This is a genomic window from Frankia sp. RB5 (assembly GCF_059816245.1).
On sequence record NZ_JCBATA010000046.1, the window covers coordinates 1 to 57,671 of the forward strand.

Below are 57,671 nucleotides of genomic sequence, written 5' to 3' on the forward strand. Positions count from 1 at the left end.
GGGGCCGGCACCCGGCGCCGGCATCCGGCCCGCCCCGAGCGGGGGCCGGGGGCGGGACGGCGCCGGCTGCCGGCCCCCGGGACCATCGCCCGCTGGGCGCTGCTCGCGGTCGGCATCGCGGCCGCCCTGCTGCCGTTCGTCTGGATGCTGCGGACCGCGCTCGGGCCGCCGCAGACCGCGCTCAGCCTGAACTCCAATCCACTGCCGTCCGAGGTGCACCTCGACTCGTTCCGGCGGGCGTGGCAGGACGCCGACCTGGGGTCGGCCCTGGTGACCGGGGTGGGGGTGAGCCTCGCGATCCTCGCGCTGCAGCTGGCCACCGCGATCCCCGCCGCCTACGCCTTCGCCTGCCTGCGCTTTCGCGGCCGCGCCGCGGCGTTCGGCATGGTGCTGGCCACCCTGCTGGTGCCGTCACAGATCACGGCGGTGCCGAACTACGTGACGATCTCCGCCCTCGGCCTCGCCGACACGAGAATCGGCCTCGTCCTGCCGTTCATGACCCAGGCCGGCATGATCTTCATGCTCCGCCAGTACATGACGACGATTCCGGCGTCCGTCCTCGACGCCGCCCGGATTGACGGGCTGGGCACGTGGCGGACGCTGCGCTCGATCGTCGTCCCGCTTGCCGCGCCGGCGATCGCGACGGTGTCGGTGTTCAGCTTCCTGCTGTCCTACAACGAGTACCTGTGGCCGCTGCTGGTCGCCCGTTCGCCCGGGATCGCCACCCCGCCGCTGGCCCTCGCCCGCCTGCTGACGGACTCCTCGTCGATCATTCCCGACTTCGCCGAACTGGCCGCGGCGGCACTGGTCATCAGCCTGCCGTCGCTCGCCGTCTTCGTCATCGCCCAACGTCGTCTTGCCACCGGGATCGCCGGCACCGGCGCCGGAGCCTGAGAGGAACCCCCGCCTGATGCGCATGCGTCGAACCCTGCCGACGGTCGTCGCCCTCGGCATGATCGTCCTCACGGCCTGCGGCGGGGGCGGGGGCTCGTCCAACCCCGCCGACGACGTGCGCCCGACGGCCCGCACGGCGGACGCTGGCGTCGCGGGCGTGGCCGGGGCGACGGCGTCGCCCGAATGCGCCGCCAGGGTGAAGACTCTGCGGATGGCGGCCGTCGGCACGCTCAACGACGTCGCGAAGTCCGGCAAGGCGTACATGGAGAAGGCACACCCCGGCCTGACCGTCGAGCTGACCGCGACCGCCCCGGACTACAGCGCGCTCGTCCAGCAGATCAGCGCCGACCGCTCGGCCGGCCGGACCGCCGACGTCGCCGTCGCCGGCTTCGACCAGCTGCCCGTCTACGCCCGCCAGCTCGGCGCCCAGGTGCTCTCACCGTCGCTGCTGCGTCCGACCTACGACCAGCGCCTGCTGCGCCTGGGCACGGTCGACGGCAAGCTCGTCGGCATCCCCCAGCAGGTCTCCACGCTCGCGCTGGTGTACAACCTCGACATCCTGCAGAAGGCCGGCGTCGACCCGAAGACGCTCACCACGACCGACGGCGTCATCGCCGCCGCGGACAAGATCAAGGCATCCGGGCAGAACGTCCAGCCGATCGACCTGCCGACCGGCCAGCAGTTCGGTCAGTGGGTGCTCAACACGCTGGCCAGCTCGAAGGGCACGCCGATCCAGGACGCCGCCGGCCGCCCGGCGCTGACCACCCCCGCCGCCCGCGAGGCCGCGCAGTTCCTGGCGAAGGTCGGCACCTACGGCCCGCAGTCCGACGACCCGACCCAGCAGGGCCTGCTGCGCTTCGGTATCCGCCGGCAGGTCGCCATCACCGCGGTGACCGTCGCGTCGCTCGCCGGCGGTCTGAAGTTCATCGCCGACCAGGGGACGAAGGGGTTCCGCGCGGGCGCGATCCCGTTCCCGACGCTGCCCGGTGGCAGCCAGCACCCGGTCGCCGGCGGCAACGCGCTGACCGTGCTCGCCACCGATCGCTGCCAGCAGGAGATGGCGACCGAGCTGGTCGTCTCGCTGCTGTCGCCGGACGTGGTCGCCGCCAGCACCGAGGCGTTCAGCTACATTCCGGTGGACAGTCAGGCGATCAGTCAGCTCGGCCCGTTCTACGAGACCTACCCGCAGCTCAAGCCGTTCCTCGCGCTGACCGGCTCGTTGGTGAAGGCGCCCGTGTGGACCGGTGCCCGCGGCGGTGAGGTGCCCACCGCGCTGTCCAACCAGGTCGTGCGCATCACCCGTGGCGAGGATCCGGCCCGCACCCTGGCCGACGCCCAGACGCAGGCCGAGGAGCTGAACCGGTGAGCGCCCCGGTCGGTGAGGCGGCCGGCGGGAGGGCCGGCGAGGTGGCTGTCGGGGTCGCTGGTGCGGTGGTCGCTGGTGCGGTGGTCGGCGGTGCGGTGCTCGGCGGTGCGGTGGTCGGTGGGGTGCCGATCGAGTTCGACCGGGTCAGCCGGTCGTTCGGCGCCGTGGCCGCGCTGCGGGAGGTGTCGCTGTCGGTGCGGGCCGGCGAGATCGTCGCGCTGCTCGGGCCGTCCGGCTCGGGGAAGTCGACGCTGCTGCGGATCTGCGCCGGTCTCGACGAGCCGAGCTCCGGCGACCTGCGCTTCGACGGGACGAGCCAGCTCGGCGTGCCACCGCACCGCCGCGACGTGTCCATGGTGTTCCAGCACTTCGCGCTCTATCCGCACAAGACGGCGCTGGACAACCTGACTCTGGCGCTGCGCCACGGCCGGGGCCTGCCGAAGGCCGCCGCCGTCGCGCGGGCGCGGGAGACCCTCGACCTGCTCGGCATCTCCGAGCTCGCCGACCGCCGGCCCGCGGCGATGTCCGGCGGCCAGCGCCAGCGGGTGGCGATCGGCCGCGCGCTGGCCACCCGGTCCCGGGTCATCCTGCTGGACGAGCCGATGTCGGGGCTCGACGCGCAGCTGCGCGTCGACCTGCGGGTCGAGATCGTCGACCTGCTGCGCGGCCTGGGCACCACCGCCCTGTTCGTGACGCACGACCAGGCCGAGGCGATGGCCATCGGAGACCGGGTCGCCGTGCTCGGGGACGGGCGTCTCCAGCAGATCGGCACGCCCGACGAGGTCTACGACACGCCGGTGACCCGCTTCGTCGCGGGCTTCGTCGGCAGCCCGCCGATGAACATCTGGGACGGCCGCTTCGAGGCCGGACGGCTGCGCGGCGACGGCTTCGACGTGCCGGCGCCCGCGGGCGCGGTCGCGGTCGGTGTGCGCCCGGAGCACCTGACCCCTGACGGCGTTCCCGCGGCCCGCACCGGTTCCGGTTCCGTGGCGGACGGGCGGGAGGGGCGCGGTCCGCAGGGCGTGGACGATGCCGGGCTGGCGCTGGCCGGCCACATCGTCGTCGCCGAGCGACTCGGCGCCGAGCGGGCCGTGTACCTGCGCTGTGGCGGCCAGAAGGTCGCCATCCGCGTCGACGCCACGCTCGCGCCCACCCCCGGCTCCGCGGTGACGCTGCGCGCGCCGCGCTCCGCGCTGACCTTCTTCGACGCGGCGGGTGCCCGGCTCGCCTCGCTTCCGGGTGCGTAGATAGCAGAAATTTCGCATGCATCGGTTCAACCGGATATACGGCGCCGACCGATAACAATTGTTTGCCGGAATCCTCCGACAGTCGGTGCCCGATATTTTCGCGAAACGTGGACCAACGGCCCGTCCACTGTGATTTGCTGTCCGACAAACGCCCATCGACTGCGATGGTGGTGTCCGGTCGGATCGGTTCCGGCGGGTGCGGTGCGGTGGTTTTCCCCGAGTGCGTGGTGCGTCGTGATTGTGGCGGATGTGGTCTCCGGGGTGCGGCAGATGGCATGATCTTCGGTGTTTGGTGCCTCGGCGCATATACTGGTCGAGATTCGGGCATTCTCCGCGAAGATTCGGGCATTCCGGGCGACAACCGTGCAATCGTGGCTGCCAGTGGTCCGGGCGTGACCTCTGTGCACGCATCGCACCGGGGTCATCGCTAGGGACACCAAGATGTCGCGACATAGCGTTAGTGGGCGCTCACGGAATTGACCCCAGGAGATCTGACCCGAGGAGATCGTCGATGCTGACGGATAACGCGCACGCCTGCACACATCCGCTTGCATTCGTCCGCGCGCAGCGTGGTTGGTCCTATCAGCGGCTGGCCCGTGTGGTCGCTCGCCGCGCCCGTGACCTCGGGGTGGCGAACATGGCCGCCGAACGCCAGAAGGTCTGGCGCTGGGAGCACCGCGGTGTCGTTCCCGACCGTGTCTCCCAGCTCGCCCTGGCGGCCGAGCTCGGCGTGCCCAACGATCGTCTCGAGTCGCACCCCTGGCCCGCCTGGCTCCCCACCGGCGACGCCGTGCGCACCGAGTACCCCTGGACCGCCGGCGGCAGCGTCACCTCCCTCATGGACGTCGTCGAGGACGCCCTGTCCGACCGCCGCGGCTTCCTGACGATCACCGGCGTCGGCGCCACCGAGCTCGCCACCCAGTGGCTCGGGCTGGAGCCGGGGATGCTGGCCGCCGCGCTCGCCGGCGGCCGCGTCGACGACCAGATCGTCAACCGGATCGAACACAACATCCCCGGCCTGCGGGTGATGGACGAGCGTCTCGGCGGTGAGAGCGTGCGCCGCCTCGTCGACGCCGAGCTCGGGGTGGTCGCCGATCTGCTGGTCCGCGGCTCGTACACCGAGGTGGTCGGCCGGCACCTGCACACGGTCGCGGCGGAGCTCGCCCGCTTCGCCGGCTGGGTCTCCTTCGACGCCGGGTTCCACACGGCCGCGCAGCGCTACTGGATCACGGCGCTGCACGCCGCGCACACCGGCGGCGACCGGATGCTCGGGGCGAACGTGCTGAAGAACATGTCACTACAGTGCGTCGACTTCGCCCGCCCGCGGGAGGCGGTCGACCTCGCCGAGGCCGCCGTGGCCAGCCTCGGCCCCGTCACCGGCCGGGTCGGCGCGATGCTGCACATGCGCCGGGCCCGGGCACACGCCGCGATCGGGGAGTCCACCGCCTGCGCCGAGGCGCTCGCCCGCTCCGAGGAGGCGATGGACGAGGCCCGCCCGGAGGACCCGGCCTGGGCGGACTACTTCGACGAGGGCGAGTACCAGGCCCAGATCGGCAGCTGCTTCATCGACCTCGGCCACCTCATCCAGGCCGACCGGTGGCTGGAGCGGTCCCTCGCCGTCCTGCCCGCCGCCCGCGCCCGGGACCGGGCCACCTACCTGCTGCGCCGGGCCGCCGTCCAGATCGACCTGGGCAACGTCGACCAGGGCTGCGCGCTGACCCGGCAGGCACTGCCGATGCTGGAGGCGACCCGGTCCAAGCGCAACGCCCGCCGGGCCGACGAGCTGCGCCGACGTCTGCGCCGCCACAGCACCGACCCGGACGCCCGTGAGCTGGACCAGGCGCTGGCCCGCAGCTCCTGACCGGCGGCAGCTCGGCGACCTGCGGCCTTGCCGGGAGTCAGGAACGCAGAAGACGCCCGGCGGGGCGCTGGGGCGCCTGGACCGCCACCTCGCCGTCGGGATCGATCGCCGCCGCGAGGTCGGCGCCGTCCGGGTCGGTGACGACCAGGGCGGCGTCCGCCGGCACGGACCGCTTGACGATCGCCAGCGCGATCGGCCCGAGCTCGGCATGCGTCTCGGCGGTGCCGACGAAGCCGACCTCACGGCCGCCGGCCGTCACCGCCGACCCCCGCGCCGCCACCGCGCCGTCCAGATGCAGCAGGACGAGCCGGCGCGGCGGGCGGCCCAGATTGTGCACCCGGGCGACGGTCTCCTGACCGCGGTAGCAGCCCTTGTCCAGGTGCACGGCGCTGGTCAGCCAGCCCACCTCGTGCGGGATCGTGCGATGGTCGGTCTCGAAGCCCAGCCGGGGCCGGCGCGCCGCGATCCTTTCCGCCTCGAAGGCGGACAGCCCGGCGAGCACCGCGCCGGCGGCCCGCAGCCGCTCGACCGTCCCCGCGACGGCCGACCGCTCGACCAGCAGATCCACCCCGTACGGCATCCGTCGCACGAGCGTGCCGTCCGCCGCGCGGGCGACCGAGTAGGGGCCGCTGACCGGCGCGCCGGTCGGCTCGGGGGACAGCGGCTCGGGCAGGTCGAGGCGGCCAGGCGCGTCAGCCTGGCTGTCCGTGGTCGCACCGCCTGGTGCGGAAGCGGCCGGGTCGGCAGGGGCGAGGAGGACCGCGGCGACCGTGCGCGCCGCCGCCGGCCCGAGCACGCTCAGCACGGCCGTGTCCGCGCTGACGTCCACCGGCTCGACCCGCAGCAGGAACCGCATCGACTCCAGGTACCGCAGCAGCCCGGCGGCCGTCCCAGGCTCGACATCCACCCAGGTGGCGGCGCCGTCGTCGGCCAGGACGAGATGATGTTCCACGTGCCCCTGTGGCGACAGGACGAGCGCCTCGCTGCCGCGCATCGCGCCGAGCCCGGACAGATGCTGCGAGGTGATGCTGTGCAGCCAGCTCAGCCGGTCCGGCCCCGCGATGCGTATCACCGCCCGGTCCGACCGGTCTACAACGGCGGCCCCCGTGGCCATCGCCCGCTGCTCGCGCAGCGGATCGCCATAGTGAGCGGCGACCAGAGCGTCAGGCCCCGTGCCCGGCACCGCGCCAGGTAGGCCCAGCAGCGCGGAGCGAGTAGCGGGATCGGTGGGGGAGGGCAAGGGTGACCCTGCTGTCATGTTCCGAGTCTAGGCCCGGCAACCGAGCCCCGGCAGGCCCAGCAGTGGTGGCGCCCCGGCCGTCTTCCGTGGAGTGGCGCCCCGGCCGTCCGCGTCGAGCGGCCCCGCGCCCTGATCTTCTGCGACCGCGGTCAGGGATCCGCCCTACACGGCCTCGCGGCGGTTCGTGGCCGTGTTCTGGCAACGTCACGGCGGTTCGTGTCGCGAACACGGGGACAAACTGGACACGACACGCCGTATTCGCGACACGATGCCGCTGTCCCCTGCGCGCGCTTCCCGCCCATGGGAAGTCCGCCCCTCCTCGATGTTCCGGTTGACACCGACACCGGCGATGATCATGGGTGTCGGGTGTCGGGTGTCGGGTGTCGGGTGTCGGGTGTCGGGTGTCGGGTGTCCGGCGTCCCGGCTTCGGTGCGGACTCCTCAGGCCTGGCCGGGTCGGGGCTGTCCTGTTCCCGGACGGGGTGTTGCGATCGTCGCACTCGGCGCGCGGAAAAAGGCGTTGCGAGCCCCGGCCCGGGCCGCGTAGCGTCGTCGGTACACGAGAAGGGAGGTGGTCCAAACTTTGTATGCTCATAGGACTCGTGAGGTGACTGTCCGCTAGCCGGTCTCGTGGTCCTCACCTCTAGCCGGGTGGCCCACGGGCACCGGCACCGGCGAGTACCAGGCAGATCACCCGACCCCCGGGCTGCCGTCGACAAGTCCCGACGGCCCGTTGTCCGCATCGCGCGGCGACGGAGGCACCCGGGGGTCGCTCGTTTTCCGGGACTGTTCCCTTCGCCCGGACCGTTCCCTTCGCCGGACCGCTTCCTTCTCCCGGAACCGCTCCCTTCGCCGACTACCCGTCGGGTGATGTCCTCGCCTGCGGGCCGGTCGTGCCCGTCCGGGCCTGCGTGGCATGTCCCCTACCGGCCGTGACCGGCCATGACGCGGACGGACACCGGCAGGAACCGGCAATGCTGGCCGAGTCCCGGACCCACCAGGCAGGATCTCGGGTATGCCGACTCTCGTCCTGCTCCGCCACGGTGAGAGCAACTGGAACCGTGAGAACCTGTTCACCGGCTGGGTGGACGTCGACCTGTCCGAGAAGGGCCTGAAGGAAGCGACCCGCGGCGGTGAGCTGCTGCTCGAGGCGGGTGTCCTGCCGGACGTGGTGCACACGTCCGTGCTGACCAGGGCGATCCGCACCGCGTGGCTGGCGCTCGACGCCGCCGGCCGGACCTGGGTGCCGGTCCGGCGCTCCTGGCGGCTCAACGAGCGCCACTACGGAGGCCTGCAGGGCCTGAACAAGGCCGAGACGCTGGAGAAGTTCGGCGAGGAGCAGTTCCAGCTGTGGCGCCGCTCCTACGACACGCCGCCGCCGGAGATCGGCCCGGAGCAGGTCAGCGGGGTGGACGAGCGGTACGCCGACCTCGCCCCCGACCTCATCCCGCGCACCGAGTGCCTCGCCGACGTGGTCGTCCGGATGCTGCCGTACTGGTACGACGCGATCGTGCCGGACCTGCGCGCCGGGCGGACCGTCCTGGTCGCCGCGCACGGCAACTCGCTGCGGGCCCTCGTCAAGCACCTCGACCGGATCAGCGACACCGACATCGCCGGGCTGAACATCCCCACCGGTATCCCGCTGCGCTACGAACTCGACGACGATCTCGGCGTCGTCAGCTCCGGGTACCTCGACCCGGACGCCGCCGCCACCGCCGCGGCGGCCGTCGCCGCCCAGGGCTCGAAGAAGTAGCGCGAGACATGCCGCCAGGCCCGCGCGTCGTCGCGGGCCTGGGTCAGGTTCCCTCAGGAGGCGGCGTTCTCCCCGGTGACCAGATAGATCACCCGGCGGGCCACGGAGACCGCGTGGTCGGCGTAGCGCTCGTAGTAGCGCCCGCACAGGGTGATGTCGATGGCCGCCTCCATGCCGTGCGGCCAGGGCTTCTCGATCAGCACGTGGAACAGCGCGCGGTGCAGGCCGTCCATCGCGTCGTCGTCGGCCTCGAGCTGCTTGGCGAGGTCGGTGTCCCGGCTGGCGATCACCGAGCCGGCCTTGGCGACGATGCGCTGCGCGACCTGGCCCATCTCCAGCAGGTTGGCCCGCAGCTCCGGCGGGACCGCCCGGCCGGGGTAGCGGCGGCGCGCGACCTTCGCCACGTGCAGGGCGAGGTCGCCCATGCGCTCCAGATCGGCGACGATGCGCAGCGTGGTGACCATCATCCGCAGGTCGGTCGCGACCGGCGCCTGGCGGGCCATGACGTCGAAGGCCCGCTCCTCGATCTCGTTGCGCAGCAGGTCGACAGTCTCGTCCCCGCTGATCACGTTCTCGGCGAGCTGGAGATCGGCGTCGAGGAGAGCGGTCGTCGCCCGCGCCATGGCCGAGGCGACCAGGTTGGTCATCTCGATCAGTGACTGGTTGATGCTCTCGAGTTCGTCGGTGAAGGCGTCCCGCACGGACGGCTCCTTCTCTTCGATGATGGTTCGTGGGGCAGCAGGGGTGGTTCAGGTGGGACGTCGAACTATGCGTGGATCCATCTGATCACGGGAACGGCGACGGTAGGCGCGCCGAAACTCGACGATGATGCGCACCTCTCGCGGTTCGGTGAACATCGACGATAGATCCGATGAACAACGGGCGACGATCGGCGCTGAAGGCTTGCAGGGCGATGCCCGCATGGCATGGCGGCACCTAGCATGCGGCGGGTGGGTGACAGGTCGGTAGATGCCGTGACAACCCGTGCACACTACGTCGAGTTATCCCTCACCGTCGGCCGGCTCGACACCATGGATGGACAATGACGCTGGTACCCGGGAGGACATCCCCCCATTCCGCGCCTACCGGGCCGGATGGTGGTGCTGACGAGGGCGCCGTCCTGCCGGCCAGGCTGGTCCGCAGGGTGCTCTCCGGACTGCCGACCGGGCTGGTCGTGCTTGACTCGGCCGACCGCGTGGTCATGGTCAACACGGTCGCCCGCCGGATGGGCGTGGTCCGCCAGGACGAGCTCGCCCTCGCCGAGCTGGCCGAGCTGGTTCGCGCCACCCGGCTCGCCGGCAGCGACCGTGAGCGCCAGATCGACCTGCCGCCGGTGCCCGAACCGCCGCTCACCCGGCCGCGACCGGACCAGAAGGCGCTCGCGGTGCGCACCCGGGCGCGCATCCTGGACTCGGCCGGTCATGTTGCTGTCATCCTGGATGACATCACGGAGTCACGCCGGGTCGAGGCGGTGCGGCGGGACTTCGTCGCCAACGTCAGCCACGAGCTCAAGACCCCGGTCGGCGCGCTGCATGTGCTCGCGGAAGCGGTCGCCGCGGCCAGCGAGGACCCGGTGGCGGTGCGCCGGTTCGCCTCCCGGATGACGCACGAGTCCGCCCGCCTCGCCCGGCTCGTCCAGGAGATCATCGACCTGTCCCGGCTGCAGGGCGCGGAGCCGCTGCCCGACCTGCGCCCGCTGCCGACGGCGGAGCTGCTCACCGAGGCGGTCGACCGCACCCGGCTGGCCGCGCAGGCCCACGCGATCTCCGTCGCCGTCATCGGCGACGGCGGGCTGCGCGTGCTCGGCGACGAGAACCAGCTGGTCACCGCGGTGGCGAATCTGCTGGACAACGCGATCAGCTACTCGCCGCGGGGCACCCGCGTCGTGCTCGGCGTCCGCCGCAGCGGGCGCACGGTCGAGATCTCCGTCGCCGACGAGGGCATCGGCATCTCCGAGCGGGATCTGGAGCGGGTGTTCGAACGGTTCTACCGGGCGGACCCGGCCCGCTCCCGGGCGACCGGCGGCACCGGGCTGGGGCTGGCGATCGTCAAGCACATCGCCACCAACCACGGCGGGACGGTCACGGTCTGGAGCGCCGAGGGCGCCGGGTCGACGTTCACCCTGCGACTGCCGCTGTTCACCGACGACCCCGCCGCCGTCGCCCCCGCCGAGGAGCATGACGTGGCCGAGACGGCCGAGACGGTCGAGACGGCCGGCGTGGACGGCTCCGGTGGGGAAGCCGGTTCCGGTTCCGGCGAGGTGGCCAGCTCCGGTGCGGCGGGCCGCGCGGCCGAGGCGCCCGGTTCCGGTGGGACGCCCGAGGCGGGCGGCGTGGAGGTGCCGGCCGGTTCCGGCGCCACCGACGAGTTCGGCGATGTTCCTGACGACCATGACGCCAGGGGTGATCATGGCGGGCGGGGCGTCGTTGCCAGCGCACGGTCCGGGTCGGCCGGTCCGTCCGAGGTGACAGGGGAAAACAGGTGACCCGGCTGCTCGTGGTCGAGGACGAGGAGTCCTTCTCCGATGCGTTGTCGTTCATGCTCGAACGGGAGGGCTTCGAAGTGGGGGTCGTCGCCGACGGCCCCAGCGCGCTGGCCGAGTTCGACCGCCGTGGCGCGGACCTCGTCCTGCTCGACCTCATGCTGCCCGGCCTGTCCGGTACCGAGGTGTGCCGCACCCTGCGGACCCGCTCCAGCGTGCCGATCATCATGCTGACCGCCCGGGACAGCGAGATCGACAAGGTGCTCGGCCTGGAGCTCGGCGCGGACGACTACGTCACCAAGCCGTTCTCGGCCCGGGAGCTCGTCGCCCGGATCCGGGCGGTGCTGCGCCGCCGCTCGGAGACCGAGGAGGTCACGGAGGCGACGCTGGAGGCCGGCCCGGTCCGGATGGACGTGGAGCGCCACGTCGTCACGGTCGACGGCACCACGGTGACGCTCCCGCTCAAGGAGTTCGAGCTGCTCGAGATGTTCCTGCGCAACGCCGGTCGGGTACTGACGCGTGGCCAGCTGATCGACCGGGTGTGGGGATCGGACTACGTCGGGGACACGAAGACCCTCGACGTACATGTCAAGAGGCTTCGGACGAAGATTGAGCGGGAACCCGGAAACCCGCGGCACCTGGTGACGGTGCGGGGGCTGGGCTACAAGTTCGAGCCGTGACCTCAGGGGTCACGCTCTGAGGGGGCGGTGGTCAGGTGCTCGGTGGTGTGCGCCCGGGGGGGTGGTTCCCGCTCGGGACCCACCGTGCGAGCTCCTCGTCCGGGGCTGCCTCGGCCAGGAAGGCGCTGGTCAGGGCTTCGTCAGACGGGGAGACGCCGGCAGGGGAGGAGACCGGCGCGCCGCCGGGGGAGGCTCCCGCCGAGGGCGTCCCCGCCGGGGACGCCGCGGGCGGGGATGGCGTCGTGGCCGGAGAGGTTCTGGCGGTGGGCGTGGCGGGTGTGGCGGCACCGTCCGGGGAGGTCGCGGTCGGTGACGTGCTGGCGCCCGGCGTGCTGGCCCCGGGCGCGCCGGCCCGGCGGGCCGCGGTCGACGTCAGCCCACTACCCGCCGGGCCGCATCCGGGACCGATGCGCCTCGGTGTGATCGACATCGGGTCGAACACGGTCCACCTGCTGGTCGTCGACGCGCACCGGGGCGGGCAGCCGCAGCCGGCGGCGAGTGTGCGGGTGCCGTTGCGGCTGGTCGAGCTGCTGGAGGCCGACGGGTCGCTCGGGCCCGAGGGCGAGCAGGCGCTCACCGCGTGCGTGCTGGACATGCGCCAGCAGGCGGACGCGCTCGGCGTCCACGACCTCGCCGCCTTCGCGACGTCGGCGCTGCGCGAGGCGAGCAACGGCGAACAGGTGCTCGACCGGGTCAAGGGCGCGACGGGCGTCGCTATCGGGATGCTGTCGGGGGAGGAGGAGGCCCGGCTCACCTTCCTCGCCGTGCGGCGCTGGTTCGGCTGGAGTGCCGGGCGGCTGCTGGCGCTCGACATCGGCGGCGGCTCGCTGGAGATCGGTGCCGGCATGCACGAGGACCCGGAGGTGGTGGCGTCGCTGCCGCTCGGCGCGAGCCGGCTGACCCGGGACTGGCTGGCCGCGGGCGATCCGCCGAAGCGGGGCGAGCTCGCCGAGCTTCGCCGCTACGTTCGCGCCCAGATCGCGCCGGTCGTCGGCACGATCTACCACCTCGGCGAGCACACCCGGGCCGTCGCGACGTCGAAGACGTTTCGCTCGCTGGCCCGCATCGCCGGCGCCGAGCCGTACAGCCGTGGGCCCTACACCCGGCGCGTGCTGCGGCGCGACGACGTGGCGGAGGTGGTCGCCCGGCTGGCCCGGATGCCCGCGCAGGAGCGGGCGGCGCTGCCGGGCGTGTCGGCGTCGCGGGCGGGGCAGCTGCTCGCCGGCGCCGTGGTGGCGGCCGAGGCGCTCGACCTGTTCAGCGTCGAGGAGGCGGAGATCTGCCCGTGGGCGCTGCGGGAGGGTGTGATCCTGCGGCGGCTGGACTGGCTCACCTCGGGCTGACCGGGTGTTTGTCACGACGCCCAAAAGGGACATTTGGGTTGCCGATATCGGATGCCGGCGAGACGATTGTCGGATGTGGCCGCTGTCACGCGCGATGTGGGGATCCGCACCCTCGTCCGCCCGCCATCTCCCCGGGCGAACCCGCGGAGATGGCCTAGCCTTGGTGAGGGGGTCGGCCGGCAGGCCCGGCCGCCGGATCGCACGGCAGGGAGATGGATTGCGGGTGTGGCGGGAGAGCACACGGCCGGTTCCGCCGGTCGTGATGACGCCCGACCCGTCACCGGAGCAGCCCCTGGCCGACGGCGACGGGCCGGGCGACGCGTCCAGCGCCCCGGGCGCCACCCCTGCCACCGGCCGCACGACCGGGTCGATCATCGCCTCGCCGCGGGTGGCGCCGCGGGCCACGCCGCGCCCGAACGCTGCGGCGGCGCGGGTCGCGCTGTCCACCGCGTCGACCTATCCCGAGTCGACGGCGTCGGCCTTCGAGATGGCCGCCCGGCTCGGGTACGACGGCGTGGAGATCATGGTCTGGACCGATCCGGTCAGCCAGGATCCGCAGGCGCTGCGCCGTCTCGTCGACTATCACGGCATCCCGATCCTCGCGATCCACGCGCCCTGCCTGCTGCTCACCCAGCGGGTGTGGGGTACTGACCCGTGGGCGAAGCTGGTCCGCGCCCGCACGGTGGCCGAGTCCCTCGACGCGCCCACCGTCGTCGTCCACCCGCCGTTTCGCTGGCAGCGGGACTACGCCCGCGAGTTCGTGACCGGCATCGAGCGGATGGCCGGGGAGACCGACATCCGCTTCGCCGTGGAGAACATGTTCCCGCTGCGGGCCCGGGGCAGGGAGGTCTCCGCCTACGCGCCGGACTGGTCGCCCGTCGAGGACGACTACGCCCACGTCACCCTCGACCTGTCGCACACCAGCGTGTCGCGCTCCGACCCGATGGCGATGGCCGGTGAGCTCGGGGAGCGGCTGGTCCACGTGCACATGGCCGACGGCGTCGGCTCGGCCAAGGACGAGCACCTCGTCCCCGGCCGCGGCACGCAGCCCTGCGCCGACCTGCTGGAACTGCTTGCCATCCGCGGGTTCGACGGCACGATCGTCGTCGAGATCAACACGCGGCGCGCCGAGTCGCGCGCGCAGCGGGAGGCCGACCTCGCGGAGGCGCTGGCGTTCACCCGGTTGCACTTCGCCGCGCCCTCGGTCGCGGGACTGAGCCTCCCGCAGGGCTGACAGTGCCGCCCGGAGGCTGACAGGGCCGCCGCGGATCGGCACCATGTGCGGTGTGACACACGGTCGTATCCCCACCGGCTCGTTGTTCGACCCGTTGGCGGACGCCTACGCGGCGGCGCGTCCGGGGTACCCGGAGCATGTCCTCACCGACATCGAACGCATCCTCGGCCGGCCGCTCGCCGGCGCGGACGTCGTCGACGTGGGGGCGGGCACCGGTATCGCCACCCGCCTGCTGCGCGATCGCGGCGCGCGGGTCGTCGCGGTGGAGCCCGGCACGGCGATGCTCGCCCGCCTGCTGGAGCGCACTCCCGACCTGCCGGCGCTGCGCGGCGACGGGGAGGCGCTGCCGTTTCGGGACTCGGTGGCCGATCTGATCACCTACGCGCAGGCTTGGCACTGGGTGGACGTGCCGGTCGCCGCGGCGCAGGCCGCCCGGGTGCTGCGCCCCGGCGGCGCGCTCGCGGTGTGGTGGAACGACGTCGACGCGCCGGACGCGCGCTGGTGGCAGCGGCAGCAGGAGCGCCTGGAACGGATGAGCCCGGGCTATCGTCGGGACTACCGCCGGCGGCCCTTCGCCGACGAGCTGCGCTGGACGGGTCACTTCGACGAGGTGGTCACGCTCACCGGGCGCTGGGCGCGTCGCATCGGAATTGACGACTATCTGATCTGGCAGCGTTCCAGGTCCTACGTCGCGGCAATCGGTGATCGTCTCGACGACTTTCTGGACGCCGAGCGGCGCACCGTCCTGCGGGCCTTTCCCGACGGCATCGTCGTCGAACCGTTCCGTACCCTGCTCGTGATAGCCCGCACACCCCTCGACTGAACACGGGGCGGCCGGCCGGCCGATCGCCGGGGCCCGCTGATCGTTTCTCCGCCGACCAGCGGTAACGCGTTGTCGCGCGACATGCATTCTAGGTAATGATGTGGGGACTGTTGGTAATTGCTGTGGTGTTGTCGCATTGCGGACGGCACACCCGCGTTCGGGGCGTTTTACCGATCCGTTAGTCTTGCGGCGTTCGTGGGGTGGTGTCGTACTTTGCAGGCGTAGCGGGACGATGGGGGAGCCGGTCTGGGCCGGCGACCGTGGACTGCGCCACCGCCGGGACGGCCAGTTCCGGCACCACGTCACCCCCGAGGGGCCGCCGACCGCCGGCGTGCTGGAGAGGGAGGCGACGGTCGTCATGCGGCATGCTGCGGATCGGGACGAGGCGACCGACCTACCCTCGGCGACCACTGGACGCAGGCGCGGCAGGGACCCCTACCCGCCCGAACCGCGCGCCGCGGCCGCACGCCCGGCGGGCCGCCGCCCGACGAACCCGCGGGCGACCGATCCGTACTCCTCGGACGTGCGCCCGGCGGGCCGGCGAGACCCGGACCCGCGTCAGGTGGCCAGGCACGACGCGGACGCGCACGACGCGGACGATCATGGGGCGGACGAGCACGGGGCGGACTCGCGATCCGCGCAGCGGCACCCGTCGCAGCCGCGCGCGGCGCGGCGGCGCGCGTCCGAGGCGCCGGTGGGGGGCCAACCGGTGGCGCCGGCACGTCCCGGGGCCGGCCTCTCGGCCGGGGATCTGGCGGCGAAGTTCGCCTACAATCCCGCGCTCGACGGCATGCGGGTGATCTGCATCTACATCATCCTTGCCGGCCACATGGGCGCCATCCACGCCAGCAACGTCGCCGTCGACATGTTCTTCGTGCTGAGCGGCTTTCTGATCACGGCGTTGCTGCTCGCCGAGCGCAGCCGGACGGGGACGGTCTCGATCGGCCGATTCCTGGTGCGCCGCGCGTTCCGGCTCATGCCCGCGATGTGGGTCTACCTCCTTGTCGGACTAGCCGTCACCGTCGCGTTCAAATGGAATGACATCGCCTTCCGGAACGACTACCTCGGCAGCGCGGTGTCCGCCTTCTTCAACGTCAACAACTGGTACAAGGTGCTGCACCCGGCGGCGGGTGGGCGCTGGCTGGCGCACGTCTGGTCGCTGTCCCTGGAGGAGCAGTTCTACCTGCTCTGGCCGGGCCTGTTCGTGCTCGTCACCCGGTCCGAGCGGCTGCGCCCGCACCTGGCCCGGATTCTGGTCGCCATGATCGTGATCGTCGCCGCGTGGACCTACCTGGTGGCGAGCCGAGGCGCGCCGCACTCCCGGATCTATCTCGCGCTGGACACCCATGTCGCGCCGCTCCTGGTCGGGTGCCTGACCGCGGTGTGGCGGGAGAACCGGCTGCGCGCGCTGGCCCGCGACGAGGACCTGGCGGAGGAGCCCGGCGCCGGGGGGCGACGGCGGCGGGCGAGGTCCGGCCGCGCGGACACCGGCGGAGGCAGGGCGGGCGGCACGGCGGCGGGTGCCGCGGTCCGGGCGGCCGCGGTGGGCCGCTGGCGCGCCGGCGGGATCATCGCGGCGCTCGGCCCGGTGGCCGCGGTCTGCCTGGTGTTCTTCGCCTTCCTCGGGCCCAACAAGGACGGCCTGCGGTCGAACTGGCTGGACCACGCCGCCTACCTGCCGAGCGCCGCACTCGCCGCGATCATCGTCCTCAGTGCCGATCTGCGCCGGGACGCCGCCTGGGTCCGTCTCGTCGGCCGGCCGAGGATGGCCTTCCTCGGGAAGATCACGTTCAGCATCTACCTGTGGCACTATCCGGTGATCTCCGCGGCCAACGGCCAGTTGGTGCCGCGGATCGGGCTGTGGCCATCGGTGGTCTGCGCGGCGGCCGCGAGCACGTTCGTCGCGTACTTCTCGAACCGTTTCATCGAGAAGCCCGCCCAGCGCGCTCGGCCGAAGTGGGCCGACACCCCACGCGGGCCGGCCCCCAGCGCGGTGCCCGCCGCCCGGCCGGCGCCCGAGCCGCTCGACCTCGCACCGGTCTCGATCGACCGCGGCGGGGACTCCGAGGACACCGCCTGGCTGAACCTCGGCGCCCGGCGCGGCACCCGCCCGTCCGGGCCAGGCGGTCGGGACCGTGCCACGGCCGACGGACGAGCCCGCGGCGGTGATGGTTGGGACGACCGCGCCCCGGCGCTGGCCGGTCCGGGCGACGGCGCCGAGTGGGCCGGGTCCGCCGCCCGGGGCTGGGACGGCGACCGCGCCGCGGATCACTGGGCCGCCGGTCCGGGATGGGCCGACGAGCAGGGTTGGGGTGCTCGCCAGGGTTGGGCCGATGAGCAGGGTCGGGCCGATGGACAGAGCCAGGTCCATGGGCAGGGCCAGGTCGATGGGCAGGGGCGGGGCGCGGGACAGTGGCGGGACGCCGGGCAGGACGGCGACCGCGACGACCGGGATCTCGTCGATTCCCGGGACGATCAGTACTCCGCCGGCGATGGGCGCTTGGCGCACAGCCCGTACCCGGACGATCCGTACGGCGCGAACGATCCGTACTCGCGGGCCGGCCGCCAAGCACCGGTCGACGCCCACGCGGCCGGTGGCCGACCCGCGCCCGGTGCCGCGTACGCGCCGGGCGGCCAGCCTGACCCGGCCGTCGGATACGCGCCGGGCGGCCAGTACGCGCCGGATGGCGGGTACGAGTCCGGCGACCAGTACGTGCCGAGCGGTCGGCAGGCGTCGGGGGGTCCCTACCCGCCGGTCGATCAGCACGCACCGGCTGGCCGGTACGCGTCGGGCGATCGGTACGGGCGGGGTGATCAGGACACCCCGCACGGCCAGTACGCGTCGGGCGATCGGTACGGGCCGGGTGGTCAGTACGCGTCGGGCGACGGGTACCCGCCGAGCGGTCCGCCCGCGGCGGATCCCTACCCGATGGACGACCGGCCGGCTCAGGACACCAGCTGGGACGCACGGCGGGCGGCGGCGGGCCACGGCGGCGCCGAGCGCGCGACGGACTTCTACGACCAGGACACCGACGGCCGCGCCGGCCCGCCCCGGGGCAGCTGGAACGACCGGGGCACCTGGGACGACCGGGGTACCTGGGACGACCGGGGTACCTGGGACGACCGGGGTACCTGGGACGACCGGGGCGCCGCGGGTCCGGACGACGACATCTGGGTCGACGAGGGGTACGCCCGGCCCTGGGCGGGCGGCGGCGAGGTGACCGGGCCGAGCCGTCCCCCGGCCGACCCCGCCTACGTCGACGAGGTCTACACCGGCGAACTGGTCCGGGAGGCCACCCCCGGCGGCTACCAGGGCCAGGACCGGCAGGCCGGCTGGGAACCGGTGCCGGAGCGGGATCCGCGTGCCCGGGCGGGCTGGCCGCCCGCACACGACGGATGGTCCGGCCAGGGCGGCGCCGCGCGCACCTGAGTCGCTCCTCGCCGCCCCGACCACCCCGCGGGGCGGTCGGCACCGTAACCTCCAAGGCCGATGGGTGGAACGCGGCGAGACGAGAGGGACCGGTGATGATTGTCGGGGTCATGGGCGCGGGACGGCTTGGCGGCGCGGTGCTCTCCGGCCTGCTGTCCAGCGGGCACGCTCCCGCGGACGTCGTCGTGGCCGAACGGGACGCGGCCCGGGCGAGCGAGGTCGCGACCCGGCACGGAGTGGAGGTCCACCCGCCGGCGACCGTCGCGGCGAAGGCGGACGTGCTGCTCATCGTCGTCAAGCCGCAGGACGTGGCGACCCTGCTGACGGAGGTCGCCCCGCAGGTGTCGGCCGGCACGCTGGTCGTGTCCCTCGCCGCCGGGGTGACCACGGCGGCGATCGAGGAGCGGCTGCCGTCCCACCCGCCGGTCATCCGGGTCATGACGAACACGCCGCTGCTCGTCGGGGAGGCGATGTCGGCGATCTGCGCGGGCCGGTACGCGGGCGCCGAGCACCTCGCGACCGCCCAGGGGCTGCTGGCGCCGGTCGGGCAGGTCACCCAGGTCTCCGAGGCCCAGCTCGACGCGGTCACGGCGCTGTCCGGCAGCGGGCCGGCCTATTTCTTCTACCTGGTCGACGCCATGATCGAGGCGGGTGTACTGCTCGGCCTGCCGCGGGCACTGGCCGCGCAGCTCATCACCCAGACCGCGCTCGGCTCGGCGCGGATGCTGCTGGACTCGGGCGAGCATCCCGCGATCCTGCGGGAGGCGGTGACCTCGCCGGGCGGGACGACCGTCGCGGCGCTGCGCGAACTCGACCGCCACGGCGTGCGCGCCGCGCTGCTGGACGCGCTGGAGGCCGCGAGCGACCGCTCCCGGGAGCTCGGCCGCGGATAGCGGCGGCAGCAGGTCGGCGTGTGCGGTCGCCGCGGCGGGTAGGCTCGCCCGGTAACTTCCTCAACATAGATCGGTCGGGTACGTGGGCTCTGTCATCAAGAAGCGTCGTAAGCGGATGGCCAAGAAGAAGCACCGCAAACTGCTGAAGCGCACGCGCGTCCAGCGTCGTAACAAGAAGTAGGCCAGCTCCGCCGCGTCCGCGCACCGGGTCGGAGCCCACTTACCTCGATGTATCGCTCTGCGTGCTTAATCGATTGCACTGTGGCAGGCTGGCGCCGCCAGAACGGTAGCCGCCAGGACGGTGGCAGAGCGACGCGCAGGCAGGTGAGTGGGATGACGGATTCGTGGATCAACTTCCTGTCCGACTACGGCGTGGACGACGCCTGCGTCGGGGTGTGCCACGGTGTGATCGCGCGGCACGCCCCGTCCGCGCGCGTTCTCGACGTCTGTCACTCGATCGCGCCGCAGGACGTGGAGCATGCCGCGATCACGCTGGCCGGAGCCGTCGGCTACCTGCCGAAGGGCATCCACCTCGTGGTCGTCGAGCGGTTGGACGCGGACGGCTACACCCGTGGCGTCGCGGTCCGGACGGTGGACGGCTCGGTCTTCGTCGGCCCGGACAACGGGGTCGCATCCCTCGCCTGGGACGCGATCGGCGGCATCGAGGCCGTCCACGAGATCGCCAACCGGGACCTGTGGCTGCCGCTGCCCACCGCGGTCTTCCGTGGGCGGGACGTGTACGCCCCGGTCGCGGCGCGGCTCGCGGGGGGCCTGCCGATGACCGACGTCGGCCCCGCGCTCGATCCCGCTGGCCTGACCGTGTTCCGGCCGCGGGTGTGCACCGTCGATGACGACCACGTCCATGGCGAGGTCGTGTCCATCGACCATTTCGGCAACCTCTCGCTCAACATGACGCGGGTCGACCTCGAGGCCGCCGGCATCCTGCTCGGCGATCCGGTCGAGGTGCGGGCGGGGACCCGGGTCATGCGGCTGACCTTCACCCACACCTACGGCGAGGTGCCGCGCGGCGGCGTCACCGTGTGCGAGGACGCGCTGCGCCGGGTGATGATCGCGGTGAACTGCGGCCGGGCCTCCGAGGCCCTCCGCCTGCGCCGCCAGGACGCCGTCGTCGTCGGTCAGCTCCCTCGTGACCCCTCGGGTTTCCGCATTGTCCAGAATCTGCCGCTACCCGCCTAAAGTTGATTACCCTTCGTAGTTGACGCGCCGAACGTTCTCACGCTGCGCAGCGATTGCGGCGAGTTCGGGCGTACGATGACCGACGGAGCCAGGGGCTCGGGAGGTTCCGGGAGTTCCGGGTGTCCGCGGGTCAGACCGGCCCGCGCTGGCACGAGTGCGGGGCGCCGGGAAGGCCGTCGCGGGGAGACAGATCGATGAGACCACGCCGAGTGCTGGTGACGGGTGTCGCGCGTCCCCTCGGCGCGCAGGCAGCCACCGCGCTGGCCGCCGATCCCGACATCGAGTCGGTCGTCGGCGTCGACACGGTCACCCCCGACGCCGACCTCGGCCGCACCCGGTTCGTCCGTGCCGACATCCGCCACCCGCTGATCGCCAAGGTGATCTCCACCGCGGAGATCGACACGGTGCTGCACCTCAACGTCATCGCGACCCCGCTCGGCGCGGGCGGGCGCACCGCGATGAAGGAGATCAACGTCATCGGCACCATGCAGCTGCTCGCCGCCTGCCAGAAGGCCCGCAGCGTCAGCAAGCTGGTGGTGAAGTCGACGACGTCGATCTACGGCTCCTCCGCGCGGGACCCGGCGCTGTTCGCCGAGGACACCGAGCCGCGCTCGCTGCCCACCGCCGGGTACGCGAAGGACGCGGTCGAGGTCGAGGGCTACGTCCGTGGGTTCAGCCGGCGCCGCCCCGACATCGCCGTCACCGTCCTGCGGTTCACCAACGTCCTCGGCCCGCAGTCGGACAGCCCGCTCGCCCGCTACCTGGACCTGCCCGTCGTGCCCACCGTGCTCGGCTTCGACCCGCGCATCCAGCTGCTGCACTCCGACGACGCCCTGGCCGTGCTCCTGCGCGCGGCCCGCGGCTCGCACGCCGGCACGTTCAACGTCGCCGGGGAGGGCGTCCTGCTGCTGTCCCAGGCGATCCGGCGGGCGGGCCGGGCCAACCTGCCGGTGCCGTTCCCGGCGATCGGGATGCTCGGCGGGGTGGCCCGCCGGCTGCGGCTCGTCGACTTCTCCGCCGAGCAGCTCGACCTGCTGGCCCATGGCCGCGCCGTCGACACCGAACGACTGGTCTCGGTGTTCGGCTACCGACCCCGGTACTCGACCGTGGAGACGTTCGACAACTTCGTCCAGCATCGTGACCTGCGCTTCACCCTCGACCACGAGCTGGTGTCCCGCGTTGAGCATGGCCTGACCGGCTCGCTGCGCCGCCGCTGGCTGATGGGCTCGTCGTGACGTGCACGGCCCGGCGGTGCCCGTCATCCCCGCCCGTCACGCCGGCATCCCGGGAGAGGCCCTGATCTATGCCCAGCCGTGACGAGGACGCGAAGATCATCCCGCTGCCCGGTGACGAGCGGTCCGGCTCGCCCGGCAGTCCCCACCCGTCGCGGCGGTCCGCCGGGCCTCGCGTGCCACCCCCGCCCTCCGCCGCTGCCCACAACGGGACCGCCCCGCGCGACGCCGCCGACCCGTCCGAGGCGGCGGAGCAGGGCGAGGAGGCCGACCTTCACGAGGGGGCCGACCTTCACGAGGGGGCCGACTCGCCCGAGGGTGCCGACTCGCCCGACGAGGCCGAGCGGTCCGGAGCGTCCCCGCGGGCCGCGGGCGACCTGGAGGCCGCCCTCGCCGGGGCGCTAGCCTTCCTGCGCCGGCGCATCACCGGCGACTACGTCGTCGACGAGCACGGCTTCGACGCGGACCTGACCGAGCACGTGATCGCCCCGCTGCTGCGGCCGCTGTACAAGGACTACTTCCGGGTCGAGACGCGGGGCCTGGAGAACATCCCCGACACCGGCGGGGCGCTCGTCGTCGCCAACCACTCCGGCACCCTGCCGATGGACGCGCTGATGATGGCGACGGCGATCCTCGACCACCATCCCGCCCATCGCAACCTGCGGATGCTCGCCGCGGACCTGGTGTTCGCCGTGCCGTTCCTCGCCCCGCTCGCCCGCAAGATCGGCAACACGCTCGCCTGCCAGCCCGACGCCGAGCGACTGCTGAACGCGGGTCACCTGGTGGGTGTGTGGCCGGAGGGGTTCAAGGGGGTCGGCAAGCCGTTCAGTGAGCGTTACACCCTGCAGCGGTTCGGCCGAGGCGGCTTCGTCTCCTCCGCGCTGCGCACCGGCGTGCCGATCATCCCCTGCACGATCGTCGGCGCCGAGGAGATCTACCCGATGATCGGCAACGCGAAGACGCTGGCCCGCCTGCTCGGCCTGCCGTATGTGCCGATCACCCCGACGTTCCCGTGGCTGGGCCTACTCGGCCTGATCCCGCTGCCCTCGAAGTGGATCATCGAGTTCGGCGAACCGGTGCCCACCGACACCTATCCCGCCGAGGCCGCCGACGACCCGCTGCTGGTCTTCGAACTCACCGACAGCATCCGCGAGACCATCCAGCACACCCTCTACAGCCTCCTGATGCAGCGCCGCTCGGTGTTCTTCTAGCGGCGCGGGACGTCAGACGCTGGCGACGCGGCGGCGCAGGGCCATGCCGGCGGCGACGCCGCCCGCGAGCGCGCCGGCGCCGGCGGCGGCCGGGATGCCGACGCGGACCGCTCGGCGGGCGGTGCGGAAGTCCTTGATCGGCCAGTCCCGCTCGCGGGCGACAGCCTTGAGACCGGGATCCGGGTTGATCGCGACCGGGTGGCCGACCAGAGAGAGCATCGGCAGGTCGTTGATCGAGTCGGAGTAGGCCCAGCAGCGGGACAGGTCCAGCCCTTCCCTGCCGGCGAGTGCCTGCACGGCCTCGGCCTTGGCCTGCCCGTGCAGCAGGCCGCCGACCAGCCGGCCGGTGTAGGTGCCGTCGCTGACCTCGCTGACGGTGCCGAGCGAGCCGGTGAGCCCGAGGCGCCGCGCGATGACGGAGGCGAGCTCCACCGGAGTCGCGGTCACCAGCCACACCCGCTGGCCGGCGTCGAGGTGCTGCTGGGCGAGGGCGCGGGCGCCGGAGTAGATCTGCTCGGCCATCCGCTCGTCGTAGATCTCCTCGCCGTAGCGGACGATCTCGGCGACCGACCGGCCGGCGACGAACGCGAGGGCGGTCTCCCGCGCGTCGCGCATGCCGTCGGGGTTCTCGTGGCCGCGCAGCCGGTAGGTGACGTGCTGCATGGCGAAGCGCAGGAGGTCACGGGAGTCGAAGAAGTCCCGCGCGGCGAGGCCCCGGGCGAAGTAGAAGATCGAGGCGCCGGCCATCATCGTGTTGTCGACGTCGAAGAACGCGGCGGTCGACTCGTCGAGCGGGGGTCGGGGGACCTCCTCGGCGGCGACCTTGAGCGCGGCGATCGCCGCCGCCTCGGCAGCAGCCTGCCTGGTCTCGGCCACACCTCTGCGTCGCACCCTCATCAGTCATCTCCATGCGCTCGGCGATGCGATGGGATACGGGCCGCTGCCCGCGTGCCATCACCATCCCGGTGGGGCGGGATCCGCACCGCTGTTCCTCGGCACGCCGCCAGACTACGGTGCCCTCCGGTCCCACGGCCGCAGGCAGCTCAGATGTGACCGCGCAAAAGTGCCGACCTCGCAACAATGGTCATGTGATCTCGGCGTGATCCGCAGGATCGCCGCATCGAGCGGGGCGGATCAGCTCGGCCCGGCGGCCGGCAGGATGCGGGCCAGAGAGCGCAGGGCGCGCAGCTGCAGCGCCCGGACGGCCCCCTCGTTGCGTTCCATCGCAAGCGCGGTCTCCCGCACCGACAGGCCTTCGAGGAAGCGCAGGGCGACGCACTCCCGCTGCTCCGGGCGCAGCCGGTGCATGGCGTCCAGCAGTGCGCGGTGGGTGAGCCCGGTGAGAATGGACTCCTCGGGGCTGGGGACGGCGTGGGTGGTGGCCCCGTCGGCGGCGGCGAGGATGTCCGCGGTCGGGATCTCGAAGCGCCGGCGGGCGGAGCGGGCCTGGTCGACCATGAGATTGCGCGCGATGGTGATGAACCAGGCGCCGATGTCGCGGCCCTGCCAGCGGAACGCGCCGATTGTCCGGAACGCCCGCAGGAACGTCTCGCTGACGACGTCCTCGGCGGCCGCCGGGTCGTCCAGGCGGTACTGCGCGTACCGAAAGACCAGGCCGGCGTAGTGGTCGTAGAGCAGGCCGAACGCGTCCGCGTCGCCCTGGCGGGCACGGGCGACGAGCGCGACCCGCTCCGGGTCGTGGCCAGTGGCCGCGCCGGTCGGGTCGGTCGCGTCGGTCAGGCCGGTCAGGCCGGCGGGCGCGGCGGTGCCCGGCAGCCGGGCACCGTCCACCGTGCCCTCGTCGGAGCTGGAGCCGGCCGGCCGGAGTGGCCGCGTACGGCCGCCCGGCGTCGTCGGGCCGGCGCCGGGCGCGCCGGCGGGCTCGACGACGGTCGCCGACGCCACGGGACGGGACGCGACGGCGGTCGGCCGGGCCGCGAGCACCTCGGCCCTCGCGGGCGGCGCCGGGGGTTGGCCGGCGGTCGTGCCGGGGGGCGCCGGAACTGTGAGTGGACGCGCCGACATCACCGTGGATGGCGGAATCGCCGAGGATGCCGGACGTGACGGGATGCCGGACGGCCCGGCAGCAACGGCACGACCGGCGCCCGCCATACCCGCGATGGGCGCCGCGGACCGCGTCGCGCGGCGGCGAGGCCGGCGGCGAGATCGGCGAGCGTGCAGTCGGTCACAGCCCGGACTCCGAAGGATGAGTCGCGACAGGACGGGCCCGCGGGCCCGGGGTGAGTGAGGGCTCGGGTAGCTGAGTGTAGCCGCATCGCGCACGCGCGGCAGTCAGAGATCGCGGCGGTGCCGGCCGGCGGCCACGCTCGGGCGACCGGTACCGCCACGTGCCGGACTTACCATCGTGAGATGGACGACGACGGGCCTGGGCCGGCGGCCTCCGCCGGTGCCGCGCGCATCACGCTGATCACCCGGGTGGGTTGCCACCTGTGTGACGACGCGCGCGCGGCGATCGTGCGGGTTTCGGAGCGGGAGCGGGTCGGATGGCGCGAGATGGACGTCGACGGCGATGCCGAACTGGCCGACGAGTACGGCGACCGGGTGCCGGTCATCCTGGTGGACGGACGCGAGCACGGTTACTGGCGGGTCGAGGAGGAGCGGCTGCGCCGTGCCCTGGCCGGCGGCCGGTGGTCGCTGCGTCCCTCGGGCGCCGGCTGATTCGTGCCGGGAGGCTTCCCGCGCACTTCGTGAATCCCTTCACGAAGTCGTACACTGCCCGACGACAGCCGACTTGTGATGCCGAACCCGGGATCCAGAAGGTCGGCTGGGCCACGGATTCGGGCCCACGACTGCGGGTGGAGTCGCGCGCCCGCGCAGCGGTGACGCGCGCCCAGAGATCGGAGCCGCGGATGAGCCAGCCACGGCGTCGCCCCGCGGTGATCAGGCGACGCACCCGCGGTGACGCGGCGGCCTCCGCCCGGGAAAGCGTGCCCGAGGCGACGGTGGCGCGGCTCCCGCTGTATCTGCGGGTGCTGACCGCACTGGCGGAGAGTGGGGTTCACACGGTGTCCTCGGACACCCTCGCCACGGCTGCCGGGGTCAATTCCGCGAAGGTCCGCAAGGACCTGTCGTACCTCGGCACCTACGGCACGCGCGGGGTCGGCTACGAGGTGGACGTGCTGCTCGACTGCATCGCGGCGCGGCTCGGCCTGACCGAGGACCGCTCGGTGGTGCTTGTCGGGGTGGGCAACCTTGGTCATGCTCTGGCCGGCTACGGGGGCTTCCACGCCCGGGGTTTCCGTATCGTGGCTCTGGTCGACGCGGATCCGAACCGGGTCGGCGAGCGGGTCGGCGACGTGATCGTGCGGCCTGTGGACGAGCTGGAGCAGGTCATCGCCGAGTGTGCCGTCACGATCGGGGTGATCTGCACCCCGGCTGCCGCGGCGCAGCTGGTGTGTGAGCGGTTGGTGGCCGCGGGGGTCACAAGCATCCTCAACTTCGCCCCCACGGTGCTTTCCGTGCCGGAAGGGGTGGACGTGCGTAAGGTCGACCTCGCCGTCGAACTTCAGATCCTGTCGTTCCACGAGGCGCGCAAGCGTCCCGCCCAGCCGCCCGAGTCGGAGCCCGCCCGGGCCGTACCTGCCGAGCGTGGTGGTTCGGACGGGGTGGCGCCCCGTGGCTCCTGGCCCGCCCGGGCCATGCCGGTGCGGGCGTCCTCACCGGTCGGGCGCGCCCCGCGCCGGCCGGCGGCCGCGCCGGCGAGCGACGCGGGGCCGGTGCCGCCGCTGCCCGCGACCGACCGCCCGCCGGGCGTGCTCGGTCCGGACGGCTCGGGCACACCCGGCGCGCAGGAGAGGGCGACGGGGACGAGGCCCGCCGAGGCGCGCGGATCCGCCGAGGCGCGCGGGCCCGGAGGGGTGGCTGGGGCGGTGCTGAGGTCGGACAGGGTGAGGACTGAGACGGATGGGGTCAAGCGGGTGACTCGTCAAGCCGGACAGACACGGCCGGCACCGGCGGTTCGTCAGGTCGGACCGGGGATGACGGGAGGAGAGATCGTATGAGCCTCCTGGTGGTGGGGCTCAACCACCGGACCGCGTCGACGTCGTTGCTGGAACGCGCGTCGGTCTCCCCGGCCGATACCCCGAAGGTCCTGCACGACCTGGTGGCGGCGGCGCACGTCGCCGAGGCGGTCGTGCTCTCCACCTGCAACCGCACCGAGATCTACGCGGAGGCCGAGACCTTCCACGGGGGCGTGGCGGACATCTCCGATCAGATCAGCCGCATCTGCGGCATCGATCTCGCCGATCTCGCGGCGCACCTGTACGTCCACCATGACGCACGGGCGGTCGGCCACCTGTTCTCGGTCGTCTGCGGGCTCGACTCCATGCTCGTCGGGGAGTCGCAGATCCTCGGGCAGGTGCGCGGCGCCTTCCGCGCCAGCCAGGACGCCGGCGTCGCCGGTGGCGGGCTGTCCGCGCTGTTCCAGGCGGCGCTGCGGGTCGGTAAGCGGGCGCACTCGGAGACGTCGATCGATGCCGCCGGTGCGTCCATCGTCGCCGTGGGAGTCCAGCTGGCCGCCGCGAGCCTCGGGATCCTCGGTGAGGCGCCGGCCGCGCCGGTGGCCGCTCCCGGGGCCGCCACGAGCGGGCTCGGGACCGGGCCCGAGCCGGTGGCGCCGGTCGAGGCGCCGCCGCTGGCCGGCGCCCGGGTGCTGCTCGTCGGTGCCGGGGCGGTCGGGTCGCTGGCGGCGCAGACCGTCCGGCGTGCCGGGGCGGCCGAGGTCGTGATCGCGAACCGGACGCCGGCGCGGGCGGCCCGGGTGGCCGAGATGCACGGCGGGCGGGTCGTCGGGCTCACCGACCTGCCGCACGAGATCACCATGGCCGATCTGGTGATCACCTCCACCGGTGCGGCCGGCCTCGTCGTCGACCACGACGCGGTCGCCGCCGCGCTGCCCGGTCGCGGCGGACGCCCCCTGGTCTTCCTGGACCTGGCGTTGCCGCACGACATCGACCCGGCCGTGCGGGACCTGCCCGGGGTGAGCCTCATCGACCTGGAGGCGCTGCGCGTCGCGCTGGACGGCGCGCAGGTCGCGCACGATGTCGAGGCGGTGCGCTCGCTCGTCGCCGCGGAGGTCGCGAGCTTCCTCGACCGGCGCCGGGCGGGGCGGGTGGCGCCGACGGTGGTGGCGCTGCGTGCCCATGCCGACGCGGTCGTGCACGGCGAGCTCGCCAGGTTGCGCGCCCGCATGCCTGACCTGGACGATCGGGAGTGGGATCTGGTGGAGGGCGCGGTCCGCCGCGTCGTCGACAAGCTGTTGCACGCCCCGACCGTGCGCGTCCAGCAGCTGGCCGGCGCGCCCGGAGGCGACTCGTACGCCGAGGCGCTGCGTGAACTGTTCGATCTACCGCGCGAGGTGCCCGCCGTGGTGTCCGCGCCCGATCTTGATCTTGTGGAGCGTTCGTGACGTGGATGGACCCGAGGATGACCGACACGGATCCGGCAGAGCGGGGCGCGGTGCTGCGCGCTCGGTATGCTGGACGCCGCCTGCGGTTGGGGACACGGCGCTCGGCGCTCGCGATGGCGCAGTCCGGCATGATCGCCGCGCGGTTGCGGCAGGAGGTCGGCTGCGACGTGGACCTGATCCCCATCGTGACCGAAGGTGATCGCTCATCGGCGCACATCAGCCAGATCGGTGGCACCGGTGTCTTCGTCAGTGCCCTGCGCCACGCACTGGCGGCGGACGAGATCGATCTCGCCGTCCACTCGCTGAAGGATCTGCCGACGGCGACGCCGGCCGGCCTGGTCCTCGCTGCCGTGCCGACCCGGGAGGACAGCCGGGACGTGCTCGTCTCGCCCAGTGGCCGGCGCCTCGGCGAGCTCGGGCCCGGCGCGCGGGTGGCGACCGGATCGCCGCGCCGCGCCGCGCAGCTGCGTGCCCTCGGCCTCGGCCTCGACGTCGTCGCGATCCGCGGCAACGTCGACACCCGGCTGAAGAAGGCGATCGACGGCGAGGTCGACGCCGTCGTCCTGGCCTATGCGGGACTGGCACGCCTGGACCGCCTCGACGCCGTCACCGAGATTCTCGAGCCCGAGATCATGCTGCCCTCGCCGGGCCAGGGAGCGCTGGCCGTCGAGTGCCTCGGCGGGCCGGATCTTCCCGTGGCCGGACCTGCCCGGGCGCTGATCGGAGCCGCCGAGGGTCCGGATGTGGGACGAGCCGGTGGCCAAACGTGGCCAGATCATGGTCACTCCTTCGATAGCGACCTTGCCGAGCTGCTACGGTTTGTGCTCGATGACGCATCGTCGTCCGTCGCGGTGAGAGCGGAACGCGCGTTCCTCGCCAGGATCGAGGCCGGATGCACCGCCCCGGTCGGCGCCCTGGCAGTGCCAGCGCCAGCGCCAGCGCCTTCGACGGACGCCGGCCCTGTGGCACCGGCCGGTGATGCGTCCCCCGCGGGTCGACTGCGCCTGCGGGCGGTCGTGGCCGCGCCGGATGGCAGCACCGTCCTCCGGCGGGACGTGACCGGGTCCGCCGTCGACCCGGAGGCGCTCGGGCGGCGCCTCGCGGACGACCTGCTGTCCGCCGGAGCACACTCGCTGATGGGAACTCGCTGAGCATGGCCACCCGACGCACGAAGAAGCCCGTCTCCCCGGTTGCCCTGGTCGGTGCCGGCCCCCGTGACCCGGGTCTGCTGACCGTCCTCGCGGTGGAGACCCTGGCCGCCGCCGACCTGGTGGTCGCCGACCCCGATGTCGCACCCGCCGTGGTGGAGAACCTCTCCGCCGAGGTGCTGCGGATCGGTGATCTGGAGGCGTCGAAGCCGGTCCGGGACGCCGAGGCGGCGACGGCCGCGGTGGTCAGCCGGGCCCGTGCCGGGGACAAGGTGGTCCGGCTCTACGCGTCGGATCCGTGGCTGACCCGGATCGGAGCCGCCGACGCCCAGGCGCTCGCGAAGGCCCGCATTCCCTACCGGGTCGTCCCGGGGATCCTCACCGGCGCGGCGGTCGCCACCTACGCGGGCGTCGCGCCCGGCTCGCCGATCACCTTCGCGACCACGTCCGGTGTCTTCTCCTCGTCGGGTTCGCTGCCCGCCCCGTCGCCGTTCGGGGTCGGCGAGCCGGTCGGCCCGCTGACGGGGCCCGCGTTCGGCGCAGGCAGGCTCGGTTCACGGCCGATGTCCGGTCTGGGCGGTGGCCTCGGCGTCGGCCTGGGCGGCGGCTTCGGTTCGCCGCTCGGTCTCGGCAGTCCGGGCTTCGGCGGCTTCGGCGCCGCGCCGACCTCGCCCGGGGACGTGGACTGGGCCTCGCTCGCGCAGACGCCGGGCACCCTCGTCGTCACCGCCGCCCCGAACGAGACGGGCAAGGTCGCGGCCGCCCTGGTCGAGCACGGCCGGCCGGGCGACACGCCGATCGCGGTGACCGTGGACGGCACGACGACCGACCAGCGCACGATCACCTCGACGCTGGACCGGGTCGAGGCCGATGTCGCTCCGCTGCTGGGCGCCACGCCCACGCCCATCACCCAGGTCGTGCTCGCGATCGGGCCGGTGGTCGCCAGCCGGTCGAAGCTGTCCTGGTGGGAGACCCGCGCCCTGTTCGGCTGGACCGTTCTGGTGCCGCGGACCAAGGAGCAGGCGGCGATCCTCTCCGATCTGCTGCGTGCGCACGGCGCGAGCCCGCTGGAGGTGCCGACCATCGCCGTCGAGCCGCCGCGCACCGCCGCTCCGATGGAGCGTGCGATCACCGGGCTGGTCTCCGGCCGCTACCAGTGGGTCGTCTTCACGTCGGTGAACGCGGTGAAGGCCGTGCAGGAGAAGGTCGAGGAGCGCAGCCTGGACGCTCGTGCGTTCGCCGGGGTCAAGGTGGCGGCGATCGGTGAGGCGACCGCGGACGCGCTGCGGACCTTCGGGATCCGCCCCGACCTGCTGCCCTCCGGCCAGCAGTCCAGCGAGGGCCTGCTGGAGGACTGGCCCGACTTCGACGAGTCCCTCGACCTGCTGGACCGCGTCCTGCTGCCGCGGGCCGACATCGCGACCGAGACGCTCGTCGCCGGCCTGAAGGAACGCGGCTGGCAGGTTGATGACGTCACCGCCTACCGCACCGTGCGCGCCGCGCCGCCGCCCGCGCCGATCCGTGAGGCGCTCAAGGGCGGGCGGGTCGACGCCGTCGTGTTCACCTCGTCCTCGACCGTGCGCAACCTGGTCGGCATCGCCGGCAAGCCGCATGAGACCACGGTGATCGCCGTCATCGGCCCGGCCACCGCGGCGACCGCGCAGGAGCTCGGGCTGCGGGTCGACGTGCAGGCTCCGGAGGCGTCGATTCCCGCCCTGGTGGGCGCGCTGGCCGAGTTCGCCGCCGAGCATCGCGAGGAGCTCGGCAAGATCGGGCCGCTGGCGGCCCGGTTGCCCAAGCCTCGCCGCGGCTCGCGGCGCTGAGCCTGGGGTCTGTCCGGTAGGTCGTCGTCGGGAGGTGCGAGACCGTTGAACGGTGTGCCAGGTCTGACCGCCGGGTATCCGAGCACGCGGCCTCGCCGCCTGCGGCGTTCGCCGGCCCTGCGCAGGCTGGTCTCCGGAGTCCGGATGCGCCCGGCTGATCTCGTCCTTCCGCTGTTCGTCCGGGAGGGAGTGGACCAGCCGGTCCCCATCTCGTCGATGCCGGGCGTCGTCCAGCACACCCGCTCGTCGCTGCTGAAGGCCGCCGTGGAGGCGGTCGAGGCGGGCGTGGGCGGGCTGATCCTGTTCGGCGTGCCGGCGGAGAAGGACGCGCGCGGCTCCGCGGCCGACGACCCGGCCGGGATCGTCCAGCTCGCGCTGTCCGACCTCGTCACCGAGGTGGGTGGCGACATCGTGCTGATGAGCGACCTGTGCCTGGACGAGTACACCGACCACGGGCACTGCGGCCTGCTCACCGAGGCCGGCGAGGTCGACAACGACGCCACCCTCGCCCGCTACGCCTCCATCGCGGTGGCCCAGGCCCGTGCCGGCGCCGAGGTCGTCGCGCCCAGCGGGATGATGGACGGCCAGGTGGGTGCCATCCGGGCCGCCCTGGACGGCGCGGGCTTCACCGACCTGCCGATCCTGGCGTACTCGGCGAAGTACGCCTCCGCGTTCTACGGCCCGTTCCGCGAGGCGGCGCAGTGCGCGCCGCGGTTCGGTGACCGCGCCGGCTATCAGCAGGACCCGGCGCGCACGGTCGGCGAGGCGCTGCGCGAGGTCGCCCTCGACCTGGCCGAGGGCGCCGACGCCGTGATGGTCAAGCCGGCGCTCGCCTACCTCGACGTGCTGCGTGCCGTGGCCGACGCCGTGGACGTGCCCGTCGCCGCCTACCAGGTCTCCGGCGAGTACGCCATGGTCGAGGCGGCCGCGGCCGCCGGCTGGATCGACCGCGAGCGCGCCATCACGGAGACACTCACCGCGATCGCCCGCGCCGGCGCGGACATCATCCTCACCTACTGGGCCGTCGAGGCCGCACGCCGGCTCACCGCCGAGCGCTGACCCACCCCTCGGCGCGCGCCTGACACTGGGCGGCCGATCGCCACGTCCCCAGTGGTTCGCCCGGCTCCGCCGGGCGGTCAAGGCCATGAGCTGACATTCGGTCGCGTCTCGAGTAGTGATCGTCGCGGTCGCGGTCGGTCGTGGCAGCGTTATGGCAACGTCGCGGAGGCCCGTGTCGCATAATACGGGCAAAACGGACGGGGAGCCGCGAGTTCGCGACACGGTGCCGCTGTCCCCCGCACGCGCTTCCCACTCGTGGGAAGTCGGCCCCTTCCTCGGTCTTCTGGCCGAGGCTGACACCGTCGACGATCAGGGTCCAAGGCGGGGGCGACGGGTGGGCGCGCGGGGGTGGGTACGTCCTGACGAAGGCGGCCGGGAGGGTCGCGAGCTCCCCCGCGGCTCGGCGCCGCACGTGCCGAATGTCGAACACATGTTCGGTATGATGGTTGGCGCGGGTTGGCGTTCGGCTGGTGGCGGGACGCCGGCGTCGGCGGCGCTGTCGTGCTGGCTCGATGGTGGTCGGTCGCCTCGCGCCTGGCGTATATGTGGCATTTGGTCGATATGCGGAGCGCGGGCGCGGTGGTCGAAGGTTGGTGGGCCGCGCTGGGGGGTGTTACGGGCGAGCGCGCGGGGGGTTGGCTGGCGGACCAGGTGCCCACGCTGCTCGGAGTGAGGCTCGCCGCTCCCTGGCTGCTACCCCCTGGGGGTAGTTGTTGACCATACGGGGGAGGGGTATTGTCCGCAGTGTCGGATGTCGAGTCCGACCCGAATGACCGTGGCTGACGAGATGAGGACCGTGATGACCACGACCGCCTACACCGTGACGGGCATGACCTGCGGGCACTGCGCCCAGTCGGTGACCGAGGAGCTGGAGAGGCTGCCGGAGGTGTCGAGCGTGACGGTCGACCTGGCGGGCAACCGGGTCACGGTGGTGAGCGGGCGCCCGATCGAGGACGGCGAGGTGCGCGCGGCCGTGACCGAGGCGGGGTACGAGCTCGTCGGGCGCATCTGAGGCGTACGGCGGGCGCCGCGAGGGCCGACCGCCGGGATCAGAAGGGCAAGGAGGGATCATGGCAGCCGCCCAGTCAGCCGAGCCAGCCCGGGTCGAGCTCGCGATCGGCGGGATGACCTGCTCGTCCTGTGCGGCGCGGGTGGAGCGCAAGCTCAACCGCCTCGACGGCGTCTGCGCGACGGTGAACTATGCCACCGAGAAGGCCACCGTCACCCTCAATGCCCCGGGCTCGGAGGCGGCCCCGCCGGTGACGGTGGACGATCTGATCAGGACCGTGCACGCGGCCGGGTACACCGCGTCCCGCCGTGCCGGATCGCCTCCTGCGGGCGCGGCACCGGAGGAGAACGAGAAGCCGGCCGCCGCGGCCGACAGCGCCGAGGACCACCGGGCCGACCTCGACGGCTCCGAGGAGCACGGCGCTGATCTGCGGGCGATGCGCCGCCGGCTCGTCGTGTCGGCGGTGCTGGCCGTGCCCGTGATCCTGCTGGCGATGGTGCCGGGCTGGCAGTTCGACTACTGGCAGTGGGTGAGCCTGGGCCTGACGATCCCGGTGGTCGCCTGGGGTGGCTGGCCGTTCCATGCCGCCGCCGCGCGCGGCGCGCGGCACGGCGCGGCGACGATGGACACGCTTGTCTCCCTCGGCACGCTCGCCGCCTTCGGCTGGTCGCTCTACGCGCTGTTCCTCGGCGGGGCCGGCGAGCCGGGGCTGCGCCACTCCTTCTCCCTGACCGGTGGCCTCACGGACGTCGGCACCGGTACCGGTACCGGCGGCGGTGGCGGAATGAGCGGCATGACCATGGGCGGCGGTGAGCCGGCCAGCGGTGGTGGCGCCGCCGAGATCTACCTGGAGGTCGCCGCCGGAGTGACGGTGTTCCTGCTCACCGGGCGGTATCTGGAGCTGCGGGCGCGGCGGCGCTCGGGCGCCGCGCTGCGGGCGTTGCTGCACCTGGGCGCGAGCGAGGTCACGGTGCGCCGGCCGGCCGGTGCCGTCGACGGGGCGAACGGTGCCGGCGGTGCCGGCGGTGCCGAGACCCGGATCGCGCCGACGGTCGAGGTGCGGGTCCCGATCGACGAGCTGCGCATCGGCGACGAGTTCGTCGTCCGGCCGGGCGAGAGGATCGCCACCGACGGGATCGTGCTCGACGGGATCTCCGCGGTGGACGCGAGCATGGTCACGGGCGAGTCGGTGCCGGTCGAGGTCGGTCCCGGCGACGCGGTCATCGGCGCGACCGTCAACGCCGGCGGGCGGCTCGTCGTGCGGGCCACCCGGGTCGGCACCGACACCCAGCTGGCCCGGATCGCCCAGCTCGTCGAACAGGCGCAGAGCGGCAAGGCGCGGGTGCAGCGGCTGGCCGACCGGATCTCCGCGGTCTTCGTTCCCGTGGTCATGGTCGCGGCGCTGCTCACCCTGGGCGGATGGCTGCTGAGCGGGCGGCCGGCGACGGACGCCTTCACCGCGGCGGTGGCGGTGCTGATCATCGCCTGCCCGTGCGCCCTGGGACTGGCCACGCCGACGGCGCTGCTCGTCGGCACCGGGCGTGGCGCACAGCTCGGCATCCTCATCCGAGGGCCGGAGATCCTGGAGTCGACCCGCCGGGTCCAGACCGTGCTGCTCGACAAGACCGGCACGGTGACCACTGGGCGGATGCGGGTCGCCGCCGTGCGCCCGGCGCCGGGGGAGAGCGCCGACGAGGTGCTGCGGATCGCCGGCGCGGCGGAGGACGCCAGCGAACATCCCATCGGGCGGGCGATCGCGCAGGCCGCGCAGGCCGCGCAGGCCGCACGGGTCGCCGGGTCGCCGCTGCCGCCGGTGGCGGACTTCGCCGGCGACGCCGGGCTCGGTGTGCGTGGCACCGTCGAGGGTCGCGCGGTGCTCGTCGGCCGCGAGCGGCTGTTCGCCGACCTGCCCGGCCCGCTCGTCGAGGCCCTCGCCGCCGAGCGTGCGCTGGGGCGCACCGCCGTCGTGGTCGGCTGGGACGGCACCGCGCGCGGCCTGGTCAGCGTCGCCGACACGGTTCGCCCCACCGCCGCCGCCGCGGTCGCCGACCTGCGTCGGCTGGGGCTGCACCCGATGCTGCTCACCGGTGACTCCGCCGCCGTCGCCCGGGCGGTGGCCGCCGAGGTCGGTATCGCCCCCGACGACGTGATCGCCGAGGTGCTGCCCGAGGACAAGGTCGCGACCGTCCGCCGGCTGCAGGGCGAGGGCAGGGCCGTGGCGATGATCGGCGACGGGGTCAACGACGCCGCCGCGCTCGCCCAGGCCGATCTGGGCCTGGCGATGGGCGGGGGAACCGACGCCGCGATCGAGGCCTCCGACCTCACCCTGGTCAACGCCGATCCGCGCCTCGCCGCCGACGCCATCCGGCTGTCCCGGGCCACCCTGCGCACGATCCGCGGGAACCTGTTCTGGGCCTTCGCCTACAACCTCGCGGCCCTGCCGCTGGCGGCCGCCGGGTTGCTCAACCCGATGATCGCGGGTGCGGCGATGGCGTTCAGCTCGGTGTTCGTGGTGACGAACAGCCTGCGGCTGCGCCGGTTCGGCGCCACGGTGTCAGCGGCCTCGCCGCTGCCGGCGACGCTGGCGGCCAGCCGGCCGGCGGTCCTCACCCGGAGCCCCTGAGCCGCCAGCCGCTGAGCCGAGTCTGCCGGTCCACGGGGGTGAACCAGTCGTGAACGGTCGTCGGCCGGCCGCACCGCGGGCCGGCCGACAACCGGGGGCTCAGGCCGCGGGCGGCTCCAACCGGGGGAACACCGGCGTCGGCGCCGCGACGCGGGGGCCGCCGTCGCCGCACTGCGCGGCGATCCGGGGCGCCGCATCCGGCAGGAAAGGCGCCAGGTGCGTCGCCAGCTCCCGACAGGTGGCGACCAGCTCCGCGAGGACGGCGTCGAGGGCCGCCAGGTCCGCGCCTTCCTTGCGCTCCCCCTTGGCGAGCTCCCACGGGCGGGCCGCCTCGACGTAGCGGTTGCCCTCGTCGCCGATCGACGTGATCACCTCGGCGGCGCGGCGGAAGTCGAACGCGATGAACGCCGCGTCGATCGCCTCCGTCGCCCGGTCACGCACGGCCCGCAGCGCCGCGGCCCCGGGGTTGTCCGCCGCGACCGGCGGGATCACCCCGTCCCGGTAGCGCCCGACCATCGACACCGTCCGGTTGACCAGGTTGCCGATGTTGTTCGCGAGATCCTCGTTCGCCCGGGTGAGCAGCCGCTCGTCGGTGTAGTCGGTGTCGCCGTTGCGGGCGACGTCGCGCAGCATCCACCAGCGCAGCGCGTCCGAGTTGAACGCGGCGACGATGTCCGCCGGATCCTGCGCGTTGCCCGCCGACTTGGAGATCTTCATGCCGTCCGCGGTCAGGTACTCGTGCACGAAGATGGTGTCGGGCAGCCGCACCCCGGCCGAGAGCAGCATCGCCGGCCAGTACACGGCGTGGAAGCGGATGATGCCCTTGCCGATGACGTGCACGCGCTCGTCGGCGTCGTTCCACCAGTACTGGAACGTCTCGTCGTCCGTGCCGTAGCCGGGCGCGGTGATGTAGTTGCCCAGCGCGTCGAACCAGACATAGATGACCTGGTCGGGGTCGCCGGGAACCGGGATGCCCCAGCCGCGCGCCCGGCTCATGCTCCGCGACGCGCTGAAGTCCTCCAGGCCCGCCTCGATGAACGAGAGCACCTCCCGCTTGCGGGTCGCGGGCTCGATGCGCAGCCGATCCGTCGAGATCAGCTCGTGCAGCTGCTCCTGGTAGCGGCTGAGCCGGAAGAACCAGTTGCTCTCCTCGACCAGCTCGGGAACGGTGCCATGCTCCGGACAGCGGCCGCCCACGAGCTCGTCCTCGGTGTAGAAGAGCTCGCAGCCGACGCAGTACAGGCCGGCGTAGCTCTTGCGGTAGAAGTCGCCGCGCTCGGCGCAGGCGTTCCACAGCTTCTCCACCCCCGGACGGTGCCGGGGGTCGGTGCTGGTCTTGATGAAGTCGTCGAAGGAGAGAGCCAGCGGCTCGCGCAGCGAGACGAACCGGGCGGCCACCCGCTCGACGTACTCCGCCGGCGTGATCCCCTCCGCCTCGGCGCCCTGGACGTTCTTCAGCGCGTTGTCGTCGGTGCCGGTCTGGAAGCGGACCTCGTCACCCCGCGCCCGCAGGTGCCGGGCGTAGGCGTCCGTCTCGACGAGCTCCAGCGCGTGCCCCACGTGCGGCTTGCCGTTGACATACGGGATGGCCGTCATGACGGCGTAGCGACCCATCGGCTTCGGATCCTTCCGCCCCGGCCGTCGCCCCGCCCGCGAGGCTCCGTCGGGGCCTCATCGGTGGTCTTGTCAGGACGCGCGGAAAAGGCCGGATGGCATGCGCATCATCATCCGGCGGCTCGCCGCATCGGCGGTGACCCGTGTCGTCGACACAGGAGGATCCTACGCGTGCCCGCGTCCCGCGGCCTGATCACCCTGGCGCGGGCCGTCGCGACAGGCCCGCACGCCCGGTCGGTAACGGGCGCTTGACCTGAAGTCGACATCAGGTTGCAGGCTGGCGAGCGGGCCCGCCGAGAGGTCCATCGGCGTCATCGAGACGAGGAGAACGGCGATGGACGGCTCCGTGACCGGTCCGGCCCGGCTGGATCGGCGGGTGCGGCTGACGCTGGGTGTGCTGGTGCTCGGCGGGCTCATGGTCGTGCTCGACGTGACCGTCACCAACGTGGCGATCCGGAGCCTGTCGCGGGACCTGCACGCGCCGCTTTCGGTGATCCAGTGGGTGACTACCGCGTACACCCTCGCGCTGGCGGTCGTCGTGCCCGTCGGGGCGTGGCTGGTCGGGCGGCTCGGCGCGCGGCGCGTCTACGTCCTCGCCCTGGCGCTGTTCGGGCTCGGGTCGCTGCTGGCGGGGCTGGCCTGGGACATCGGATCGCTCATCGCGTTCCGGGCACTGCAGGGCCTCGGCGGTGGGCTCGTCAACCCGGTCGCGATGACGATCACGCTGCGAGCGGCGCCGCCGCGGCTGCGCGGGCGGGCGATGGGCGCGCTGGGGCTGCCGGTGCTGGTCGGGCCGCTGGCGGGGCCGACGCTGGGGGGCTGGCTCGTCGAGTCCTCCTGGCGGTGGATCTTCCTGATCAACGTGCCGGTCGCGCTGGTGGCGGTGCCGCTGGCCTGGCGGCTGCTGCCGGGGGACGCTCCGGCCGCGGCCGGGCCGGCGGGGCGCGGGCGGCTGGACGTCGCCGGGCTCCTGATGATCGGGCCGGGGCTGGCGGCGTTCGTGTACGGGCTGTCGGAGAGCGGCCGGATCGGCACGTTGGCCGCCGCGTCCGTGCTGGTCCCGGCCCTGGTCGGGCTCGCCCTGTGCGCGGCGTTCGTGCTGCGCGCGCTGCGCGACGACCGCGCCGGAGACGGCGGTGCCCGCGACGGCGGTGGTGCGGAGGAGCGGGCCGGCGGGGGAGTCGGCCGGCCACTGGTGCGGGTGCGGTTGCTGGGGCAGCGGGCGGTCGCGACCGGGACGGCGACGCTCGCCCTGTTCGTCGCCGCCTACTTCGGCTCGATGTTCATCCTGCCGCTGTACTGGCAGCTCGCGCGCGGGCTGAGCCCGGCGGCGACCGGGATGCTCGCCATCCCGCAGGCGCTGACGACGGGGATCTCGCTGCAGGTGGCGAGCAGGCTGGTGGACCGGGTGCCGCCGGGCCGGGTCGTCGGGTTCGGGATCGTGGTGGCGGCCGGCGGCATGCTGACCACCCTGCTCCTGCTCGACGCGCACACGCCGTACTGGCAGCTGCTCACCTCGATGGCCGTGACCGGCGTCGGCACCGGCTCGACGATCATGCCGACGATCACGACGGCGCTGCGTCACCTGCCCGACGAGGACACGCCGTCTGGCAGCACGCTGCTCACGATCGCCAACCAGGTGGCCGTCTCCGTCGGCACAGCGCTCACCTCGGTGCTGCTCGCCACCACCCTGTCGAGCCACGCCGGCCTCGACACCGGCGCCGATCTGCCCGAGACCGTCAGCCCCGCGATCGTCGACGGCGTGGTCACGGCGTTCCGCCACACGCTCGTGCTGCCGGTGTCGCTGATGGCGGCGGCGGGCGTGGTCGCCCTGCTCCTGCTGCCCAGGTCACACCAGCGCGGCGAAGCCCCGGCCGCCGCCGGCGAGCCGGCCCCCACCGTGCGGTGAGGGCCGGCCTGCCGGGGACGCGGGATACCGTGGCTCAGAGCGACCGCTGGTAGGAGCGGAACGCGCCTGCCGCGAGGCTCGCGGCGAGGACGGCGAGCGCCGCCAGAGCCCCGAGCCGCCAGCCGGCGGCCACCCAGTCGGGATCGGCGGACAGCGCCTCCCGGATCGTCGACGGTGCGTTGGGGTGTCGGGCCCTCGTCGGCCTGGTGCCTGCTGAGTGCCGGTCTCCCGGTCGGGTGCGCCAACACCCGCCCGGGAGACCGGTGCGGTCACGTCATCTCGGGTCCTCCGGTCGGTGTGGATCGCTCGGGCTTCGGGTCGCCGGCGGGCAGCTCCCGGCGCCCGGCCGGGGGTGCCCGCCGGGCACGTGAGCGCCCATCTCCCGGAGCAGGATGGCGCGCATCCCGGCCCACCGCCCGCGGGCGAGCTCGCGCTGGACCGCCGTGACGGCGTCGCGGCTCGCCTCGGGATCGTCCGGGTCGGCGTGGAAGAGCTCCCACAGCTCGATGCCGTCGAGGGTCCGGGCGCTGATCTCGGCGAGCAGCCGCTCGACGTAGTCGAGTTCCGCCTGCCGCAGCGCCGCCTGGTACTCGTGCTCCAGCGCGAACAGCCGGGGCAGCCCCTCACGCTCGGCCAGCGTCCGGGCCGCGTGACCTGCCTCGACCTCCGCCGTGAGCCGCAGCCGGCGGTCGGCCAGCAGCCGGACGGCGTCGCCCGGGGCCAGCACAGGCAGTAGTGACAGCGCCGCGTCGAAGCGGGTGTACTCCTTCGCCGGCGTGCCGACGAGCTCGGCCATCCAGTCGTACAGCTCGACGCGGCCGGGCTCGGTGAGCTCGTAGATGGTCCGCTCGGGGCGCCGGCCGTCGCGCACGGTGCGCGCCGCCACGATGAACCCGGCGCGGACCAGCGCCTCCACCACGGTGTAGAGCGAGCCGTAGTTGAGCTTGATGCTCTCTTCCTTGTGCCGTTCACGCAGCGTGGAGGACATCTCGTAGGGATGCATCGGCCGCTCGTTGAGCAGGGCGAGGACAGCCAGCGCGAGCGGGTTCGACACCTTGCGACGCCCCACGGCCCACCGCCTTCCGGCTGCGTCGGCGAGGCCGGCCTATTCGGACCCCAATTACTCGCAGCCGAGTATCCGGAGAGAAGTGTGTGGCGTCAAGGCGTGATCGCGAGGATTCTCCGGGCTGGCCGGGTATACCTGGGCGGGGAGACACCTGGCCGGGCCATCGCGGTCGCCGTGAGAGTGGTCACGCCCGGGCGGGCCGTCCGGCCGGCGCGCACGGAGAAACCGCGCTGCACACGGGGGAAATCGGCGCCTCCCTGTCCGCGCCTAGGCCAGGCTCGCCTATTGATCAGCCGCCCGCGGCCCGGCGTGTGGCCTGCACACCGGGCACTATCAGGGCAACGCCAGCCATCCCCCGCCTTCGCGCGGTTCGCGGTCATCCCACCGTCGAGCCCGGCATCGCCGCAGTCGTGACCTCGGTGACCGGTCGACGGCCCGGGACCGACAATCGCGGAAGGCGGCCCGCGTCCCGATCGAGACCGGTCCGACCGGGCTACCCGGGCCGCGCGTCGGGGTGAGGGGCGCGGCGCACAGGCCGCCGCCGGTGGGCGGCCGGGGCAGACCCCCGTCCACCGGCGGCCTCCACCTCGGCGCGGGGACGCGACGGGTGTGCGCACCCCCACGCGGGGCGCGAGATGTCAGGCCGACCTGCGAGGATCGTGGGCATGGTGGTTCCCTCCGTCGCGCCGGCCTCCGAGGAGCTGTTCCGGCGCGCCGAGCGTGTCGTACCCGGCGGGGTCAACTCCCCGGTCCGGGCATTCCGGGCGGTCGGCGGCAGCCCGCGCTTCATGGTGTCCGGCGATGGCCCGTACCTGACGGACGCGGACGGTCGCACCTACGTCGACCTGGTCTGCTCCTGGGGTCCGATGATCCTCGGCCACGCTCATCCGGCGGTCGTCGAGGCGGTGGGGCGGGCGGTGTCCGCCGGCACCAGCTTCGGCACGCCGACGCCCGGCGAGGTCGAGCTCGCCGAGCTGATCGTCGACCGGATCGGGCCGGTCGAGAAGGTCCGGCTGGTCAACTCGGGCACCGAGGCGACGATGAGCGCGGTGCGCCTGGCCCGCGGCTTCACCGGCCGCTCGACGATCATCAAGTTCGCCGGCTGCTACCACGGCCACGTCGACGCCCTGCTCGCCGCCGCCGGCTCCGGCGTGGCGACCCTCGGCCTGCCGGACACCCCCGGGGTGACCGGCGCGGCGACCGCCGACACGATCGTGCTGCCCTACAACGACCTCGCGCTGGTAGAGGCCGTCTTCGCCGAGCGGGGCGAGTCGATCGCCGCCGTCATCACCGAGGCGGCGGCGGCGAACATGGGCGTCGTCCCGCCGCTGCCGGGCTTCAACGCGGGGCTGCGGCGGCTGTGTGACATCCACGGGGCGCTGCTCATCCTCGACGAGGTGATGACCGGGTTCCGGATCTCCCGCGCCGGCTGGTGGGGCATCGAGGGGGCGCTCGAGGACTGGTCGCCCGACCTGTTCACCTTCGGCAAGGTGATGGGTGGTGGGCTGCCCGCGGCAGCGTTCGGCGGCCGGGCCGACGTGATGTCGCGGCTGGCGCCCGCCGGCCCGGTCTACCAGGCCGGGACACTGTCGGGGAACCCGATCGCCGTCGCCGCGGGCCTGGCCACCCTGCGGGCCTGTACCGACGACGTCTACAACGCCGTCGACGCCCGCGCCGCCGACGTCGCGGGCATCGTCTCGACGGCGCTGACCGAGCAGGGCGTCGCCCACCTGCCCAGCAACGCCGGCTCCCTGTTCAGCTTCTTCTTCACCGACGCCGCCGCCGTCGTCGACTACGCCGGCGCGCAGGCGCAGAACACCGCCCGGTACGCGGCCTTCTTCCACAGCATGCTCGACGCGGGCATCTACCTGCCGCCGTCGGCGTTCGAGGCGTGGTTCGTCTCCGCCGCGCACGACGACGCGGTGATGGAACGCATCGCCGCCGCCGCCCCGGCCGCCGCCCGCGCCGCCGCGGCCGTGCCCGAGCCGGCCCCCGTCGCCGCCGGCGGCCGGTCATGACCGCCGTCCCGGCCGGCCGGCAGACGCGGGTGCACCTCGTCCGCCACGGCGAGGTGTTCAATCCCGACAAGATCCTCTACGGGCGGCTGCCCGGGTTCGGGCTGTCCGAGAACGGCCACCGCCAGGCCAAGGTCACCGCCGAGTACCTCGCCGGGCTCGACGTCGCCGCCGTGGTCGCGAGCCCGCTGGACCGCGCCCAGCAGACCGCCGCGCCGATCGCCGCCGCCCACAACCTGCCCGTCCAGGTCGACCCCCGGCTCATCGAGAGCCGCAACGCCTTCGAGGGGCACACGTTCGAGGCCGGGCCCGCGGCCCTCGCCCGTCCGCGGATGTGGCGGCTGCTGGCCAACCCGCTCCGGCCGTCCTGGGGCGAGCCCTACACCGAGATCGCCGGGCGGATGCTCGCCGCCGCCGAGGAGTGGCGCGACACCCACCCCGGCCGGCACGTCGTCCTCGTCAGCCACCAGCTGCCGGTGTGGACCGCGCGGCGCGCCCTCGAGGGTCAGCGGCTGTGGCACCGGCCCGACCGGCGCCAGTGCGGCCTCGCGAGCGTCACCACGGCGGTGTACGAGGGCGACCGCCTCGTCGGCGTCGAGTACGCCGAGCCGGCCGGCCCGACGGGGAACACCCCCGGCTCCGTGGGTGCCTGACCGGCCCGTCCGTGCGGGCGGGCCGGCGTGACGGCCGAGCCGGGCGCGGGGCTCGCGGCGATCCTGCCGGTCCTGCGCTGCCCGGTGTGCGCCGGCGCGCTCGTCCCGGCCGGTGCGGACGGCGCCGGTGCGGGCGGCGCCGGCGGGGTGCGCTGTCCGGCCGGGCACGGGTTCGACGTCGGCCGCGGCGGCTACCTGAGCCTGCGCGGCGGGCGGGCCCGGCGGGTCACCGGCGATACCGCGGAGATGGTCGCCGCCCGGGAGGCGTTCCTCGGCGCCGGGCACTACCGGCCGCTGACCGCCCGCCTCGGCGAACTCGCCGCGGGGGCCCGCGCGGGCGAGGCGCCGGGCACCGTCCCGGTGCTGCTGGAGATCGGCGCGGGCACCGGCCACCACCTGGCCGGGGTGCTCGCGGCGCTGCCGGCGGACGCGCTCGGTGTCGCGGCCGACGTGTCGCCGCCCGCGCTGCGCCGCGCCGCCCGGGCACACCCGCGGATCGGGGCGGTCGCCTTCGACGCGGCGGGGGCCTGGCCGGTCCGCGACGGGTCGGTCGGCGTGCTCCTCGACGTCTTCGCCCCCCGCCACCCGGACGAGATGCGCCGGGTGCTGCGCCCCGGCGGGCAGCTGCTCATCGTCACGCCGGCACCGGGCCACCTCGGCGAGCTGCGCGGACCGCTCGGTCTCGTCGGGATGCAGGCCGGCAAGGCCGACCGGCTGGACGAGCGGATGACGGGCCGGTTCACCGCCGACGCCGTCGAATGCCTGGACGTCCCGCTGTCCCTGAGCGTCGACGAGGCCGTCGACCTGGCCCTGATGGGCCCGACCGGCCACCACCGGACGCCCGCCGACCTGCGGGCCCGGGCCGCGGCCCATTGGGCGCAAGACACGGTCCAGACCATCGCCCGGTTCCAGCTCCACCCCTTCCGACCTCGGTGACGCGCGGCCCGGCCGTGTGGTCAGTGGTGAACCCCACGCGCGCCGGCCGGCATCGCCGCCTACGCTGAGGTGAGTTCTACAGTTGGTCGTAGACGGGTTCCGGATGCGGAAGGTGCGGGGCACATACTGGTTCGCGTGGCAGAGGAGCGACGGCGGTCCATGTCGGGTGACAGGTTGGCCACGCCGCGATGCGGCGTGGCCGGTGACGGGAGCGCGCGCCGCCAACCGTGGGCTCGGCGGTGGCGGCGGCTGACGGGCGCCGCGCTGGCGGTCACCCTGGCCGGTGTGCTGGCGGCCTGCTCGACCAGCGGCAACACGGCCAGCGCCACCGGCGGTGACGGCTACGGCTTCGTGCAGCAGCGGGCCGGGCAGGACTTCGTCCCGGCCGACCGGCGGCACGCGGCGCCGGAGCTGTCCGGCAAGAACCTCGACGGCGCGCCGCTGAGCGTCACGTCGTTCCGCGGCAAGGTCGTCGTCGTCAACTTCTGGGCCTCGTGGTGCGCACCCTGCCGGGCGGAGACACCGGGCCTCGCGACGCTCGCGAAGCAGAACCCGAGCGTCGCGTTCCTCGGCGTCAACGAGAAGGACTCCCCGGCCAGCGCCAAGGCGTTCGCCCGCGACTTCGGCACGCCCTATCCGAGCATCATCGACAAGCTGGGTACCCTTGCCGCCGGCTGGCCGGTCGCGCCGGGCCTGCCGTCGACCTTCGTGCTCGACCCCGACGGCCGCATCGCCGCCCGCTTCACCGGCGGCGTCCTGCCCGAGGACCTCACTCCCGTGCTCGCCAGGCTGCGGGCCGAGGCGTGAGCGGTCGGGGGCGGCGCGCGGCCCGGGCGGGGCGCGCACAGTGAGCGCGGTCGGCCTCATCACCGACGGGCCGGTGCTGCTCGCGGCACCGGTCGCCGCGGCCGCCGGGCTGCTGTCGTTCCTGTCGCCGTGCGTGCTGCCGCTCGTCCCCGGCTACCTCACCTTCGTCACCGGCCTGTCCGGCGAGGAACTCGAGGACCGGCAGCGCCGCGGTGAGCCTCTGACGGCCCTCGACCCGTCCGCCGGGCTCGACGCCACCCCCCTGACCGGAACGTCGGCCACGTCGGCCCTGGCCGGGGCACCCGCCCTGGCCGGCGCGTCCGTCTCGGCCGGCGCCATGGCCACCGTTTCCATGACGGACAGCTCCGTCACAGCGGATTGCGCTGGCTTGGCGGTGGGCGACGGCGGGTCGGGCGACGGCGGCGCATCGCGGCCCGCGTCGAGCGCTGGCGGGGATCGCGGCGGGGTGACGGCGCGGCTGCGCCGGCTGTGGGTGGGCGGCCGGGTCGCGGCCGGCACCGGGCTGTTCGTGCTGGGCTTCACCCTGGTGTTCGTCTCCTATGGCGCCGCCTTCGGCGGGCTGGGCCGGAGCCTGAATCGCCATCCGGTTGGCGTTGGCCAGGTTCTCGGGGCGTTCACGATCGCGATGGGCCTCGCGTTCGCGGGTGTGTTCTCCCGGATGTCCTGGGCGAACCGCGAGTGGCGCATTCACCGGATGCCACGCCCCGGGCTGCTCGGCGCGCCCGTCCTCGGCATGCTGTTCGGCCTCGGCTGGACGCCCTGCCTCGGGCCGACGCTGTCGGCCGTGCAGGGGCTCGCGGTGACGAGCGCGACGGCCGAGCGGGGGGCGTTCCTGTCGGCGGCGTACTGCCTCGGGCTCGGGCTGCCGTTCCTCGTCGTCGGGCTCGCCTTCCGGCGTGCCGTCGGGGCCCTGCGCCTGCTGCGGCGGCACGCGCGCGCCCTGACCCTCGCCGGCGGGGTGATGCTTGTCGCCGTCGGCGTGCTTCAACTCACCGGGGAGTGGGCCGAGCTGATCACCTACCTGCGGCCCTACGCCCCCGGCTTCTCGGAGACGCCGCTGTGACCTCCTCCACCCAGTCCTCGACCACGTCCCTCGACGCCGATCCGCCAGCCGACGTAGATCCGCCCGCCGACGTCGACGCGCCCGTCGATGCCGACGCCCCCGGCGGTGCCGAGCAGGCGGACGGCGCGAGTGTCGGGTTCGATCCCGATCCGGCCGCCTCCCGGCGCCTGCCGGACGGGCACGCCGGCGGTGGCGCGCGTGGGAGCGGGGGGGCGTCGGCCAGCGGGCTCGGCCGGAATCCGGCGCTCGCGCTCGCGATCCGCTCCTGGCGCCAGCTCACCAGCATGCGCACCGCGCTGCTGCTGCTGTTCCTGCTGGCCCTGGCGGCGGTGCCGGGTTCGCTGCTGCCCCAGCGCAACATCAACCCGATGCGGGTGGAGCAGTACCTCAGCGACCATCAGACGGTCGGCCCGCTGCTGGACCGCCTCTCCGGCTTCGACGTGTTCGCCGCGCCGTGGTTCGCGGCGATCTACCTGCTGCTGTTCATCTCGCTGATCGGCTGCCTGTCGTCGCGGATCCGCTGGCACGCCCGAGCGCTGTTCACCGCCCCGCCGAAGGCGCCGGCCCGGCCCGGCCGCCTGCCCGGGGGCAGCGCGTGGGAGAGCCCGCTGCCGCCCGCCGAGGCCACGGCCGCCGCCCGCACCGCCCTGCGCGGACGTCGCTTCCGCGCCAGCGCCACCGCCACGGACGCCCGCCGGCCCGACGGGACCCCCGACCACTCCGTCGCCGCGGAGAAGGGCTACCTGCGCGAGACCGGCAACCTGGTGTTCCACGTCGCCCTCGTTGGCCTGCTCGCCGCGGTCGGCTTCGGTTCCTGGTTCGGCTACTCGGGCACCACCCTGGTCGTCACCGGCGACGGGTTCGCCAACACGCTCATCAGCTACGACCAGTTCACCGGCGGTAAACTCGTCAACACCGCGAAGCTGCGCCCGTTCTCGCTGACGCTGGACCGGTTCGCGGCGACGTACGAGCCGAACGGCGAGCCCGCGGACTTCCGCGCCGACGTGACCTACGCGCCCGACCTGGACACGCCGACCCGGCAGGCGACCGTCCGGGTCAACCATCCGCTGGTCCTCGGCGACACGAAGGTCTACCTGATCGGGCACGGCTACGCGCCGCACTTCGTCCTGCGTGACGCCCGGGGCCGCACCGTCTGGCAGGGCAACGTGCCGTGTACCCCACGTGACGGCATGTTCACCTCGACCTGCACGGTCAAGATCCCCGACGCCGGCCTGCCGCCGCTCGGCGCGCAGCGGGTTCCCCAGCAGCTCGCCTTCAGCGGCGTGTTCACACCGACGACCCGGCTGGACCCGACCCACGGCTACGTGTCGATCTACCCCGCGGCCCGCGCGCCGGGCCTGACGATCACTGGATTCGTCGGCAACCTGCATGTGGACGAGGGCATCCCGCAGAACGTCTACACGGTCAACACCAAGGACATGCGCCAGCTCACCCTGAGCGGCCCGGCCGGGGCGGGCCGCACCGCGCAGGTGCTCGCCCTGGACAACCCAGGCCAGCGCACGCTGACCGGCCTGCCCGCCGGGATGAGTCTGGAGGCGGACGGCGTCGCCGAGTTCGCCACCTTCCAGGTCAAGTCCGACCCGTTCAAGGGCGAGGCGCTGCTGTTCTCGGTGCTGATCATCCTCGGGCTGATCGCCAGCCTGCGGGTGCGCCGGCGCCGGGTGTGGGTGCGGGCCACACCGGCCGCGGGGGGCGGGTCCACGGTCGAGATCGGTGGGCTGTCGCGGTCGCACGGAGACGGCTTCGCGGCCGAACTCGGCCAGCTCACCACCCTCGTCCGCGACGCCACGGTGCCCGTCGGCGCGGGCCCGTCGACGGCAACGGACGTGACGGGCACGGAGGACGGCGGCGCCGCGACGGCGCCGCGCGGGACACAGCCGCGTGCTGCCGCAGCAGATGGCGCCGCGTCGAGGGAAAGCGAACGGGAGCACTGATGGCGGTCAACGAGGGCGTGTCAAGCCTGTCCGATCATCTGTTCGGCAGCGGGATGGCGGTGTACGCCGCGGCCATGCTGGGGTACGCCGCCGAGTTCGCGTTCAGCCGGCTCGGCACGCGCGGCGCGGCGGCGCAGGCCACTGACGCGGACGCCGCCGCGGCCGAGGTACCCGCCGCCCGGGTGGGGGCCGACCAGCCGGCGGTGCTCGTCGGTGTCGGCGGGGCGGCGGCGTCCGAGGCGCTCGGTGGCGACGCCGTGGCCGACCCGGACGCGTCGGCGCTCGCCGCGGCCCGGGCCCGGGAGATCGAGGCGGTCCGCCAGCGGGACCGGGCCGCGCACAGTCTCGCCGGTGGCAACGACGGTGACGTCCAGGTGCCGGTCCGTGCCCGCTGGGTCGGGCGGGTCGCGGTGATCCTCACGGTTCTCGGTTGGGCGCTGCACCTGTCGTCGGTCGTCACCCGCGGCATCGCGGCGGACCGGGTGCCGTGGGGCAACATGTACGAGTACTCGTCGATGATCTGCCTGATCGCGGTCACGACGTTCCTCGGGCTGCTGACCCGGCACAACGTCCGCTGGCTCGGCGTGTTCGTGATGGTGCCGGTCGTGCTCTACCTCGGCTTCGCCGGCACGGTCCTCTACGTGGCGCCCGGCCCGCTCGTGCCGGCGCTGAACTCGTACTGGCTGAAGATCCACGTGGTCGGCGCGATCGTCTCCAGCGGGGTGTTTCTCGTCTCCGCGGTGACCACCCTGCTGTTCCTGCTGAAGGAGCGCTGGGAGAACCGTCTCGCCGAGGTGGCGGCCGGGCGGGCCGAGGCGAGCCGGGCGATGCAGAACCGCGGCGGGATCGTGATGCGGCTGCCGTCCTCGGCGGCGCTCGACGCGCTGACCTACCGGGTCATCGCCTTCGCGTTCCCGATCTGGACCTTCGCGATCATCGCCGGGGCGATCTGGGCCGAGGCGGCCTGGGGCCGCTACTGGGGCTGGGACCCGAAGGAGACCTGGTCGTTCATCACCTGGGTCTGCTACGCGGCCTACCTGCACGCCCGCGCCACCGCCGGCTGGCGAGGGCGGCGGGCCGCGGCCATCTCGCTGGTCGCCTTCACGGCCCTGTTCGTCGACTACTACCTGGTCAACCTCGTCATCACCGGCCTGCACTCCTACGCCGGCGTCTGACGAAAGACCCGGCCGCCGGCTCACACCACTCTCCGCCGCCACCCGACCGCCGCCAGGTCGCGACCATCGCCGCGCCGCGGCCTGGCCGCCGCGCCGAACCCCGGTCCGCACTCCACTGACCGCGCGTACACCCGCCGGCAGCTGAGCGGTCCACCCACGGCTGTGGACCATCCCCGGCCGCGTGCGTGGGAGAGCGGCGGTCTGCCACTTTCAACCGGACGAAACGGGCATGATGCCATGTGAATGTGGCACCCAACGCCGTTCCCGTGCACCGCCTCGGCCGGGCCCGCCCATCCCGGCGAACACCGGTCCGCTGGGGCGGCGGTCGGCCAGGTGCCGTGTGGTGTCAGCCCCGGGAGGGCGAGGGCGGTTCGGCCTCGCCGCCGCGAATACGGTCGGCGAGCTCACGCAGGAACTCCGGGTCGTCGTCCGGGCCCGTCGGCCGGGCGACCTGGCGGCGGGTGCCCATGCGCGAACCGGGGCGTCCCAGCCCCGCCTCGCGCCGGTCGATGTCCCAGGTCGACCGCTGGCCGAATGCCGGATGGTCGGAGATCGGCCGCCGCGGCGACCGCGGACCGTACCCGCTTGCCCGGGGTCGGCCGAACAGGAACCAGGCGGCCGCCCCGAACACCCAGAAGAGCAGCACGGCCACGATCCAGATCGGCTTGGACACGGCCCGTACCTCGTCGGGCGGTGTCCCGAACACATCGATGATCGCGTACGCCCAAACACCGATGATCACAAACGTCAGCGCGAGGCCCAGCACCGGCTGGTCGCTCCTTCCCGCTCCTTGATCGACTACATCCGGCTCGACATGTCAGGAATGAACATCGGCCCGCGGGTATCTACTCCCGGCCCTCCGCGACATCGCCGACGATGTCGGCGGCATCACCGAACGGGTCAGACGAGCGTGCGGCGCCCTCCCCGGAGGGCGCACGTGTCGTGGAGATGGCCGGCCCGTGTATCCCTAGTGTGCCCTCCGCCCCGGGGCCGCGTCCGGCCGGTCCACCTGTCCGCCTGCCGACCGCGGGTCTGACGCGTCACGCTCGCGCCCATGGCGGTCCCGGGATGCGCCCGGCGGACGCGGGGTGGGAGGTCGGACGGCCGTGCGCCGCGGCTGCCAGGATGGAGCCATGGCCTGGGCGGATCTCAACGCGTTCCTCGCGCACCTCGAACGGCACCGCCAGCTGCGCCGGGTGTCGGCGCCGGTCGACCCCCACCTGGAGGTCACCGAGATCGTGACGAGGGTGGTGCGCGAGCGCGGGCCGGCGCTGCTGTTCGAGAACCCGCGCGGCGCCGACATGCCGCTGGCCATCAACCTGTTCGGCACCGAGGCCAGGATGGCCGCCGCCCTCGGCGTCGAGCGCCTCGACGAGGTCGGCGAGCGGCTCGCCGCGCTGCTGCGCCCGGAGCTGCCGACCGGCCTGTCCGGTCTGCGTGACGCGCTGGGCAAGGCGGCCTCGCTGACCGCGATCCCGCCGCGGCGGGTGCGCACCGCGCCCTGCCAGGACGTCGTGCTCAAGGGTTCGGACGTTGACCTGTTCCGGCTGCCCGGCGTGCACGCCTGGCCCAGCGACGGCGGGGCGTTCCTGAACCTCGGCCTCACCCACACCCGTCACCCCGAGACGGGGGCCCGCAACCTCGGCATGTACCGCCTGCAGCGGCACGACGCGCGTACCGTCGGCATGCACTGGCAGATCCACAAGGACTCCAACGCCCACCACGCGGTGGCCGAGCGCCGCGGCGAGCGGCTGCCCGTGGCGATCGCGTTCGGCTGTGACCCGGTGGTGACCTACGCCGCCTCCGCACCGCTGCCCGCCGACATCGACGAGTACCTGTTCGCCGGCTACCTGCGCGGCGAGCGGGTCGAGATGGTCGACTGCGTGAGCGTCCCGCTGCGGGTGCCGGCGAACGCGCAGATCGTGCTGGAGGGCTGGCTGGAGCCGGGCGAGCGCCGCCCGGAGGGCCCCTTCGGCGACCACACCGGCTTCTACACGCCCGTCGAGCCGTTCCCGGCGCTGCACGTCGACGTCATGACGATGCGCCGCGACCCGGTCTTCCAGACGATCGTCGTCGGCCGCCCGCCGCAGGAGGACGGCCCGATGGGCAAGGCCACCGAGCGCATCTTCCGCCCGCTGATCCGGATGATGATCCCGGAGATCGTCGACTACGACCTGCCCGAGGCCGGCGTCTTCCACAACTGCTGCCTCGTCTCGATCGACAAGCGCTACCCGAAGCACGCGCAGAAGGTGATGAACGCGATCTGGGGGGCGGGCCTGCTGTCGCTGTCCAAGCTGATCGTCGTCGTCGACGCCGACTGTGACGTCCACGACTACGCCGAGGTCGCCTGGCGCGCGTTCGGCAACGTGGACTACGCCCACGACCTACTCACCACGATCGGCCCGGTCGACCATCTCGACCACGCCTCGTACGAGCAGTTCTGGGGTGGCAAGGTCGGCGTGGACGCGACCCGCAAGCTGCCGACCGAGGGCTACCGACGCGACGGCGGCTGGCCCGAGGAGATCGTCATGGACGACGCCGTCCGCGCCCAGGTCACCCGCCGCTGGAAGGAGTACGGCCTATGACTGGCCCGAGCCGTCTGACTGCCCCGGCACGCCTCGCGGGGCCGGTCCGATGAGCGACGCCGCGTTCCTGCCCGGCCCGTCCGGCGGCGCCACGGCCCCAGGTCGCGGTTCCGGTGGCCCGCAGCAGCACGATCTCGGGCATGTGCGGGCCTTCCTGCGGCTCGTCGTCATCGAGCACTCGGTGTTCGCGCTGCCGTTCGCGTACATCGCGGCGCTCGCCGCGTGCTTCGAGGTGTCGCGTTCGGTGCACTGGGCGGATCTCGCCCTCGTCACCGTCGCCATGGTCGCCGCCCGGACGTTCGCGATGGCCGCGAACCGGATCATCGACCGGGCCATCGACGCCCGCAACCCGCGCACGGCGCGGCGCGAGCTCGTCACCGGCGCGGTGTCCGTGCGCGCCGCCGTGGTCGGCTCGACCATGGCGCTGGCCGTCTTCCTCGCCGCCGCCGCCGCGCTGTCGTGGCTGTGCCTCGCCCTCGCCCCGATCGCCGTCGCGCCGCTGGTCGTCTACCCGTACGCCAAACGCTTCACCGACTTCCCGCACGCCGTGCTCGGCATCGCCCAGGCCGTCGCCCCCGTGGGCGCCTGGATCGCGGTGACCGGCCACTGGTCGTGGGCGGCGTTCGTGCTCGGCCTCGCGGTCGGCAGCTGGATCGGCGGGTTCGACCTCATCTACGCCTGCCAGGACGCCGACGTCGACCGGCGGATCGGCGTGCGGTCGGTGCCGGCCCGCTTCGGGGTGCGCGGCGCCCTGATCGGCTCGACCGCCACCCACGTCGTCACCTTCGCGCTGTTCGTCACCTACGGGCTGATGCAGGACACGGGCGCCTGGTGGTGGGCCGGGCTCGCGGTGACGGCGGCCGCCTTCTGCTACGAGCACGCCATCGTCTCGCCGAAGGACCTGTCCCGGGTCAACCGCGCTTTCCTCACCGCGAACGGCTTCGTCGGCATCGCCCTGTTCGTCTTCGCCCTCGCCGACCTGCTCAGCCGCGGCCTGTCCGCCTGAGCCCGCAGCCAGGACGGCGACTCGCGGTGACGCAGCGCGCGACCGGCGCCCCGGCGCCGCGGGTGCCGTGGGTCGTCGGGGTCAGCGGCGCCAGCGGGACGCCCTACGCGGCCGCGGTGCTGCGTGGCCTGCTCGCCGCCGGGCTGCCGGTGGACCTGGTGTTGTCCCGGGCCGCGCGGCTCACGCTGCTCGACGAGACGGGCATCGCCTGGCACGACGCCGACTGGGCGCCGTCCCTGGCCACATGGCTCGCCGCCCCGTACGGCGGCCCCGAGGCCGGCGCGGCTGTGCCCGCCGACGCCGTGTCTGCCGACGCTGTTCCCGCCGACGCTGTTCCCGCCGGCGCCGTGTCCGCCGGCGCCGTGCGCGGGCTCGTCGCGGTGCACGCGCCCGGGAACCTCGCCGCCCCGCCGAGCAGCGGCTCCTACCCGACCAGGGGCATGATCGTCGTCCCGGCGAGCACCGCCTCCCTGGCCGGGATCGCGCTCGGCCTGTCCAAGGACCTGCTCCAACGATGCGCGGACGTGACCCTCAAGGAACGGCGGCCCCTCGTCGTCGTCCCCCGGGAGATGCCGTACACCGGGGCGACCCTGCGGCACATGCTCACCCTGCACGACGCCGGTGCCGTGGTGGCGGCGGCGAGCCCGGGGTTCTACGCCGGGGCGCGGGACGCCGCCGACCTGGTCGACTTCGTCGCCGGCCGGGTGCTGGACGCGGCCGGCGTCCAGCACGCCCTGTATCGCCGCTGGACCGGCGACCTCGGCGCCGCGCGGCGCCCGCGCTGAACGCCCATGGCCGGTCTCCTCTGGCCGAGGCGGCCCTCGGCCAGGCAGAGTGTCGGTGGAAGGCTCCGGCGCGGGGCCATGAGCTGGGGATCGAGGACGGCGATGGCGAATGGGGGGCGCGGGGCGCCGAAGGACCGGGCGCGCGGGGCGGGCCGATCGAAGCCGGCCGGAACGGGCAGCGGCGCGGCGGGGCGGTCGGGGCAGCCGGGGCGCGGGCGTCCGTCGGGGCCCGCCCGCCGGGAGGCCCCGGCGCAGCAGGACGTCGACCTGCGGGCGCAGCTGCCGTACTTCCTCGTCCGGCTGGCCGTCCTCGTGGTGATCACGGTGGTGCTCGCCCTGGTCGGGGTGAACCTGCTGCTCGCCGTGCTCCTCGGGTTCGTCGTCGCCGGCCTGCTGACCTGGCCGCTCGGGCGGATGCAGCGCCGGGCCGCGCGCCGCGCCTCCCACCCGGACGACGACGCCGACTGAGCTCGGGGGCGGCGTGACCCGCGGCCGGGCGGCTGTGACCGGTCTGCCCGGCCGGCCAGGCCGGTCCCGACGGGCCGGCGGGCTACGCTGGAAGCTATGGATGCTGGGCTGAAAAGGGAGATAGAGGCCAAGGTCACGGCGGGTGAGCGGCTCAGCCGCGCCGACGGCGAGGCGCTGTACGCCAGCGACGATCTCGTCTGGCTCGGCGGCCTGGCCCACGAGGTCCGCACCCGCAAGAACGGCGACCGCACGTTCTTCAACGTCAACCGCCATCTCAACCTCACCAACGTCTGCTCGGCGTCCTGTGCCTACTGCTCGTTCCAGCGCAAGCCCGGCGAGTCCGACGCCTACACGATGCGCATCGAGGAGGCCGTGCGCCTCGCCCGCGAGATGGAGCCGGCGGGCATCACCGAGCTGCACATCGTCAACGGCCTGCATCCCACGCTGCCGTGGCGGTACTACCCGCGGTCGCTGCGCGAGCTGCGCAAGGCCCTGCCCGGCGTGGCCCTCAAGGCGTTCACCGCCACCGAGATCCACTGGTTCGAGAAGATCAGCGGCCTGCCCGCCGACGAGATCCTCGACGAGCTCATCGACGCCGGCCTCGACTCGCTGACCGGCGGTGGGGCCGAGATCTTCGACTGGGACGTCCGCCAGCACATCGTCGGCCACGAGACCCACTGGGAGGACTGGTCGCGCATCCATCGCCTGGCCCACGCCAAGGGTCTGCGCACCCCGTGCACCATGCTCTACGGCCACGTCGAGGAGCCGCGCCACCGGGTCGATCACGTGCTGCGGCTGCGTGAGCTGCAGGACGAGACGGGCGGCTTCGCGGTGTTCATCCCGCTGCGCTTCCAGCACGACGCCGCCGGCGACCCGCGTAACCGGCTGATGAACCAGCCGATGGCGACCGGCGCCGAGGCGCTGAAGACGTTCGCCGTCTCCCGCCTGCTGTTCGACAACATCGACCACGTCAAGTGCTTCTGGGTGATGCACGGCCTGACCACGGCCCAGCTCGCGCTGAACTTCGGCGCCGACGATCTGGACGGCTCCGTGGTGGAGTACAAGATCACGCATGACGCGGACCGGTTCGGCACCCCGACCACCATGACGCGCGAGGACCTGCTCGCGATCATCCGCGACGCCGGCTTCCGGCCGGTCGAGCGCGACACCCGCTACCGGGAGATCCGCGCCTACGACGGCCCCGATCCGGACCGTCGCGAGGTCCCGTCCTCGATCGACGCCTGAGTTGGTACCGCCGATGACCAGCGACGAGGCCCCCGCCCCGAACCCCACCCCCGCTCCCACCCCGGCGATGCCGAGGCCGGCCCGACCGCCCGGGGCACCAGGCATCGGCTCGATCTTCGTGCTCGCCTTCCTGGTGATCCTCGTCCCCGGCGTGCTCGCCTACGTCGTGCTGGACTGGGCGGGGCTGCCGATCGGGGCGGCAAGCCTGCTGGGCCTGCTGGTGGTCTTCCTCGGCCTGGGGTTCTTCCCGACCGTGCTGCGCCGACTCGGCTGGGTGCCGACGAAGAAGCGGAGGTCCTGATGGAGTTGCGCAAGCGTGCCGGCGGTCAGCCCGGTGGCTCCGGGCCGGGTCTGCTCGGCATCAACGCCCGGTACTTCGCCATCCGGGCGGTGCTGTTCGGCGTGGTGCTGGCGGTCGTGCTGCTGCTCGGCCTCGGCGGCCTGCTCGCGTTCGTGCTGGCGCTCGCGGTCAGCGGGCTGCTCAGCTATCCACTGGCGCTGCGGCAGCGGCGAGCGGTGATCGACGTGATGGAGAACCGTCGCGGCGGGCGGAGTTGAGCGGCGAGGTCCGGCCCCGGGTCGGCCACATCCAGTTCCTGAACTGCCTGCCGCTGTACTGGGGCCTGGTGCACTCCGGCGCCCTGCTCGACATCGAGCTGACGAAGGACACCCCGGATCGACTGAACGAGGCGCTCGTCGCCGGCGATCTCGACATCGGCCCGATCAGTCTGGTCGAGTACCTGCGCCACGCCGACGACCTGGTCGTTCTGCCCGACCTCGCGGTGGGCTCGGACGGGCCGGTGCTGTCCGTCGTGCTGAGCGCGGCGGTGCCGCTGGCCGAGGTGCGCACGGTCGCGCTCGGGTCGACGTCGCGCACCAGCGTGCTGCTCGCCCGGATGCTGCTGGAGGAGCTGCACGGCCTCGCGCCCACCTACGTGACGATGCCGCCGGACCTGCCGCTGATGCTGCGCGAGGCCGACGCGGCCGTGATCATCGGCGATGTGGCGCTGCGGGCGACCTACGAGGCGGAGCGTGGTGGGACGGATCATCCACTCGGCCTGATCGACCTGGGCGCCGCGTGGCGGGAGTGGAGCGGCCTGCCGATGGTCTTCGCCGTGTGGGCCGCCCGGCGGTCGTTCGCCGAGCGACATCCGGGCGTCGTCAAGGAGGTCCATGACGCCTTCCGCACCGGGCTGGACCTCGCCCTCGGCGACGTCGACCAGGTGGCGACGCGCGCGGCCCGGTTCGAGGTGTTCGACCCGGCGACACTGGCCCGCTACTTCACGACCCTGGACTTCCGGCTCGGCGAGCGGCAGCAGGCCGGTGTCCGCGCCTTCGCGGCCCGGGCGGCGCGCCGCGGCGACGTGCCGCCGCTGCGCGCCATGACGTTCGCCGACGTCTGACCGCCAGTCGCGAGCCGACCGTCAGACGGGTGGCTGGAACGCGTGGGACAGCCCCGCCGGCGGCGGCACCGGACGGTGGGTGTCGGCGGTGGCGAACCGGGCGATGCGCCCCTTGACCAGGGCGATGAGCCGGGGCGGTGTCGCCCGGCCACCCGGCGCGGTCAGGGACTCCTCCAGCGAGGCGGCGCCGTCGAGTCCGGCGACGGCCGGCTCGAAGGGCTCCGCGGGCTCGTGACCGGCGGCCGGGTCGGCGTCGACCGGCGGCGTCGCCTCGGGGACGCCGGGGTCGGCCGCGGCGCTGGGGACGGGCATGGACGGTCCGTCCGCGGGCCTCGCCGCCGGCTCGGGACCGGCGGCACCGGCACCCGGCGCGCCGAACTGCTCGAGCAGCGAGGCGATCATCCGCTCGTCCGGTCCGGTGAGCCCCTCCCGCGTCGGGGCGGTCGGGGTGGCCGGGTCGGGGGGCGTGGCGCAGGCTCGCCGGGCGGCCGCGTCGATGAGGCCGTTGACCGCGAGCGTCCAGGCACGTAGCCCCTCGTGCCCGGTGAGCTCGGTGAACACCGCCGCCTCCAGGCAGCAGGTGCTCGCGCCGGCCAGCTCGTCGACGTCGAGCAGTGAGATGGCGAGCAGGCCCGCCAGGTGCCCGGCGAGCATGAACAGGCGGAACTGCTGGTGCGGCAACAGGGGCATGCGCAGCAGGTTGTCGACGACGCTCTGGTGGTCGAGCACCCGGGCGGTGACGTCGGCCGGGTCGAGCCGGTCCGCCTTCGCGATGAGGTCGGCGACAAGCCGGTCGAGGTAGTCCAGCTCGCCGTCGGAGCGGCGGTGGTCGAGCAGGTCGGAGACGCGGCGGCGGGACTCGATCTCCGGGTCGGGCCGCCGGCGCAGCCGCTCGGCCCGGGCCGCGACGGCGGCCTCGCGCAGGTCGATGAGGGCACCGCCCGCCTCGAGCGCGGCGTCGACCGCCGCGATCACCGGCCGGGACGGGAT

At 73.6% G+C, this 57,671-nt stretch carries 48 protein-coding genes (1 of these 48 running past the window's edge); 40 read left to right on the top strand and 8 right to left on the bottom strand.

Features of this window, described 5'->3' with window-relative positions; all coding sequences use genetic code 11:
* From AC6EXY_RS22345 to AC6EXY_RS22360, 4 genes are all read left to right on the top strand, one after another.
* The coding region (locus AC6EXY_RS22345; protein WP_499842400.1) for a carbohydrate ABC transporter permease at positions 1-894 on the top strand (894 nt) is incomplete at its 5' end.
* Positions 895-907: 13 nt separating this feature from the next.
* A complete protein-coding gene (locus tag AC6EXY_RS22350; protein WP_101833413.1) occupies positions 908-2,260 on the top strand; it encodes an extracellular solute-binding protein in 1,353 nt (450 codons plus the stop codon).
* 95 nt (positions 2,261-2,355) lie between these two features.
* Complete coding sequence (locus tag AC6EXY_RS22355; protein ID WP_101833414.1) at positions 2,356-3,507, top strand: ABC transporter ATP-binding protein; 1,152 nt, start codon at positions 2,356-2,358, stop codon at positions 3,505-3,507.
* A 511-nt stretch (positions 3,508-4,018) separates the two neighbouring features.
* Positions 4,019-5,368, top strand: a complete 1,350-nt coding sequence (locus AC6EXY_RS22360; protein ID WP_101833385.1) for an NsdA family TPR-like regulatory protein — start codon at positions 4,019-4,021, stop codon at positions 5,366-5,368.
* Between the two features lie 37 nt (positions 5,369-5,405).
* Here the strand turns inward: AC6EXY_RS22360 and ygfZ are convergent, their stop codons facing one another.
* Entirely contained in the window at positions 5,406-6,626 is a 1,221-nt protein-coding gene (gene ygfZ, locus AC6EXY_RS22365; RefSeq protein ID WP_101833386.1) for a CAF17-like 4Fe-4S cluster assembly/insertion protein YgfZ, read from the bottom strand.
* 996 nt (positions 6,627-7,622) lie between these two features.
* Here ygfZ and AC6EXY_RS22370 point away from each other — a divergent pair.
* Positions 7,623-8,360 carry a phosphoglyceromutase gene (locus AC6EXY_RS22370; RefSeq protein WP_101833387.1) on the top strand — a complete coding sequence of 246 codons (738 nt, stop codon included), beginning with the start codon at positions 7,623-7,625 and terminating at the stop codon, positions 8,358-8,360.
* Positions 8,361-8,413: 53 nt separating this feature from the next.
* On the opposite strand, the gene phoU is transcribed toward AC6EXY_RS22370, so the two are convergent.
* A complete protein-coding gene (gene phoU / locus AC6EXY_RS22375; protein WP_101833388.1) occupies positions 8,414-9,061 on the bottom strand; it encodes a phosphate signaling complex protein PhoU in 648 nt (215 codons plus the stop codon).
* Between the two features lie 341 nt (positions 9,062-9,402).
* Here phoU and AC6EXY_RS22380 point away from each other — a divergent pair, with 341 nt between their 5' ends.
* From AC6EXY_RS22380 to AC6EXY_RS22430, 11 genes are all read left to right on the top strand, one after another.
* Positions 9,403-10,845 carry a sensor histidine kinase gene (locus AC6EXY_RS22380; protein WP_101833389.1) on the top strand — a complete coding sequence of 481 codons (1,443 nt, stop codon included), beginning with the start codon at positions 9,403-9,405 and terminating at the stop codon, positions 10,843-10,845.
* On the top strand, positions 10,842-11,522 hold the full coding sequence (locus AC6EXY_RS22385; RefSeq protein WP_101833390.1) for a response regulator: 681 nt from the start codon (positions 10,842-10,844) through the stop codon (positions 11,520-11,522). The genes AC6EXY_RS22380 and AC6EXY_RS22385 overlap by 4 nt, the downstream gene beginning before the upstream one ends.
* 242 nt (positions 11,523-11,764) lie before the next feature.
* Entirely contained in the window at positions 11,765-12,865 is a 1,101-nt protein-coding gene (locus tag AC6EXY_RS22390; RefSeq protein ID WP_499818053.1) for a Ppx/GppA phosphatase family protein, read from the top strand.
* A 262-nt stretch (positions 12,866-13,127) separates the two neighbouring features.
* Positions 13,128-14,099, top strand: coding sequence for a sugar phosphate isomerase/epimerase family protein (locus AC6EXY_RS22395; RefSeq protein ID WP_423748126.1), 972 nt, complete (start codon positions 13,128-13,130; stop codon positions 14,097-14,099).
* Positions 14,100-14,142: 43 nt separating this feature from the next.
* Positions 14,143-14,922 (top strand): class I SAM-dependent methyltransferase, encoded by a 780-nt coding sequence (locus AC6EXY_RS22400; protein ID WP_101833391.1) that lies wholly within the window; start codon positions 14,143-14,145, stop codon positions 14,920-14,922.
* 232 nt (positions 14,923-15,154) lie between these two features.
* Positions 15,155-18,352 carry an acyltransferase family protein gene (locus AC6EXY_RS22405; RefSeq protein ID WP_499818052.1) on the top strand — a complete coding sequence of 1,066 codons (3,198 nt, stop codon included), beginning with the start codon at positions 15,155-15,157 and terminating at the stop codon, positions 18,350-18,352.
* A gap of 95 nt (positions 18,353-18,447) precedes the next feature.
* Positions 18,448-19,245, top strand: a complete 798-nt coding sequence (proC, locus tag AC6EXY_RS22410) for a pyrroline-5-carboxylate reductase (protein ID WP_101833418.1) — start codon at positions 18,448-18,450, stop codon at positions 19,243-19,245.
* Between the two features lie 82 nt (positions 19,246-19,327).
* Positions 19,328-19,426 carry a 30S ribosomal protein bS22 gene (locus AC6EXY_RS22415; protein ID WP_003948845.1) on the top strand — a complete coding sequence of 33 codons (99 nt, stop codon included), beginning with the start codon at positions 19,328-19,330 and terminating at the stop codon, positions 19,424-19,426.
* A gap of 152 nt (positions 19,427-19,578) precedes the next feature.
* Positions 19,579-20,442, top strand: coding sequence for an SAM hydrolase/SAM-dependent halogenase family protein (locus AC6EXY_RS22420; protein WP_101833392.1), 864 nt, complete (start codon positions 19,579-19,581; stop codon positions 20,440-20,442).
* 194 nt (positions 20,443-20,636) lie between these two features.
* Positions 20,637-21,677, top strand: a complete 1,041-nt coding sequence (locus AC6EXY_RS22425) for an NAD-dependent epimerase/dehydratase family protein (RefSeq protein ID WP_101833393.1) — start codon at positions 20,637-20,639, stop codon at positions 21,675-21,677.
* Positions 21,678-21,745: 68 nt separating this feature from the next.
* Positions 21,746-22,885: a lysophospholipid acyltransferase family protein gene (locus AC6EXY_RS22430; protein WP_499818051.1), complete on the top strand. Its 1,140-nt coding sequence runs from the start codon at positions 21,746-21,748 to the stop codon at positions 22,883-22,885.
* 12 nt (positions 22,886-22,897) lie between these two features.
* Here AC6EXY_RS22430 and AC6EXY_RS22435 read toward each other — a convergent pair whose 3' ends face one another.
* A complete protein-coding gene (locus AC6EXY_RS22435; RefSeq protein ID WP_101833394.1) occupies positions 22,898-23,782 on the bottom strand; it encodes an HAD family hydrolase in 885 nt (294 codons plus the stop codon).
* Positions 23,783-24,019: 237 nt separating this feature from the next.
* Positions 24,020-24,829, bottom strand: coding sequence for a sigma-70 family RNA polymerase sigma factor (locus AC6EXY_RS22440; protein ID WP_243407846.1), 810 nt, complete (start codon positions 24,827-24,829; stop codon positions 24,020-24,022).
* A 426-nt stretch (positions 24,830-25,255) separates the two neighbouring features.
* Between AC6EXY_RS22440 and AC6EXY_RS22445 the strand changes: the two genes are divergently transcribed.
* From AC6EXY_RS22445 to AC6EXY_RS22480, 8 genes are all read left to right on the top strand, one after another.
* A complete protein-coding gene (locus AC6EXY_RS22445) occupies positions 25,256-25,564 on the top strand; it encodes a glutaredoxin family protein (RefSeq protein WP_101833395.1) in 309 nt (102 codons plus the stop codon).
* 191 nt (positions 25,565-25,755) lie between these two features.
* Positions 25,756-26,907 (top strand): redox-sensing transcriptional repressor Rex, encoded by a 1,152-nt coding sequence (locus AC6EXY_RS22450; RefSeq protein ID WP_499818050.1) that lies wholly within the window; start codon positions 25,756-25,758, stop codon positions 26,905-26,907.
* Positions 26,904-28,313, top strand: coding sequence for a glutamyl-tRNA reductase (locus AC6EXY_RS22455; protein ID WP_101833396.1), 1,410 nt, complete (start codon positions 26,904-26,906; stop codon positions 28,311-28,313). The genes AC6EXY_RS22450 and AC6EXY_RS22455 overlap by 4 nt, the downstream gene beginning before the upstream one ends.
* 17 nt (positions 28,314-28,330) lie before the next feature.
* A complete protein-coding gene (gene hemC, locus AC6EXY_RS22460; protein WP_243407848.1) occupies positions 28,331-29,464 on the top strand; it encodes a hydroxymethylbilane synthase in 1,134 nt (377 codons plus the stop codon).
* A 2-nt stretch (positions 29,465-29,466) separates the two neighbouring features.
* The gene (locus tag AC6EXY_RS22465) at positions 29,467-31,284 is read left to right on the top strand and encodes a bifunctional uroporphyrinogen-III C-methyltransferase/uroporphyrinogen-III synthase (protein ID WP_101833398.1); all 1,818 of its coding nucleotides are present in this window, start codon (positions 29,467-29,469) and stop codon (positions 31,282-31,284) included.
* Between the two features lie 45 nt (positions 31,285-31,329).
* Positions 31,330-32,343, top strand: coding sequence for a porphobilinogen synthase (gene hemB / locus AC6EXY_RS22470; RefSeq protein WP_101833399.1), 1,014 nt, complete (start codon positions 31,330-31,332; stop codon positions 32,341-32,343).
* A gap of 799 nt (positions 32,344-33,142) precedes the next feature.
* A complete protein-coding gene (locus tag AC6EXY_RS22475) occupies positions 33,143-33,355 on the top strand; it encodes a heavy-metal-associated domain-containing protein (RefSeq protein WP_101830003.1) in 213 nt (70 codons plus the stop codon).
* Positions 33,356-33,413: 58 nt separating this feature from the next.
* The gene (locus AC6EXY_RS22480) at positions 33,414-35,975 is read left to right on the top strand and encodes a heavy metal translocating P-type ATPase (RefSeq protein ID WP_499818049.1); all 2,562 of its coding nucleotides are present in this window, start codon (positions 33,414-33,416) and stop codon (positions 35,973-35,975) included.
* A 99-nt stretch (positions 35,976-36,074) separates the two neighbouring features.
* Here the strand turns inward: AC6EXY_RS22480 and metG are convergent, their stop codons facing one another.
* Positions 36,075-37,589, bottom strand: a complete 1,515-nt coding sequence (gene metG, locus AC6EXY_RS22485) for a methionine--tRNA ligase (protein WP_499818048.1) — start codon at positions 37,587-37,589, stop codon at positions 36,075-36,077.
* Between the two features lie 334 nt (positions 37,590-37,923).
* Between metG and AC6EXY_RS22490 the strand changes: the two genes are divergently transcribed.
* Positions 37,924-39,498 (top strand): MFS transporter, encoded by a 1,575-nt coding sequence (locus tag AC6EXY_RS22490; protein ID WP_101829999.1) that lies wholly within the window; start codon positions 37,924-37,926, stop codon positions 39,496-39,498.
* Between the two features lie 274 nt (positions 39,499-39,772).
* Here AC6EXY_RS22490 and AC6EXY_RS22495 read toward each other — a convergent pair whose 3' ends face one another.
* Positions 39,773-40,567, bottom strand: a complete 795-nt coding sequence (locus AC6EXY_RS22495) for a PadR family transcriptional regulator (protein WP_101829998.1) — start codon at positions 40,565-40,567, stop codon at positions 39,773-39,775.
* A 662-nt stretch (positions 40,568-41,229) separates the two neighbouring features.
* Here AC6EXY_RS22495 and hemL point away from each other — a divergent pair.
* The 7 genes from hemL to ccsB all read left to right on the top strand — a co-directional run bounded on the left by hemL (position 41,230) and on the right by ccsB (position 49,189).
* A complete protein-coding gene (gene hemL / locus AC6EXY_RS22500) occupies positions 41,230-42,582 on the top strand; it encodes a glutamate-1-semialdehyde 2,1-aminomutase (RefSeq protein WP_101829997.1) in 1,353 nt (450 codons plus the stop codon).
* Entirely contained in the window at positions 42,579-43,232 is a 654-nt protein-coding gene (locus AC6EXY_RS22505) for a histidine phosphatase family protein (RefSeq protein WP_101829996.1), read from the top strand. Before hemL ends, AC6EXY_RS22505 begins: the two co-directional genes overlap by 4 nt.
* A 27-nt stretch (positions 43,233-43,259) precedes the next feature.
* A complete protein-coding gene (locus AC6EXY_RS22510) occupies positions 43,260-44,168 on the top strand; it encodes a methyltransferase domain-containing protein (RefSeq protein WP_243407107.1) in 909 nt (302 codons plus the stop codon).
* Positions 44,169-44,363: 195 nt separating this feature from the next.
* Positions 44,364-44,975 carry a TlpA family protein disulfide reductase gene (locus tag AC6EXY_RS22515; RefSeq protein WP_423748031.1) on the top strand — a complete coding sequence of 204 codons (612 nt, stop codon included), beginning with the start codon at positions 44,364-44,366 and terminating at the stop codon, positions 44,973-44,975.
* Between the two features lie 40 nt (positions 44,976-45,015).
* Positions 45,016-46,059 carry a cytochrome c biogenesis CcdA family protein gene (locus AC6EXY_RS22520; RefSeq protein WP_499818047.1) on the top strand — a complete coding sequence of 348 codons (1,044 nt, stop codon included), beginning with the start codon at positions 45,016-45,018 and terminating at the stop codon, positions 46,057-46,059.
* On the top strand, positions 46,056-48,014 hold the full coding sequence (gene resB / locus AC6EXY_RS22525; protein WP_499818046.1) for a cytochrome c biogenesis protein ResB: 1,959 nt from the start codon (positions 46,056-46,058) through the stop codon (positions 48,012-48,014). The genes AC6EXY_RS22520 and resB overlap by 4 nt, the downstream gene beginning before the upstream one ends.
* Entirely contained in the window at positions 48,014-49,189 is a 1,176-nt protein-coding gene (ccsB, locus tag AC6EXY_RS22530; protein WP_101829992.1) for a c-type cytochrome biogenesis protein CcsB, read from the top strand. The genes resB and ccsB overlap by 1 nt, the downstream gene beginning before the upstream one ends.
* 346 nt (positions 49,190-49,535) lie before the next feature.
* Here the strand turns inward: ccsB and AC6EXY_RS22535 are convergent, their stop codons facing one another.
* A complete protein-coding gene (locus AC6EXY_RS22535; protein ID WP_101829991.1) occupies positions 49,536-49,955 on the bottom strand; it encodes a PLD nuclease N-terminal domain-containing protein in 420 nt (139 codons plus the stop codon).
* 367 nt (positions 49,956-50,322) lie between these two features.
* On the opposite strand from AC6EXY_RS22535, the gene AC6EXY_RS22540 reads away from it, so the two are divergent.
* The 8 genes from AC6EXY_RS22540 to AC6EXY_RS22575 all read left to right on the top strand — a co-directional run bounded on the left by AC6EXY_RS22540 (position 50,323) and on the right by AC6EXY_RS22575 (position 56,681).
* Positions 50,323-51,774, top strand: a complete 1,452-nt coding sequence (locus AC6EXY_RS22540) for a menaquinone biosynthesis decarboxylase (RefSeq protein ID WP_499818045.1) — start codon at positions 50,323-50,325, stop codon at positions 51,772-51,774.
* A gap of 49 nt (positions 51,775-51,823) precedes the next feature.
* On the top strand, positions 51,824-52,780 hold the full coding sequence (gene mqnP / locus AC6EXY_RS22545) for a menaquinone biosynthesis prenyltransferase MqnP (RefSeq protein WP_101829989.1): 957 nt from the start codon (positions 51,824-51,826) through the stop codon (positions 52,778-52,780).
* 26 nt (positions 52,781-52,806) lie between these two features.
* Positions 52,807-53,565 (top strand): UbiX family flavin prenyltransferase, encoded by a 759-nt coding sequence (locus tag AC6EXY_RS22550; protein ID WP_499818044.1) that lies wholly within the window; start codon positions 52,807-52,809, stop codon positions 53,563-53,565.
* A 102-nt stretch (positions 53,566-53,667) separates the two neighbouring features.
* Entirely contained in the window at positions 53,668-54,033 is a 366-nt protein-coding gene (locus AC6EXY_RS22555) for a DUF4229 domain-containing protein (RefSeq protein ID WP_499818043.1), read from the top strand.
* 96 nt (positions 54,034-54,129) lie between these two features.
* Positions 54,130-55,278, top strand: coding sequence for an aminofutalosine synthase MqnE (gene mqnE, locus AC6EXY_RS22560; protein WP_101833854.1), 1,149 nt, complete (start codon positions 54,130-54,132; stop codon positions 55,276-55,278).
* 13 nt (positions 55,279-55,291) lie between these two features.
* The gene (locus AC6EXY_RS22565; RefSeq protein ID WP_499818042.1) at positions 55,292-55,579 is read left to right on the top strand and encodes a hypothetical protein; all 288 of its coding nucleotides are present in this window, start codon (positions 55,292-55,294) and stop codon (positions 55,577-55,579) included.
* Positions 55,579-55,836, top strand: coding sequence for a hypothetical protein (locus tag AC6EXY_RS22570; protein ID WP_101832288.1), 258 nt, complete (start codon positions 55,579-55,581; stop codon positions 55,834-55,836). The genes AC6EXY_RS22565 and AC6EXY_RS22570 overlap by 1 nt, the downstream gene beginning before the upstream one ends.
* Entirely contained in the window at positions 55,833-56,681 is an 849-nt protein-coding gene (locus tag AC6EXY_RS22575) for a menaquinone biosynthetic enzyme MqnA/MqnD family protein (RefSeq protein ID WP_101832289.1), read from the top strand. Before AC6EXY_RS22570 ends, AC6EXY_RS22575 begins: the two co-directional genes overlap by 4 nt.
* A gap of 21 nt (positions 56,682-56,702) precedes the next feature.
* Here AC6EXY_RS22575 and AC6EXY_RS22580 read toward each other — a convergent pair whose 3' ends face one another.
* Positions 56,703-57,671: the 3' portion of a helix-turn-helix domain-containing protein gene (locus tag AC6EXY_RS22580; protein WP_101832290.1), read on the bottom strand. It continues 168 nt past the right edge of the window; the window shows 969 of its 1,137 coding nt (coding positions 169-1,137); its start codon lies off the right edge, out of view — the gene reads right to left on this strand; its stop codon occupies positions 56,703-56,705.

Bases quoted from the DNA above. Each gene is read 5' to 3' on its own strand.
- metG (WP_499818048.1), bottom strand. From the start codon at position 37,589: ATGGGTCGCTACGCCGTCATGACGGCCATCCCGTATGTCAACGGCAAG.
- AC6EXY_RS22555 (WP_499818043.1), top strand. From the start codon at position 53,668: ATGGCGAATGGGGGGCGCGGGGCGCCGAAGGACCGGGCGCGCGGGGCG.
- mqnE (WP_101833854.1), top strand. From the start codon at position 54,130: ATGGATGCTGGGCTGAAAAGGGAGATAGAGGCCAAGGTCACGGCGGGT.
- AC6EXY_RS22420 (WP_101833392.1), top strand. From the start codon at position 19,579: ATGACGGATTCGTGGATCAACTTCCTGTCCGACTACGGCGTGGACGAC.
- AC6EXY_RS22490 (WP_101829999.1), top strand. From the start codon at position 37,924: ATGGACGGCTCCGTGACCGGTCCGGCCCGGCTGGATCGGCGGGTGCGG.
- mqnP (WP_101829989.1), top strand. From the start codon at position 51,824: ATGAGCGACGCCGCGTTCCTGCCCGGCCCGTCCGGCGGCGCCACGGCC.
- AC6EXY_RS22475 (WP_101830003.1), top strand. From the start codon at position 33,143: ATGACCACGACCGCCTACACCGTGACGGGCATGACCTGCGGGCACTGC.
- AC6EXY_RS22455 (WP_101833396.1), top strand. From the start codon at position 26,904: ATGAGCCTCCTGGTGGTGGGGCTCAACCACCGGACCGCGTCGACGTCG.
- AC6EXY_RS22450 (WP_499818050.1), top strand. From the start codon at position 25,756: ATGAGCCAGCCACGGCGTCGCCCCGCGGTGATCAGGCGACGCACCCGC.
- AC6EXY_RS22480 (WP_499818049.1), top strand. From the start codon at position 33,414: ATGGCAGCCGCCCAGTCAGCCGAGCCAGCCCGGGTCGAGCTCGCGATC.
- ccsB (WP_101829992.1), top strand. From the start codon at position 48,014: ATGGCGGTCAACGAGGGCGTGTCAAGCCTGTCCGATCATCTGTTCGGC.
- ygfZ (WP_101833386.1), bottom strand. From the start codon at position 6,626: ATGACAGCAGGGTCACCCTTGCCCTCCCCCACCGATCCCGCTACTCGC.
- AC6EXY_RS22565 (WP_499818042.1), top strand. From the start codon at position 55,292: ATGACCAGCGACGAGGCCCCCGCCCCGAACCCCACCCCCGCTCCCACC.
- AC6EXY_RS22540 (WP_499818045.1), top strand. From the start codon at position 50,323: ATGGCCTGGGCGGATCTCAACGCGTTCCTCGCGCACCTCGAACGGCAC.
- AC6EXY_RS22400 (WP_101833391.1), top strand. From the start codon at position 14,143: ATGTGCGGTGTGACACACGGTCGTATCCCCACCGGCTCGTTGTTCGAC.
- AC6EXY_RS22445 (WP_101833395.1), top strand. From the start codon at position 25,256: ATGGACGACGACGGGCCTGGGCCGGCGGCCTCCGCCGGTGCCGCGCGC.
- proC (WP_101833418.1), top strand. From the start codon at position 18,448: ATGATTGTCGGGGTCATGGGCGCGGGACGGCTTGGCGGCGCGGTGCTC.
- AC6EXY_RS22425 (WP_101833393.1), top strand. From the start codon at position 20,637: ATGAGACCACGCCGAGTGCTGGTGACGGGTGTCGCGCGTCCCCTCGGC.
- AC6EXY_RS22435 (WP_101833394.1), bottom strand. From the start codon at position 23,782: ATGAGGGTGCGACGCAGAGGTGTGGCCGAGACCAGGCAGGCTGCTGCC.
- AC6EXY_RS22405 (WP_499818052.1), top strand. From the start codon at position 15,155: ATGGGGGAGCCGGTCTGGGCCGGCGACCGTGGACTGCGCCACCGCCGG.
- AC6EXY_RS22505 (WP_101829996.1), top strand. From the start codon at position 42,579: ATGACCGCCGTCCCGGCCGGCCGGCAGACGCGGGTGCACCTCGTCCGC.
- AC6EXY_RS22395 (WP_423748126.1), top strand. From the start codon at position 13,128: ATGACGCCCGACCCGTCACCGGAGCAGCCCCTGGCCGACGGCGACGGG.
- AC6EXY_RS22465 (WP_101833398.1), top strand. From the start codon at position 29,467: ATGGCCACCCGACGCACGAAGAAGCCCGTCTCCCCGGTTGCCCTGGTC.
- AC6EXY_RS22570 (WP_101832288.1), top strand. From the start codon at position 55,579: ATGGAGTTGCGCAAGCGTGCCGGCGGTCAGCCCGGTGGCTCCGGGCCG.
- AC6EXY_RS22360 (WP_101833385.1), top strand. From the start codon at position 4,019: ATGCTGACGGATAACGCGCACGCCTGCACACATCCGCTTGCATTCGTC.
- AC6EXY_RS22430 (WP_499818051.1), top strand. From the start codon at position 21,746: ATGCCCAGCCGTGACGAGGACGCGAAGATCATCCCGCTGCCCGGTGAC.
- AC6EXY_RS22370 (WP_101833387.1), top strand. From the start codon at position 7,623: ATGCCGACTCTCGTCCTGCTCCGCCACGGTGAGAGCAACTGGAACCGT.
- AC6EXY_RS22380 (WP_101833389.1), top strand. From the start codon at position 9,403: ATGACGCTGGTACCCGGGAGGACATCCCCCCATTCCGCGCCTACCGGG.
- hemC (WP_243407848.1), top strand. From the start codon at position 28,331: ATGACCGACACGGATCCGGCAGAGCGGGGCGCGGTGCTGCGCGCTCGG.
- hemL (WP_101829997.1), top strand. From the start codon at position 41,230: ATGGTGGTTCCCTCCGTCGCGCCGGCCTCCGAGGAGCTGTTCCGGCGC.